60 protein-coding genes and 1 tRNA gene (2 of these 61 cut by a window edge) are annotated in these 55,538 nt (G+C 61.3%); 49 read left to right on the forward strand and 12 right to left on the reverse strand.

Annotation, left to right across the window (positions count from 1 at the left end):
• The 3 genes from Q5Z11_RS19235 to Q5Z11_RS19245 all read right to left on the reverse strand — a co-directional run.
• Positions 1–2,321, reverse strand: partial view of a TonB-dependent receptor gene (locus tag Q5Z11_RS19235; RefSeq protein ID WP_303747874.1) — the 5' portion only. 829 nt of this gene lie to the left of the window's left edge; 2,321 of the gene's 3,150 nt are visible here — the first part of the coding sequence; the start codon lies at positions 2,319–2,321; its stop codon lies beyond the left edge, outside the window.
• Between the two features lie 77 nt (positions 2,322–2,398).
• Positions 2,399–3,382, reverse strand: a complete 984-nt coding sequence (locus Q5Z11_RS19240; protein ID WP_303747875.1) for a FecR domain-containing protein — start codon at positions 3,380–3,382, stop codon at positions 2,399–2,401.
• Positions 3,383–3,387: 5 nt separating this feature from the next.
• A complete protein-coding gene (locus Q5Z11_RS19245; RefSeq protein ID WP_303747876.1) occupies positions 3,388–3,897 on the reverse strand; it encodes a sigma-70 family RNA polymerase sigma factor in 510 nt (169 codons plus the stop codon).
• A 333-nt stretch (positions 3,898–4,230) separates the two neighbouring features.
• Here Q5Z11_RS19245 and Q5Z11_RS19250 point away from each other — a divergent pair, with 333 nt between their 5' ends.
• On the forward strand, positions 4,231–6,561 hold the full coding sequence (locus Q5Z11_RS19250) for a TonB-dependent receptor (protein WP_303747877.1): 2,331 nt from the start codon (positions 4,231–4,233) through the stop codon (positions 6,559–6,561).
• A gap of 175 nt (positions 6,562–6,736) precedes the next feature.
• Here Q5Z11_RS19250 and Q5Z11_RS19255 read toward each other — a convergent pair.
• A tRNA-Arg gene (locus Q5Z11_RS19255) sits at positions 6,737–6,813 on the reverse strand.
• Positions 6,814–6,940: 127 nt separating this feature from the next.
• Here Q5Z11_RS19255 and ubiA point away from each other — a divergent pair.
• Positions 6,941–7,834: a 4-hydroxybenzoate octaprenyltransferase gene (gene ubiA / locus Q5Z11_RS19260; RefSeq protein WP_303747878.1), complete on the forward strand. Its 894-nt coding sequence runs from the start codon at positions 6,941–6,943 to the stop codon at positions 7,832–7,834.
• A 158-nt stretch (positions 7,835–7,992) separates the two neighbouring features.
• On the opposite strand, the gene Q5Z11_RS19265 is transcribed toward ubiA, so the two are convergent.
• Together Q5Z11_RS19265 and Q5Z11_RS19270 are read right to left on the reverse strand one after the other, a co-directional pair.
• On the reverse strand, positions 7,993–8,574 hold the full coding sequence (locus Q5Z11_RS19265) for an HdeD family acid-resistance protein (RefSeq protein ID WP_303747879.1): 582 nt from the start codon (positions 8,572–8,574) through the stop codon (positions 7,993–7,995).
• A gap of 133 nt (positions 8,575–8,707) precedes the next feature.
• Entirely contained in the window at positions 8,708–9,409 is a 702-nt protein-coding gene (locus Q5Z11_RS19270; protein WP_303747880.1) for a ComF family protein, read from the reverse strand.
• 73 nt (positions 9,410–9,482) lie between these two features.
• On the opposite strand from Q5Z11_RS19270, the gene bioB reads away from it, so the two are divergent.
• The 4 genes from bioB (at position 9,483) to bioC (ending at position 13,582) form a co-directional block, all read left to right on the forward strand.
• Positions 9,483–10,511, forward strand: a complete 1,029-nt coding sequence (gene bioB / locus Q5Z11_RS19275; protein WP_303747881.1) for a biotin synthase BioB — start codon at positions 9,483–9,485, stop codon at positions 10,509–10,511.
• A 90-nt stretch (positions 10,512–10,601) separates the two neighbouring features.
• Positions 10,602–11,810 carry an 8-amino-7-oxononanoate synthase gene (gene bioF / locus Q5Z11_RS19280; RefSeq protein WP_303747882.1) on the forward strand — a complete coding sequence of 403 codons (1,209 nt, stop codon included), beginning with the start codon at positions 10,602–10,604 and terminating at the stop codon, positions 11,808–11,810.
• A gap of 17 nt (positions 11,811–11,827) precedes the next feature.
• Positions 11,828–12,595, forward strand: a complete 768-nt coding sequence (gene bioH / locus Q5Z11_RS19285) for a pimeloyl-ACP methyl ester esterase BioH (RefSeq protein WP_303747883.1) — start codon at positions 11,828–11,830, stop codon at positions 12,593–12,595.
• 99 nt (positions 12,596–12,694) lie between these two features.
• Entirely contained in the window at positions 12,695–13,582 is an 888-nt protein-coding gene (bioC, locus tag Q5Z11_RS19290; protein ID WP_303747884.1) for a malonyl-ACP O-methyltransferase BioC, read from the forward strand.
• Positions 13,583–13,881: 299 nt separating this feature from the next.
• On the opposite strand, the gene Q5Z11_RS19295 is transcribed toward bioC, so the two are convergent.
• From Q5Z11_RS19295 to Q5Z11_RS19305, 3 genes are read right to left on the reverse strand one after another with little or no spacing between them, the layout of a single operon-like run.
• Entirely contained in the window at positions 13,882–14,313 is a 432-nt protein-coding gene (locus tag Q5Z11_RS19295; RefSeq protein ID WP_303747885.1) for a ketosteroid isomerase-related protein, read from the reverse strand.
• Positions 14,314–14,342: 29 nt separating this feature from the next.
• Positions 14,343–14,963, reverse strand: coding sequence for a YdcF family protein (locus Q5Z11_RS19300; RefSeq protein ID WP_303747886.1), 621 nt, complete (start codon positions 14,961–14,963; stop codon positions 14,343–14,345).
• Positions 14,948–15,910: a pyridoxal-phosphate dependent enzyme gene (locus Q5Z11_RS19305; RefSeq protein WP_303747887.1), complete on the reverse strand. Its 963-nt coding sequence runs from the start codon at positions 15,908–15,910 to the stop codon at positions 14,948–14,950. Before Q5Z11_RS19305 ends, Q5Z11_RS19300 begins: the two co-directional genes overlap by 16 nt.
• 143 nt (positions 15,911–16,053) lie before the next feature.
• On the opposite strand from Q5Z11_RS19305, the gene Q5Z11_RS19310 reads away from it, so the two are divergent.
• From Q5Z11_RS19310 to Q5Z11_RS19355, 10 genes are all read left to right on the forward strand, one after another.
• Complete coding sequence (locus Q5Z11_RS19310) at positions 16,054–16,686, forward strand: hypothetical protein (RefSeq protein WP_303747888.1); 633 nt, start codon at positions 16,054–16,056, stop codon at positions 16,684–16,686.
• 490 nt (positions 16,687–17,176) lie between these two features.
• Complete coding sequence (gene mnmG / locus Q5Z11_RS19315) at positions 17,177–19,066, forward strand: tRNA uridine-5-carboxymethylaminomethyl(34) synthesis enzyme MnmG (protein WP_303747889.1); 1,890 nt, start codon at positions 17,177–17,179, stop codon at positions 19,064–19,066.
• 342 nt (positions 19,067–19,408) lie between these two features.
• Entirely contained in the window at positions 19,409–19,948 is a 540-nt protein-coding gene (locus Q5Z11_RS19320; protein ID WP_303750089.1) for a gamma carbonic anhydrase family protein, read from the forward strand.
• A gap of 77 nt (positions 19,949–20,025) precedes the next feature.
• Positions 20,026–20,946, forward strand: a complete 921-nt coding sequence (locus Q5Z11_RS19325; RefSeq protein WP_405051623.1) for a DUF2167 domain-containing protein — start codon at positions 20,026–20,028, stop codon at positions 20,944–20,946.
• Positions 20,947–21,128: 182 nt separating this feature from the next.
• Positions 21,129–21,824 (forward strand): RDD family protein, encoded by a 696-nt coding sequence (locus Q5Z11_RS19330; RefSeq protein ID WP_303747890.1) that lies wholly within the window; start codon positions 21,129–21,131, stop codon positions 21,822–21,824.
• Positions 21,821–22,813 carry a stage II sporulation protein M gene (locus Q5Z11_RS19335; protein ID WP_303747891.1) on the forward strand — a complete coding sequence of 331 codons (993 nt, stop codon included), beginning with the start codon at positions 21,821–21,823 and terminating at the stop codon, positions 22,811–22,813. Before Q5Z11_RS19330 ends, Q5Z11_RS19335 begins: the two co-directional genes overlap by 4 nt.
• On the forward strand, positions 22,803–24,392 hold the full coding sequence (locus tag Q5Z11_RS19340; RefSeq protein WP_303747892.1) for a DUF4129 domain-containing protein: 1,590 nt from the start codon (positions 22,803–22,805) through the stop codon (positions 24,390–24,392). Before Q5Z11_RS19335 ends, Q5Z11_RS19340 begins: the two co-directional genes overlap by 11 nt.
• Positions 24,389–25,537 carry a DUF4350 domain-containing protein gene (locus tag Q5Z11_RS19345; protein WP_303747893.1) on the forward strand — a complete coding sequence of 383 codons (1,149 nt, stop codon included), beginning with the start codon at positions 24,389–24,391 and terminating at the stop codon, positions 25,535–25,537. Before Q5Z11_RS19340 ends, Q5Z11_RS19345 begins: the two co-directional genes overlap by 4 nt.
• Positions 25,534–26,565, forward strand: coding sequence for an AAA family ATPase (locus tag Q5Z11_RS19350; protein WP_282267923.1), 1,032 nt, complete (start codon positions 25,534–25,536; stop codon positions 26,563–26,565). The genes Q5Z11_RS19345 and Q5Z11_RS19350 overlap by 4 nt, the downstream gene beginning before the upstream one ends.
• A 223-nt stretch (positions 26,566–26,788) precedes the next feature.
• Complete coding sequence (locus Q5Z11_RS19355; protein ID WP_303747894.1) at positions 26,789–28,087, forward strand: DUF58 domain-containing protein; 1,299 nt, start codon at positions 26,789–26,791, stop codon at positions 28,085–28,087.
• Positions 28,088–28,267: 180 nt separating this feature from the next.
• Here the strand turns inward: Q5Z11_RS19355 and Q5Z11_RS19360 are convergent, their stop codons facing one another.
• On the reverse strand, positions 28,268–29,455 hold the full coding sequence (locus tag Q5Z11_RS19360; RefSeq protein WP_303747895.1) for a glutathionylspermidine synthase family protein: 1,188 nt from the start codon (positions 29,453–29,455) through the stop codon (positions 28,268–28,270).
• 4 nt (positions 29,456–29,459) lie between these two features.
• A complete protein-coding gene (locus tag Q5Z11_RS19365) occupies positions 29,460–30,026 on the reverse strand; it encodes a DUF1190 domain-containing protein (RefSeq protein WP_303747896.1) in 567 nt (188 codons plus the stop codon).
• A gap of 531 nt (positions 30,027–30,557) precedes the next feature.
• On the opposite strand from Q5Z11_RS19365, the gene ilvD reads away from it, so the two are divergent.
• Entirely contained in the window at positions 30,558–32,396 is a 1,839-nt protein-coding gene (gene ilvD, locus Q5Z11_RS19370; protein ID WP_303750091.1) for a dihydroxy-acid dehydratase, read from the forward strand.
• Between the two features lie 9 nt (positions 32,397–32,405).
• Here ilvD and Q5Z11_RS19375 read toward each other — a convergent pair whose 3' ends face one another.
• Entirely contained in the window at positions 32,406–33,431 is a 1,026-nt protein-coding gene (locus tag Q5Z11_RS19375; protein ID WP_303747897.1) for an integron integrase, read from the reverse strand.
• 168 nt (positions 33,432–33,599) lie between these two features.
• Here Q5Z11_RS19375 and Q5Z11_RS19380 point away from each other — a divergent pair, with 168 nt between their 5' ends.
• From Q5Z11_RS19380 to Q5Z11_RS19520, 32 genes are all read left to right on the forward strand, one after another.
• On the forward strand, positions 33,600–34,070 hold the full coding sequence (locus tag Q5Z11_RS19380) for a hypothetical protein (RefSeq protein ID WP_303747898.1): 471 nt from the start codon (positions 33,600–33,602) through the stop codon (positions 34,068–34,070).
• Between the two features lie 1,138 nt (positions 34,071–35,208).
• Entirely contained in the window at positions 35,209–35,712 is a 504-nt protein-coding gene (locus tag Q5Z11_RS19385; RefSeq protein WP_303747899.1) for a hypothetical protein, read from the forward strand.
• 66 nt (positions 35,713–35,778) lie between these two features.
• Entirely contained in the window at positions 35,779–36,090 is a 312-nt protein-coding gene (locus tag Q5Z11_RS19390; protein ID WP_303747900.1) for a DUF5076 domain-containing protein, read from the forward strand.
• Between the two features lie 66 nt (positions 36,091–36,156).
• A complete protein-coding gene (locus Q5Z11_RS19395; RefSeq protein ID WP_303747901.1) occupies positions 36,157–36,576 on the forward strand; it encodes a hypothetical protein in 420 nt (139 codons plus the stop codon).
• Positions 36,577–36,944: 368 nt separating this feature from the next.
• Positions 36,945–37,292 (forward strand): hypothetical protein, encoded by a 348-nt coding sequence (locus Q5Z11_RS19400; protein WP_303747902.1) that lies wholly within the window; start codon positions 36,945–36,947, stop codon positions 37,290–37,292.
• 57 nt (positions 37,293–37,349) lie between these two features.
• On the forward strand, positions 37,350–37,628 hold the full coding sequence (locus Q5Z11_RS19405; RefSeq protein ID WP_303747903.1) for a hypothetical protein: 279 nt from the start codon (positions 37,350–37,352) through the stop codon (positions 37,626–37,628).
• Between the two features lie 242 nt (positions 37,629–37,870).
• Positions 37,871–39,010 carry an IS30 family transposase gene (locus Q5Z11_RS19410; protein ID WP_164170565.1) on the forward strand — a complete coding sequence of 380 codons (1,140 nt, stop codon included), beginning with the start codon at positions 37,871–37,873 and terminating at the stop codon, positions 39,008–39,010.
• A 598-nt stretch (positions 39,011–39,608) separates the two neighbouring features.
• The gene (locus tag Q5Z11_RS20775) at positions 39,609–39,908 is read left to right on the forward strand and encodes a DUF705 domain-containing protein (RefSeq protein ID WP_405051624.1); all 300 of its coding nucleotides are present in this window, start codon (positions 39,609–39,611) and stop codon (positions 39,906–39,908) included.
• Positions 39,909–39,966: 58 nt separating this feature from the next.
• Complete coding sequence (locus Q5Z11_RS20780) at positions 39,967–40,287, forward strand: TonB family protein (RefSeq protein ID WP_405051625.1); 321 nt, start codon at positions 39,967–39,969, stop codon at positions 40,285–40,287.
• 459 nt (positions 40,288–40,746) lie between these two features.
• Positions 40,747–41,058, forward strand: a complete 312-nt coding sequence (locus tag Q5Z11_RS19415) for a hypothetical protein (RefSeq protein ID WP_303747904.1) — start codon at positions 40,747–40,749, stop codon at positions 41,056–41,058.
• 80 nt (positions 41,059–41,138) lie between these two features.
• The gene (locus tag Q5Z11_RS19420; protein ID WP_303747905.1) at positions 41,139–41,486 is read left to right on the forward strand and encodes a hypothetical protein; all 348 of its coding nucleotides are present in this window, start codon (positions 41,139–41,141) and stop codon (positions 41,484–41,486) included.
• A gap of 63 nt (positions 41,487–41,549) precedes the next feature.
• Positions 41,550–41,966 carry a hypothetical protein gene (locus Q5Z11_RS19425; RefSeq protein WP_303747906.1) on the forward strand — a complete coding sequence of 139 codons (417 nt, stop codon included), beginning with the start codon at positions 41,550–41,552 and terminating at the stop codon, positions 41,964–41,966.
• Positions 41,967–42,529: 563 nt separating this feature from the next.
• A complete protein-coding gene (locus Q5Z11_RS19430) occupies positions 42,530–42,814 on the forward strand; it encodes a hypothetical protein (RefSeq protein WP_303747907.1) in 285 nt (94 codons plus the stop codon).
• An 876-nt stretch (positions 42,815–43,690) separates the two neighbouring features.
• The gene (locus Q5Z11_RS20785) at positions 43,691–43,990 is read left to right on the forward strand and encodes a DUF705 domain-containing protein (RefSeq protein ID WP_405051626.1); all 300 of its coding nucleotides are present in this window, start codon (positions 43,691–43,693) and stop codon (positions 43,988–43,990) included.
• A gap of 1,017 nt (positions 43,991–45,007) precedes the next feature.
• On the forward strand, positions 45,008–45,394 hold the full coding sequence (locus tag Q5Z11_RS19435; RefSeq protein ID WP_303747908.1) for a hypothetical protein: 387 nt from the start codon (positions 45,008–45,010) through the stop codon (positions 45,392–45,394).
• A gap of 409 nt (positions 45,395–45,803) precedes the next feature.
• Entirely contained in the window at positions 45,804–46,163 is a 360-nt protein-coding gene (locus Q5Z11_RS19440) for a hypothetical protein (protein WP_303747909.1), read from the forward strand.
• A 121-nt stretch (positions 46,164–46,284) separates the two neighbouring features.
• The gene (locus tag Q5Z11_RS19445; protein ID WP_303747910.1) at positions 46,285–46,551 is read left to right on the forward strand and encodes a hypothetical protein; all 267 of its coding nucleotides are present in this window, start codon (positions 46,285–46,287) and stop codon (positions 46,549–46,551) included.
• A 379-nt stretch (positions 46,552–46,930) separates the two neighbouring features.
• Positions 46,931–47,413, forward strand: a complete 483-nt coding sequence (locus Q5Z11_RS19450) for a DUF695 domain-containing protein (RefSeq protein ID WP_303747911.1) — start codon at positions 46,931–46,933, stop codon at positions 47,411–47,413.
• Between the two features lie 58 nt (positions 47,414–47,471).
• Positions 47,472–47,912 (forward strand): hypothetical protein, encoded by a 441-nt coding sequence (locus tag Q5Z11_RS19455; protein ID WP_303747912.1) that lies wholly within the window; start codon positions 47,472–47,474, stop codon positions 47,910–47,912.
• A gap of 68 nt (positions 47,913–47,980) precedes the next feature.
• Entirely contained in the window at positions 47,981–48,427 is a 447-nt protein-coding gene (locus tag Q5Z11_RS19460) for an SseB family protein (protein ID WP_303747913.1), read from the forward strand.
• Between the two features lie 76 nt (positions 48,428–48,503).
• A complete protein-coding gene (locus Q5Z11_RS19465) occupies positions 48,504–49,202 on the forward strand; it encodes a hypothetical protein (protein WP_303747914.1) in 699 nt (232 codons plus the stop codon).
• A 56-nt stretch (positions 49,203–49,258) separates the two neighbouring features.
• Entirely contained in the window at positions 49,259–49,702 is a 444-nt protein-coding gene (locus tag Q5Z11_RS19470; RefSeq protein WP_303747915.1) for a hypothetical protein, read from the forward strand.
• Between the two features lie 73 nt (positions 49,703–49,775).
• Positions 49,776–50,141: a TfoX/Sxy family protein gene (locus Q5Z11_RS19475; protein WP_303747916.1), complete on the forward strand. Its 366-nt coding sequence runs from the start codon at positions 49,776–49,778 to the stop codon at positions 50,139–50,141.
• A gap of 466 nt (positions 50,142–50,607) precedes the next feature.
• On the forward strand, positions 50,608–50,820 hold the full coding sequence (locus tag Q5Z11_RS19480) for a hypothetical protein (RefSeq protein ID WP_303747917.1): 213 nt from the start codon (positions 50,608–50,610) through the stop codon (positions 50,818–50,820).
• Positions 50,821–50,930: 110 nt separating this feature from the next.
• On the forward strand, positions 50,931–51,353 hold the full coding sequence (locus Q5Z11_RS19485; protein ID WP_303747918.1) for a hypothetical protein: 423 nt from the start codon (positions 50,931–50,933) through the stop codon (positions 51,351–51,353).
• Between the two features lie 311 nt (positions 51,354–51,664).
• Positions 51,665–51,940, forward strand: coding sequence for a DUF6959 family protein (locus Q5Z11_RS19490; RefSeq protein ID WP_303747919.1), 276 nt, complete (start codon positions 51,665–51,667; stop codon positions 51,938–51,940).
• Between the two features lie 59 nt (positions 51,941–51,999).
• Entirely contained in the window at positions 52,000–52,563 is a 564-nt protein-coding gene (locus Q5Z11_RS19495) for an NADAR family protein (RefSeq protein ID WP_303747920.1), read from the forward strand.
• 53 nt (positions 52,564–52,616) lie between these two features.
• On the forward strand, positions 52,617–52,931 hold the full coding sequence (locus tag Q5Z11_RS19500) for a hypothetical protein (RefSeq protein ID WP_303747921.1): 315 nt from the start codon (positions 52,617–52,619) through the stop codon (positions 52,929–52,931).
• 334 nt (positions 52,932–53,265) lie between these two features.
• Complete coding sequence (locus Q5Z11_RS19505) at positions 53,266–54,084, forward strand: alpha/beta hydrolase (protein WP_303747922.1); 819 nt, start codon at positions 53,266–53,268, stop codon at positions 54,082–54,084.
• A gap of 147 nt (positions 54,085–54,231) precedes the next feature.
• Positions 54,232–54,558: a hypothetical protein gene (locus tag Q5Z11_RS19510; protein WP_345783899.1), complete on the forward strand. Its 327-nt coding sequence runs from the start codon at positions 54,232–54,234 to the stop codon at positions 54,556–54,558.
• Positions 54,559–54,636: 78 nt separating this feature from the next.
• Positions 54,637–54,999, forward strand: coding sequence for a DUF1801 domain-containing protein (locus Q5Z11_RS19515; RefSeq protein ID WP_303747923.1), 363 nt, complete (start codon positions 54,637–54,639; stop codon positions 54,997–54,999).
• Positions 55,000–55,265: 266 nt separating this feature from the next.
• A protein-coding gene (locus Q5Z11_RS19520) for a hypothetical protein (protein ID WP_303747924.1) crosses the window boundary here: on the forward strand, positions 55,266–55,538 show its 5' portion. The gene runs 75 nt beyond the window's last position; only the first 273 of its 348 coding nucleotides appear in the window; its start codon is at positions 55,266–55,268; its stop codon lies beyond the right edge, outside the window.

Here is a 55,538-nt window from a genome sequence, read left to right on the forward strand (position 1 = left end):
CCGGCACCGCGCTGCCTGCGCGCGGTGTTGTCGACCGTGGCGAAGGGAATCAGCTCACCATTGACGCTTTGGCCGGGATAGGGGCCATCAGACCAGCACTTGCGACCGCCGCTGAGCTCGACGTTGCTGAAATCGATGGCGCCATTGATGCAGGGATTCCCGGCGCGGGTGTAACGGCCCTGGCCATCGTGCTTCCACAGCATCTCGTTGTTGGCGGTGTACGTGGTGCGGCTGCGGACTTCGTCGAGGGCTGGGGTCAGCAACTCCGCCACGAACTGCTCGCGTGTATAGCCGAAGAACTCCTCGTAGATGGGCCACTGGCTTTCCATGATGTCGGTCATCTGGGCGACCGACGTGTCGATCTCGGCCTGGGTGTAGTGCTCAAGCGTGTTCCACCTTATCACCCGACCCGAGGCCTCCTGGCTGCTGGTCGGCAACACGCCGGCCCGCTGCTGGCGCGCGAGGAACTCATCGAACGACTGCCAGTTCTGGTAACGCACGCCCGCGCTGAGCAGCAGCTTGTCGATCGGCCGCCATTCGAACAGGGCGCTGAGATCATACTCACGGCGCCAACCAGCGCGCGGCTTGCCGCGCCAATAGCCGGTGATCTCCGGATCGTTGTATGCATCCTTGGAGCTGAGGGTTTCCTTCTGCAGGTTGCCACCGACCGTCAGGTCCAGGCTGTCGCTCAGCTGCATCTTGTTGTCGAACGAGAAGCCGGTGCGCGCGTTCTTGCTGTTGGCGATCGCGGTGTTGCGGAAGTGGTCCGGGGTGACATAGACCTTGTCGATGTCGTTGTACCAGTTCATGCGGTCGTTCGGCAGGCCACCACTGCTGTAGGTCGCGCTGTCGGTATCAGTGCGCCACAGGTTGGCGCGCAGGTCCACCCAGTCCAGCCCCGGGCGCCACTTGTATTCCAGGTTCACCGCACGCGCATCCACCTGGCTCAGCGGCCACTGCGGAATGCCATCGGTGACGGTGTTATCCCACTGGATGCGCGAGGGCATGATCTCGCCGTAGCGTGATTGCGTGTCACGCACATTGAGCTGCAGCACCTGGCTGTCGCTCAAGCGCCAGGTGCCCTTGACCAGCCACGATTCCATGCGGCTGGAGGAATTGAGGATCTCCGAACCCGGCACATAGACCTTGGCCAGGTAGGGCACGTAGTCCCAGCTGGTGGTCGGTTCGTTGTCATAGAACGAACTGCCATGCTTGCCGGCGAAGTGATTACCCTTTTCGCGGAAGGCGTAGGCCGCCATCAGGTCGAAGTTTTCCTTGCGCAGGCCCAAGGCCAGGCGCCATGCCTGGTCATTGCCGAAGCTGCCGCTGCCACTGGTGCGCGGGTGCTGGTAGAGGGTCGGGTCGTAGAAATTGACCTGGCTGGCGGGGAAACCCGGCACGCTGCCGAGCGGCTTGCCAGTCAACAGGGTCGGCAACTTCGGATCGATGGCGTTGTCGCTGGCCTCCATCTTCAGTTCACCGCCGAAGCTCTCGCCTTCCAGCAGGATGTCGTCCACGTCCAGCGTCTTGATCTGTACCGCGCCGCCCACCGAGGTGTTGGCACCACGCAGCATCGCCGGTCCCTTGATGACCTGCATGCCGCCGATCAGGCTGGGATCGATGTAGTTGCGGTTGTTCGCGCCCATGTAGCCGCGCCAGACCGTCAGTGCCTGCTCGGTGCCGTCGATGGTCAGTGGCACACGGCCCGGCCCCTGGATACCGCGGATGTTGGGATCCAGCGCACCGCTGTTGCGGGCATCGCCACTGTAGACGTTGACCATGCCCTTGAAGATGTCGGCCGGAGCAGCGCCCTTGTAGCGTTCGATCTGCTCGCGTCCGGCGTAGACGGTGGACAAGTCCAGATCGTAGACATCGTCGTAGCCGCGCTCATCGCGCTCGATGCCGGTGGGATCGGCAGAACGGTCGCCGCCTACCCGCAAGGTGCCGATAACTACCGCATCACCGTCGGCGCTGGCCATGCGCTGGATGCTCCACGCACCAGGGCTGACCTCGCGTGCCACCAGATCCGTGCCCTGCAACAGTCGGGCAAGCGCCGCGCGCACCGTATAGCGCCCCTGCAATGCGGGCGCGGAGCGGCCCGCGGCCAAGGCCGGGTCATAGCTCAGCGAAACACCAGCGGCGGTCGCGGTGTCGTTCAATGCCCGCGCCAGCGGCGCGGCGGGCAGATTGAAGCTGACATTGCCTTCGCCAACCGCGGTTGCGTTGTTCTGGGCGAAGGCCAGCTGCGGCAGCGGCAGTGCGAGGGCGACCAGGCAGGCGAGCGCCAGCGAGGTTCGGACAACAGGGGGACGCGAAGACATGGCGGGGTCCGTGACAGAAGGAATTGAAAGGGTTCACTTCCTTGCCCGGCCAGCCGGCAAAAAGGGACATCCCCAGCTCAGGCGGGGTCGACCATCACCCACAGGCGGCTGCGGTAGCGCACCCGCAACGGGAAACCCGCCTGCAACAGGGCGAGCACGGTATCGGTATCGTCCAGCTGGAACACGCCGGATACCGGCATGCGCGCGACCTCGGGATCACAGCGCACGACGCCGGGGCGATAACGCGCCAGCTCGGACAGCAGTTCGCCCAGCGGCATGGCTTCGGCGTTGAGCACTCCTTGCACCCAGGCCAGGCTGTTGCGCTGGAGCGCAGTGACCGGGCCGATGCCCACTGCGTTGAAGACCGCCTGTTGGCCTGCGCTCACCACCTGCGCGGCATCGCTGCGATCGCCGAGCCGGATCCGTACCGCGCCCTGCTCCACCGCCACTCGTACATGGTCATCCCACATGCGCACGGCAAACCGCGCGCCCACGGCCAGCAGGTGCGCGTTGCGCAGCTGTACCAGCAAGGGCCGCGCCGGAGACCGATCATCCGCCGCTTCCTGCAGCAGTAGTTCGCCCCGCAGCAGCTGCACCTGCCGCAGCTGCTCATTGAAGCCGAGCGCGATCCGCGTATCGGTGTTGAGCAGCAATTCGCTGCCATCCTCAAGCCGCAGTGCGCGGCGCTCACCGATGGCGGTGCTGGTATCGGCAACAAGCTGTTGCCAAGGCTCGCGCTGCCACGCCAGGCGCGCCAGTGGCGCACCGACCATCATTCCCATGATGGCCGCCAACGCGGCGCGGCGGCCCTGCAGGCTGCGTCGTGCCTGTCGCAATGGCGCACTGCCCACCGCGCCCGGCACATCGTCCAATAGCCCCGCCAAGCGTTCTGCGCGATGCCAGGCGCGTGCATGCGTGTCGTTGCTGGCCAGCCAGCGCTGCCACGCGGCACGCTCCCTGGCATCGAGCTCGCCTTCGCGGAAACGCAACAGCCACTCGGCCGCTTCGCGCAGCACCGGCGCAGGAATGGGGGTATCGGCTCTGGGCGCAGCGTCCTGCATGCGGATCAGTCCATGGCCTCAAGGCAGGCGGCCATCGCCAGCACGATGTCGCGCTTGATGGTGCGTTCGGTGACACCCATGCGGGTGGCGATCACCGCATAGGTCTGCCCGTCCAGCTGGGACAGCAGGAAGGCCTCACGTGCCCGCGCCGGCAGCGCATCCAGCATGCGGTCGATGCGCATCAGCGCTTCCAGCGCGATCTGCCGCTGTTCTTCATCCGGGACCAACGCCTCCGGCAGGCTGGCCAATACTTCCAGCCATGCCCGCTCCAGCGCGCGGCGCTGCCACAGATTGATGACCAGGCCGTTGGCAATACGGGTCAGGTAGGCGCGCGGCTGTTCCAGCGCTGGCAGCTGTGGCTTCTGCAGCAGGCGCACGAAGGTGTCCTGCGCCAAGTCCGCTGCAGCCTCGTCCGCGGACATGCGGCGCCGCAGCCACTGCAGCAACCACCCATGGTGCGCGACGTACAGGCCCTGCAGGGAATCAGGCGCCGGTGCCGGCGAAGCGTTGGCCATGGGCAAATATTGCGAATAGGAATCACTATCATCCAATAAATCAGGGGCGATAGGCAAACCGGGCCTGCGGTCGGCGCGGCAACAGTGGTTTCCGAGCAGCGAAGCCATTCGGCCGCCCAGGAGCTTTGCCGGCGTGTTGGTGGAGCGGGCGGAGAAGGGCCTGCCGACTCGAATCTGGCCCGCTGCCCCTGACCGCGTCGACAACGCAAAGCAAGCAATCCCACCTGCAAACGCCGCAACCACGCGATGCCACACCTCCGGTCAGGCAGCGAAGGGGCTTCCTCTTTCGTCGTATCGATATATTATAACATTCCATTTTTACGGGGATGATCCATGCGTCAACACGTACTTGCGGCCGCCGTGCTGCTCGTTGTCCAGAGCGCCTACGCCGCAGACGACACCACCCTGCCCACCGTCAAGGTCCGGGCAGACAAGGCTTCAAAGATCGACAGCATCGTTGTCGTCGAGAACACCCAGGCGCAGAACCGCACCCTGGGTGGCATGCTGGAACGCGTGCCAGGCGTGCAGAACAGCGCCTTCGGCCCGAACGCCGGCGCGCCGGTCATCCGCAGCCTGGGCGGCAACCGCGTGCAGGTGCTGGAGGATGGCCAGTCCATCCTCGGCATGAACGCACTCAGCGGCGACATCGCCATTCCCTTCGATCCGCTGTTCGTGCGCGGCGTCAGCGTCAACAAGTCATCGGACAGCGTCCGTCACGGCGGCAACGCGATCGGCGGCAGCGTCGATGTCGACTCCGGCATCATCTCCACCAAGATGGAAGAGAAGGACCAGGAGATGGAGCTGGTGCTCCGGCAGGGCTTCAACGCTGCCGACGCGCAGGGCTTCCGCATGAACTTCAACAACCAGCGCAACTTCTCGACCAACCTGCAGATGTCGCACCAGCGCATCTCGCACTACGACATCCCCGGCAACAGCAAGGCCAGTGTCTGCGACAGCCAGTTGTTCCCGGCTGCCGGCGGGGTCAACAGCGGCCTGGCCGACAGCTGCCAGAAGGAGGCCCGCATCCAGCAGGTCTACAACAAGGCATCGCAGCCCTACATCGACCAGTTCATGACCGAAAACCCGGACTGGGCGGACGGCAGCTTCTCCTTCTATACCAACAAGCCGTCATCGGTCTGGCAGGGCAAGACCTACGTGAACCCGGCAAACCCGGACTATGTGGCGGGCACACCTTCGTATGTGCAGAACAAGGTCAACCGCGACGTAACCCCCAACTACCGCGGCACCCTGGGCAACAGCTACTTCCGCAACACAAACATTGCCGCAGGTTCGACCTACTTCTTCAACCGCGGCTATGTCGGCATCAGCATCGACGCCAAGGACAGCGAGTACGGGGTGCCGGGCTTCTCGATGGACAACCTGTCCTTCGGTGCCGACCACAGCCAGAGCCGCCCGGTGGGCGTGGTGCTCAAGCAGACCAAGTACGCGCTGCAGGCCAACCTGCAGGATCCATTCCCGCTGTTTGAAAGCGCTGACCTGCGCATGTCGCAGATCAGCAATACCTCGGCCGAACGGCTGGGCACAAGCACGGCCAACGAGTATCAGTTCGATACCTACCAGGCCGAAGCACTGCTGTCACAGCGCCGCGTCGGCCCGCTCAGCGGCCTGCTCGGGCTCAGCCAACGCACGCGCGATATCGCGGGCAGCGGCGCGTTGCGCTATCTGCCCGATGTGCAGAGCGTGACCAATGCGGTGTTCCTGAAGCAAAGCCTCGACTTCGCCGCGGCCTCCTTCAATGCAGGGTTTCGCCACGAGCGTGTGGATCATGACATCCGCAGCAGCGCCTTCAAGACCTCGCGCAACTCGCCCAACGTGAAGCTCGAGGATCGGGCGTTCACGCTCAACAGCTACAGCTTTGGCGCACTTGTAGCGCTCGGAAGCCACCTCAGTGCCAAAGCCCGCTATGCGTCGTCGCAACGGGCACCGGACGTCAATGAGCTGTATGCCAGCAACGCCCACTACTCGGTCATGACCCAGGAAGAAGGCAACCAGAAGCTGGAACCGGAGCGCGCGAAGAATGCCGAATTCGCCCTGCTGTTCAACAACCGCGGCTTCGACATCTCCGCGACCGGCTATGTCATGAAGTACGAGAACTATCTCTACCAGGGCTATTCCGGCCTGCAGACCGCCAATCGCCTGCCGCTGAAGTACTGGAAGCAGACCGACACCACGGTGAAGGGCTTCGAGATCGAGGTGTCGCAGGCATTGGAACTCGGCCGCTGGGGCAGTTTGAACCTCTCCGCGTTCTCCGACCTGGTGAAGAACCGTGCGGACCATCCGGATTCGCTGCGTGCACACAACGACGGTGAGTACCTGCCCAACATGCCGACCAACCGCTACGGTGCAAACATCGGCTGGCAGAAAGGCGCCTGGAAAGCCGGCATCTCCAGCACCTATTACGACAAACAGAAGTACCTGGGGAAGAATGTCAGCGAGGAAGTACCGCTGGATGGCTTCAACATGCTGGACATGCAGGTCAGCCGCCGCTTCCAGCCGCGTGGTGGCTACGCAAGCGCGATCGAGGTGTTCCTCAATGGCTCCAACCTGCTCGACGCCGAAGCCCGTCCACACAACTCACCGTTGAAGTACATCGCGCCCCTGCCGGGCCGTGCATTCCAGCTTGGGGTGCGCATCAACCTCTGAGGTCCCTGCAGCAGACACGCAGAGCCCTGTCGCCGGCTTGGCTCTGCGCCTGTATCGGCGCATCTCCTCATACAGGCCTCCGCGACTGTGCCGGAGCGCATCGAATGGCCGAAAAGCACAAACCCCGGATTTCTCCGGGGTTTGTGCTGTCCTGGGACTGGCCCGGACTTCAATCTGGCGCGCCCGGAGGGATTCGAACCCCCGACCAATGGCTTCGGAAGCCACTACTCTATCCGGCTGAGCTACGGGCGCATTGTGCTCCGGCCGGCTGAGCCGGGCGGACGCGCATTCTAACGGCAAAAGCGGCCGCAGGTCTGCCCCCACCTTTGGATTGCTGTAGTTCGGCGGGAAAAACCTGCCCAGCTGGTAACCTTTGCGCATGAGCCGTCTCCCAACTACACCGTCCACCGCAGCTGGCACTTCGCGGTTCGGGCACTACTGGAAATTGATGCGCGCCGACCGCCCGATCGGCACCTTGCTGCTGCTGTGGCCCACCTGGTGGGCGCTGTGGCTGGCCGCCGATGGCCTGCCGCCGCTGTGGATACTGTTCGTGTTCAGCGCCGGCGTCTGGCTGACCCGCTCGGCCGGCTGCGTGATCAATGACTACGCCGACCGCTGGTTGGATCCGCACGTCAAACGCACCAAGGACCGACCGCTGGCCACCGGCGCGATCTCCGGCCGCGCGGCGCTGATGCTGTTCGCGGGCTTGATGCTGGTCGCGTTCGCGCTGGTGTTGACCCTGAATGCCTTGACCATAGCGCTGAGCTTCATCGGCGTGTTCCTGGCCGCCAGCTATCCCTACCTGAAGCGCTATACGCATCTGCCGCAGGTCTACCTGGGCATGGCCTTCGGCTGGGGCATCCCGATGGCCTTCGCCGCCATCCAGGGCGAGGTGCCGCCACTGGGCTGGGTGCTGTACGCCGCCAACATCCTCTGGTCCACCGCCTACGACACTTGGTACGCCATGGTCGACCGCGACGATGACCTGAAAGTAGGCTCACATTCCACCGCCATCCTGTTCGGCGATCTGGACCTGGTCATCCAGGGCATCCTGTACGCGCTGTTCTTTGCTGCGATGGCTTTGGTCGGGCAGCGCGCGGGCTTGGGCTGGGCCTATTGGGCCGGCATCGGCGTTGCGATGGCGCTGGTGGTGTATGAGTTCTGGCTATGCCGCGACCGCGAGCGCGAGCCTTGCTTCAAGGCCTTCCTGCACAACAACTGGGTCGGCGCGGTGTTGTTCGCCGGCATCGTCGCCAGCCAGTATCTGGATTGAAGAAACGGCCCGCAGTGCGGGCCGTTTCGTTTCTGGTAGAGCCGAGCCATGCTCGGCTGGGGCATTAGCGGTGAAGCCTCTGCCGAGCATGGCTCGGCACTACGCTTCTGCCCCCTCCCTTTCGCGCAGCGAAGGGGAGGGTTGGGGAGGGGTAAGCGTCACATCGCGCCGATGGACTTGCCCAGCGAGCGCAGGCGGAACGCTGCAATTATCTGCAGCACGCCGTAGATCAAGGCCAGCACGCCGATCCACAGCGAGGTCACTGCCAGGCCCGCAATCGGGTTCAACGCGAACATCACGCCCAATGCCACCGCCAGTAGGCCGCTGACAATCAGCATCCACTCGCCAGTGATCTGCTTGCGCACGCGGATGGCAAACACGATGCGATAGATGCCGCCAACCACCAGCCAGGCGGCCAGGAACAGCAGCAGCACGCTTGCCGTCGCCAGCGGGTTGATCACCGCCAGCACACCAAAACCAATCGAAGCCAGCGCATAGAACAGCGCCCAACCGCGCGATACCGGTGCCGAGCCATTGAAGGCGGATACCAATACCACCACGCCTTCAACAATGGCCATCACACCGAGCCACCACGCCAGAACCGCTGCGGTACGCACGGGCGCCATTACTGCCAGAACGCCAAAAATCACCGCAAACAGGCCAAACAGCAGCAGCACCCACCAGTTGCGCGTCAATGTGCCAAACAACGATCCAGCAGGAAAACCCGGGGAAGCACCCATGTCTGTCTCCTCTTGTTGAAAAGATGTAAAGCCCTCTCGCGGCCAGTCTAGGCGCATCGCTGCTGCAATTGCATGTGACGATGGCACCGGGGATTTCAAGCTGCATACCGCGCAGGCTTGGCATTGGCTGCAATCACGGCACCCGCGCACAGACCCAGGCATCCACCCGCTGCACACCCGCGCGGTGCAGTGTGTGTGCGGCGGCATGCAAGGTGGCGCCAGTCGTCATCACGTCATCGAGCAGCACCACATGCGCCGGCAGCGCCCCCACGGCGATGAAGGCGCCACGCAGATTGCGTTTGCGCTCCACCGCATCCAGCTCCGATTGTGGCTGGGTGGATAGCCGCCGATGCAGGCCCCGGCACAGCGGTAGCTGCAGCGCGCGCGCCACCGGCTTGGCCAGCTCCCTGGCCTGGTCATAGCCGCGTTGGCGCAGCCGCGACAGGTGCAGCGGCACCGGCACGATCGCCTGCGGGCGCTCGGCGTCGCGCACCGCATCCAGCAACAAGGCCGACAACAGCCGCCCGGCGCTGAGGTCATGGTGGAATTTGAACCGCAACAACAAGCCGTCAACCGGCGCGCTATAGGTAAATGCCGCCAGCGCCGACTGCAGGGGCGAGCTCGAGCGCTGGCAGGCGCCGCACAGCCCACCCGCATCACCGCCCGGCAAGGGCAGAGCACAGCGCCAACAAGCGGCCTGTTGCCATGGCAACCCAGCGCTGCAGGCCAGGCACAGATCCCGTCCGGGCAAGCCATCCTCGCCACAGACCAGGCAGCGCGGCGGGAACAGCAGGGCCGACAGCTGGCCCCCGAACCTGTAAACCAGTTCTTTCATTGGACAGTTGACAGCAATGTATATGCTGACCAGACTGCGCCGCTTCCATCGCCCCATCTGTCAGGTAACACCGATGTCCACCGTCATCCGCCACGATTGGAAGCGCGAAGAGCTGCTGTCCATGCTCGAACTGCCCTTCCCCGAGCTGCTGCACCGCGCAGCCAGCGTGCATCGCCAGCACTTCGACCCGGCGCAGGTACAGGTCTCCACCCTGCTCTCGGTCAAGACCGGCGGTTGCCCGGAAGACTGCGCCTACTGCCCGCAGGCCCAGCGCTATGACACCGGCGTGGACGCGCAGAAGCTGATGGACACCGACAGCGTGGTGGCCCGTGCCCGCGCCGCCAAGCAGGCCGGCGCCTCGCGCTTCTGCATGGGTGCGGCCTGGCGCTCGCCCAAGGACCGTGACATCCCCAAGGTCGCGGCGATGATCCGCGAGGTGAAGTCGCTGGGCCTGGAGACCTGCGCCACCCTGGGCATGCTCGAAGGCCACCAGGCGCAGGCACTGAAGGACGCCGGGCTGGACTACTACAACCACAATCTGGACACCGCGCCGGATTACTACGACTCCATCATCCATACCCGCCAGTACCAGGACCGCCTGGATACGCTGGAACACGTGCGCAACGCCGGCATGAAGACCTGCTGCGGCGGCATCGTCGGTATGGGCGAGACCCGCGAGCACCGCGCCGGCTTGCTGCAGGCGCTGGCCAACCTGCCGGCGCATCCGGACTCGGTGCCGATCAACCGCCTGGTACAGGTTGCCGGCACGCCCCTGCACGGCAGCGCCGAGCTGGACCCGTTCGAGTTCGTGCGCATGATCGCGGTGGCCCGCATCGTGATGCCGCGTTCGATGGTGCGGCTGTCGGCCGGCCGCGAGAGCATGAGCGACGAGCTGCAGGCGCTGTGCTTCCTGGCTGGCGCCAACTCCATCTTCTACGGCGAAAAGCTGCTGACCACCGGTAACCCGGACACCGAGCGCGACCAGGCCCTGTTCGCCCGCCTCGGCATCAGCCCGATGCAGGTACATGTGGACGCCGACGACCACGACCACCCCGGCACGGTGCACCTGGATATCGCCCCGCTCTGCGCCCGCAGCGCCTGACCTGGCTGGCGCCCCGCCCGCGGGGCGCCGCTTGGGCATTCTTACAGGCAACCGGGTACGCTAGCCGCCCGCTTGACCATGAACCTTGCCATGGCCCGTCCCGACATCCACGACCGCATCAACGCCCAGCGCAAGCTGCGGCTTGCTCAGGGCCGCATCCGCACCCGGCGCAGCATCAGCCGCCGTGACGGGGTGCGATTGGAGCTGGACGGCCGCTGGTTGACCGGCTTCTGCAGCAACGACTACCTCGGCCTGTCGCAACAGTTCGAGGTGATCGCCGCGCTGCAGGACGCCGCCGGCCGCGAAGGCGCCGGCAGCACCGCCTCGCACCTGGTCTGTGGCCACCACAGCGTGCACGAGCAGCTGGAACGCGAGATGGCCGACTGGCTCGGCTATCCGCGCGCCCTGCTGTTCGACAGCGGCTTCATGGCCAACCTCGCCGTGCAGCAGGCGCTGCTCAGCGAAGAAACCGATATCTGCGTGCAGGACCGGCTCAACCACGCCAGCCTGCTAGACGCCAGCCGCCTGGCCGGCTGCCGCCTGCGCCGCTATCCACACCTGGACAGCGAAGGCGCCATGCGCCAACTCAAGAACACCGCCGACGGCGCGGCCATGCTGGTCACCGACGGTGTCTTCAGCATGGATGGCGACATCGCCCCGCTGCGCTCGCTGTCACTGGTGGCACGCATGCAGGAGGCGCTGTTCTATGTGGATGACGCCCACGGCATTGGTGTGATCGGCGAACAAGGCCGCGGCTGCGTGGCCGATGCCGGGCTGGGCGTGAAGGAAGTTCCGCTGCAGCTGGCCACCCTGGGCAAGGCGCTTGGCAGCCACGGCGCGGTGGTGCTCGGCGAGGACGCACTGATCCAGCACCTGGCCGAAACCGCACGCCCCTACATCTACACCACCGCCCTGCCACCGGCACAGGCTGCCGCCTCGCTGGCGGCGGTGAAGCTGGCGCGCCGCGACCATTGGCGCCGCGAAAAACTCACCGAACTGATCGCCAGCTTCCGCGAAGGCGCACGCCGGCACGGGCTGGAATTGATGGCCTCGGAAACCCCGATCCAACCGCTGCTGTGCGGCGACGAAGCCACGGTAATGGCCTTGTCGGCGACGCTGGAGCAATCCGGCTTCCTGGTCAGTGCGATCCGCCCGCCGACCGTGCCCGAAGGCAAGGCACGCCTGCGCGTGACCATGTCGGCGCTGCATACCGTCGCGCAGGTCAAGGCACTGGTAGACGCCATCGCCAAGGCCCGCGATGTGGTGCTGTACCAGAAGTCCCTGAACACTGTTGCCTGAGAAACGGTTGTAACGCCATGCATATCGAAGTCACCGGCAGCGGCCCGGCATTGGTCCTGATCCACGGCTGGGCATTGCATGGCGGCATCTTCGCGCCGCTGGTCGAGCGGCTTGCGCCGCACTTCGAGCTGCATGTGGTCGACCTGCCAGGGCACGGCCACAGCCGCGACGATGCAACACCCTTGCGCCTGCCCTACCTGGTCAACGCCATCGCCAGCGCCACGCCGGCAGCGGTGTGGTGCGGCTGGTCGCTGGGCGGGCTGGTTGCCTTGCATGGTGCCGCCACGCTGCCGCAGGTACGCGGGCTGGCGATGCTGGCGGCGACGCCGCGCTTCGTCCGCGACGCTGATTGGCCAAATGCGGTGGAGCCGGTAGTGTTCGAGCAGTTCGGCCGCGATCTGGAACAGGACTATCGCGGCACCCTCGAACGCTTTCTCGCCCTGGACGTGATGGGCTCGCAGCACGCCCACAGCGAACTGCGCACCCTGCGCGATGCCTTGGTCGAACGTGGCGAACCGGCCCCACGCGCCCTGCACGAAGGCCTGGCCCTGCTGGAGCGCAGCGACCTGCGCGGTGGCCTGCCTGGCCTGCACAAACCCGGCCTGTGGATAGGCGGGCAGCGCGACCGGCTGGTACCGTCCAAGGCCATGCACCAGGCCGCCGCCTTGGCGCCGGCAGGCCTGCACAGCGCCCACACCATCGAAGGTGGCGGCCACGCCCCGTTCCTCGGCCATGCCGATCACGTTGCCGGGCTGCTGCAACAGTTTGTTGCTGGCTGCGCGTGAGCGGTTACGCGGCCATTCGCGCTGGCTGGCCGATCATGTCGTCGGCTGCCTGAGCACCGCAGCGCTTCCCATCCTGAATCACGAATCCGAATCACCGCCATGTCTTCTCTGTTCGACCCCAAACACGTCCGCCGCGCCTTCTCGCGCGCCGCCAGCAGCTACCACGCCGCCGCCGTGCTGCAGCAGGAAGTGGCCAAGCGCCTGCTGGAATCGCTGGACTACTTGGAAGACCGGCAACCGCAGGTGGTGTTGGACATAGGCAGCGGTCCGGCCCATGCCACCGCGGCGATGAAGAAGCGCTGGCCGAAGGCGCAGGTGATCGCCCTGGACCTGGCCCTGCCAATGCTGGCCGAAGCCAAGAAGCAGGCCGGCTGGTGGCGCCCGTTCTCGCGCGTCTGCGCCGACGCCCGCGCCCTGCCGCTGGCCGACAACAGCGTGGACGTGATCTACAGCAACCTTTGCCTGCAGTGGGTGGAAGACCTGCCAGCGGTATTTGCCGGTTTCCGCCGCGTGCTCAAGCCCAATGGCCTGCTGGTCTGTTCGACGTTTGCGCATGACACGTTGGTGGAACTGCGCCAGGCCTTTGCGCAGGCCGATGACACCTCGCATGTCAGCCACTTCGTGCAGATCGCCCAGTTCGGTGATGCCTTGATGATGGCCGGCTTCCGCGATCCGGTACTGGACCGCGACATGTTCACCCTGACCTACGACGACCTGCCAACGCTGATGCGCGAGCTCAAGGCGATTGGCGCCACCAACGCCATGCACAGCCGTCGCCACACTTTGACTGGCCGCAGCCGTTTTGCGGCAGCACGCGATGCCTACGAGCCGATGCGTCGCGCTGACGGCAAGCTGCCGAGCAGCTGGGAAGTGGTGTATGCGCATGCCTGGGCACCGGCACCGGGCGCACCGATCCGTGAGCAGGGCCAGGATGTGGCGAGCGTGCCGCTGTCGGCGATTCCGATTCGGCGGAAGACGACGGAGTAAGGATCCGGGGAAGTCTGCTTTGGCTTTGGCTTTGGCTTTGGCTTTGGCTTTGGCTTTGGCTTTGGCTTTGGCTTTGGCTTTGGCAGTTGATTTTCTCCTCTCCCCTTGCGGGAGAGGATGCCGAAGGCAGGAGAGGGGGCGGCGTAAGCCGCCAAGCTCATGCACCTTCAGATCGCGCATCGATCGGCAATCAGACATTGCCAGCTTCGCGGCTTACGCCGCTCCTACAAAAGACAGAATGTGAGCTTCGCGGCTTACGCCGCTCCTACAAGAAGCAGAAAGCAAAAAGCGCAGTGTTGTTACGCGCCCGCTACCTGCGCGATCCAGTCCTGCAGGTTGTAGTAGTTGCTGACGCGGCTGATCTTGCCATCGCGCACGTCGAAGAACGCGCCACCCGGCAATACGTAGCGTTGCCCCTGTGCCGGCGGCAAGCCTTCATCGGTGTGGTGATACTCGCCGTGCACCACGTACTCGGCCGCTACCCGCAGGCCGTCATCACTGGCCATCACCACCACGTCGTGCAGCTGCTCGCGGTAGCTGGCCTCCATGCGCTGCAGGAACGCTGCAAACACAGTGCGGCCGGTTTCACGCGGACCTTGGTTCAAGTCATGCGCCACGTCTTCGCTCAGGCAGGCCAGCATGCCCGCCCAGTCGCCACGATTGAACGCGGCGTAGTACGCAGTCACCAGTGCAACAGACTGCTGCCGTGCTGAAGATTCATTGCCAGACATTACTTTCCCCTTGAAACCGACAACACCGCTCAAGCCCCTTTTACAAACAGGTCGCGGTGGAAGAAATAAACCTCCTGCAGCAGGAAACGCCAGCTGGTATGGAAGCTGCGGAAACGCGTGCTCGGCGTCGACGATGCCAGCGCATCGATGCCCAGCTCCCTGGACAGGCGCAGCGCGCGGGCCATGTGCAGCGGGTCGCTGACCACGATCACCTTGTGCATGTCGTGCTTCAGCATCACCTGCTTGGCCTCGACCAGGTTCTGCCGGGTGGTGCGCGAGCGGGTTTCGATCAGGATGTCCTTGCCCGGAATCTTCTGCTTCAGCGCGTAACGCCGCGCCACCTGCGACTCGGAGAAGCGCGCACCCGCGCCACCGAAGCCACCGGTGAAAATCAGCTTGGGCGCATAGCCCTGCTGGTACAGATCCAGGCCATGGCGGATGCGCTCCTCGAACACCGGCGAAGGCTTGGCATCGTAGGCCGCGGCACCAAGCACGATGATGGCGTCGGCCGGCGCGGCCTGGTCGCGGTCGCCTACCCAGATGATCCAGGCCGCCACACCCAGCAGCCACAGCAGCAACAACACACACAAGCGCCACACCCAGCCCATCAGGCCCGTGCGTCGAACTGCTGACTTCATGCCTGCACCCATGGCAAGGCATCCAGGTCCACGTTGCCGCCGGACAGCACCAAACCCACGCTGCGTCCGACAAAGCGCTGCGGCTGTGCCAGCACTGCTGCCAGGGTGATCGCCGAGGACGGCTCAACGGTCTGCTTCATTACCTGCCAGATCAGCCGCATCGCGGCCACGGTATCGGCATCGTCCACGCTGATCACGTGTGCCGCGCCGTGCAGCAGCTCGAAATTCGGTGCACCCAGCGCACCGCGCAGGCCATCGCAGAGCGTATCCGGCACGAAATCGATCAGCCGCTCGCCTGCCGCCAGTGACCGCGCGGTATCGGCCGCACCGGCAGGTTCGGCCAGCACCAGCTCGCAATTGGGCAACAGCTGCTGCATCGCCAGCAGGCTGCCAGCGGCCAGGCCACCGCCGCCGACCGGCACCACCAATACGTCCAACTGGGTCCCCGCTTGGCGGATCAGTTCCAGCACGGCGGTGCCCTGCCCGGCGATTACCCGCGGGTCGGCGTAGGGATGAACCAGGGTTGCGCCGGTTTCCCGCTGCACGCGCAGGCATTCCGCCTCGCGCGCGGCCTGGGTTGGCGCGCAGCGCCACAGCGTGGCCTGGTTGCGCTCGATATTGGCCAACTTGGCCGCCACCGCGCCCTCAGGCACCACCACGTGGCAGGGAATCCCGCGCGAGTGCGCCGCCAGCGCCAGTGCTGCGCCATGGTTGCCCGAGGAATGGGTCACCACACCGTGCCGTGCGTGCTCCACATCCAGCGACCACACCGCGTTGCAGGCCCCGCGGAACTTGAACGCGCCGCTGCGCTGCAGGTGTTCAGCCTTGAAATGCAGGCTGGCGCCAGCCAGCGCATCCAGCGCGCGCGAGCGCAGCACCGGGGTGACCGTCGCGTGGGCGGCGATGCGTGCCGCTGCCGCCAGAACCTCGGCAAATCCGGGCAGGGGGAGTTCATTCATGCTCAAAGGTTAGCCCACGCCCCGGCCCTGCGACCATCTCATCTGCGCACACGTTGTATGTTCAGCCATGTAGATGCGAATTAAGGGTCGATTCAACGCTGCGGCCCGAAGCTGGATGCCATACCCACCAGGGGGGACCTTTCATGATCAAGCGCCTGATTATTTCCACCGGCCTGTTGCTGGGCCTGTCCGGCTGTGCCTCGTACGACTACGTGGGCGGCGGCTCGGGCGGCTATTACCACGGCGCCCCCTCGGTGCAGTACAGCTATCCGTACGGCTACCCGAACAGTGGCTACGGTTATGGCGGCTACGGCGGTTATGGCTATGGCAGTGGCTATTACGGCTACGGCAACTACGGTTACCCGGTGTACCGGCCCAACTACAACCGCCCGCGCCCGCCGTATCACGGCAACGGCCCGCGTCCACCGGGCAATGGCAACGGCCATGGCCCGCGCCCGGGCGGCGGCGACCACAACCATGGCGGTAACGGCCCACGCCCGCCGGGCAACGGCAATGGCGGCAACGACGGGCGCCCGACCCGGCCGCCACCGCCGGTCAATGGCGGCGGCAACAAGTCGCCGTGGCGCAACCTGGACAACCTGAGCCGTCCGCCGCCGCGTGCCAACAACCAGCCAATGCAGCGCGCCCAGCCCATGCAGCAGGCGGTGCAGCGCCCCCAGCCTGCGGCTCGCCCGGCTATTCAGGCACGGCCGATGCCGGCCCGACAGGCGTCACAATCCCGGCAGCCGAGCGGCGTCCGTATCCAGGAACGATAAAAAGGTTGCAATTGGCGTAAATGCAGGCATTCTTGGTCCCACGGGTGACCGCTAACGTCGCATAGTGACCCAACCGGTCCCGCCCAGACAGTTCAATGTCGATGTCCGCCAGGAAATCTGGATCCCCCCTGTTCCGGCCCTGTCGGACATCGGCGCCTAAAAAGACAAAGCCCCGGCCTAGGCCGGGGCTTTGTCTTTTAACGCTTTCCCGCCAAGGCGGGCCCTGCTGGATTGCAAGGCCGGTAGTCCCCCGACTACCGGCCCCCTGCTACCCCAACGTACGCTTCGGTCGGCCCCTGTTCCAATTCCGACCTTGTTGCGCCTATGTCGCATGCCACGTTGGGTGCAATGTATTAACTGCAGGTTGCGTGCCAACTTTAGGGCTGATGCGTACCTGATTGCGGTTGGCGGTAAAATCACCATATGCACCGTCACATCGTGGGAATACCCCGCTGACGGACTTCACACTTTCTTGACCGATCTCACGCCCATGAGCGACTCCTTCTACCGTTACGACGTCATCGTCATTGGCGGCGGCCACGCTGGCACCGAAGCGGCCCTGGCCGCAGCGCGTGGCGGCGCCCGCACCCTGCTGCTGACCCACAACGTCGAAACCGTCGGCGCGATGAGCTGCAACCCGGCCATCGGCGGCATCGGCAAGGGCCACCTGGTCAAGGAAATCGATGCGCTGGGCGGGGCCATGGCACATGCTGCCGACCGCGCCGGCATCCAGTGGCGCACGCTCAATGCCTCCAAGGGCCCGGCCGTGCGCGCCACCCGCTGCCAGGCCGATCGCAACCTGTACCGGATGGCGATCCGCGGCATTGTCGAGGCGCAGCCGAACCTGACCTTGTTCCAGGCGGCGGTGGACGACCTGATCATTGAAGGCGACGCCGTACGCGGCGCCATCACCCAGACCGGCCTGAGCTTCCACGCCGCTGCCGTGGTCCTGACCGCCGGCACCTTCCTGGCCGGCAAGATCCACATCGGCGAGACCCAGTACACCGCCGGCCGCATGGGCGACCCGCCGGCAACCACGCTGGCCGCCCGCCTGCGCGAGCGCCCGTTCGTCATTGACCGCCTGAAGACCGGTACGCCGCCGCGCATCGACGGCCGTTCGCTGGACTACAGCGTGATGGACGAACAGCCCGGCGACGATCCGCTGCCGGTGATGTCCTACCTTGGCGATGTCCGCGAGCATCCGCAGCAGGTGAGCTGCTGGATCACCCATACCAGCGAGCGCACCCACGACATCATCCGTGGCGCCCTGCACCGCTCGCCGCTGTACAGCGGCCAGATCGAAGGCATCGGCCCGCGCTACTGCCCGTCGATCGAGGACAAGGTGGTGCGCTTCGCCGAGAAGAACAGCCACCAGATCTTCGTCGAGCCGGAAGGTCTGGACGTGGTCGAGATCTATCCCAACGGCATCTCCACCTCGCTGCCGTTCGACGTGCAGCTGGAACTGGTACGCAGCATCCGAGGTTTCGAGCAGGCGCATATCACCCGCCCCGGCTACGCGATCGAATACGACTTCTTCGATCCACGCGGCTTGAAGAACACGCTGGAAACCCGTCAGGTCAACGGCCTGTTCTTCGCCGGCCAGATCAACGGCACCACAGGCTATGAAGAAGCCGGCGCGCAGGGCCTGCTGGCCGGCATCAACGCCGCGTTGTTCGTGCAGGGCAAGGACGGCTGGTGCCCGCGTCGCGATGAAGCGTACATCGGTGTGCTGGTCGATGACCTGATCACCCACGGCACCAGCGAGCCCTACCGCATGTTCACCAGCCGCGCCGAATACCGGCTGCAGCTGCGCGAAGACAATGCCGATACCCGCCTGACCCCGAAAGGTCGCGAGTTGGGCCTGGTCGATGACCGCCGCTGGTCGGCGTTTGAAACCAAGCAGGCCGCCGTCGCCAGTGAAAGCGCACGTCTGCGTGGTATCTGGGCAACGCCTGGCAACGCGCTCGGCCGCGAAGTCGCCGAAGCCACCGGCGTGGCCGTCAGCCGCGAAACCAATGTGCTGGACCTGATCAAGCGCCCGGAACTGGATTACGCCAAGTTGATGCAGGTGCCCTCACTCGGGCCGGGTGTTGATGATGCGCGCGTGGCCGAGCAGGTGGAGATCAGCGTCAAGTACGCCGGCTACCTTGACCGTCAGCGTGATGAAATTGAACGCTCACAACGGCACGAGAACACCGTCATCGTCGAAGGTTTCGACTTTGCTTCGGTGCGTGGCTTGTCGGCTGAGGCATTGCAGAAGCTGGAACGGGTGCGCCCGCAGACGATTGGCCAGGCGCAGCGTATTCCGGGGATGACACCGGCAGCGATCTCCTTGTTGCTGGTGCATCTGGAGCGGGCGCGACGCGGCAAGGTGGCTTGAGGTTCTGATTTGGTTGATGGCGGTAGGAGCCTAGGAGCTTTACCCCTCCCCAACCCTCCCCTCCGCCTTCGGCGCAAGGGCGGGGCTGTTTCGCGCGTTCCTTCAGATGGCGAAGCGCTGCTTCTACCCCCTCCGTTGCGCCGAAGGCGGAGGGGAGGGTTGGGGAGGGGTGCCGTTCGCGACCATTCCAACGTCGACCGCGCAACGTCGCTCACATCAATGCATCTCCGCTGCACCTGATTTCCAGACAAATACCAAACCACCTGAAGCCAACCGCGCAAAGCCGCAACCAAGCCGCGCGTTATCATGCGCATCAACGCCTCACCGACATCGAACACCACCATGCCCGCACTACGCCCTTTCCTGGATAAAACCCCCACCCTCGGCGAGCGCGTCTATATCGACGAGGCCTGCACCATCATCGGTGATGTGCAGATTGGCGACGATGCGTCGGTGTGGCCGGGTACGGTGATCCGCGGTGATGTGAACTACGTGCGCATCGGTGCGCGCACCAATGTGCAGGACGGCACCATCATCCATGTCAGCCACGACAGCCCCTACAACAAGGGTGGCTACCCGACGCTGATCGGCGAAGGCGTCACTGTCGGCCATGGCTGCATCATCCACGCCTGCACCATCGGTGATTACTGCCTGATCGGCATGGGTGCCTGCATCCTCGATGGCGCGGTGATCGAAGCCAATGCCTTCATCGCCGCCGGTGCGGTGGTCGGGCCGGGCAAGGTGGTGCGCAGCGGCGAGTTGTGGGCCGGCAACCCTGCGCGGTTGATGCGCCAGCTCAGCGAGAAGGATATCGAGGGCCTGCGCTATTCGGCCGACCACTACGTCAGGGTCAAGGACCAGTACCGCGGCATGCAGGGCTGAGCCGTCAGGCATTGTCGGCAAGCACCTTGCGGGTGCACACTGCCGGCCCGGCGTGGGGACGCCTTTGAGGGTTTGACATGAAGTCGATGAAAATCGTGGCGCAGCGCCTGTTGGCTGCTGTGGCACTGTTGTGTGTGGTTTCCTTTGCCGCCTCTGCCCAGGACGCTGCCCAGGAAGAACAGGGCATGAGCGCGGAGCAGTTCGAGCAGTCGCTGCAGTTCCGCAGCGGGCAGATCGAGGTACCCGAGGCACGGGCCCACTTCAATTTGAATGACGAGTTCCGCTATCTGGACAAGGCCGATGCGCGCCGTGTGCTGGAAGACATGTGGGGCAATCCGCCCGATGACAGCGTGCTCGGCATGATCGTGCCGCGCAGCCCAGGCTTGAACGATCAGGGCAGCTGGGCCGTGGTGGTGACCTGGTCCGACGATGGCTACGTGTCGGACGAAGATGCGAGCAAGATCGACTACGACGATCTGCTCAAGACCATGCAGGCCGATACCCGCGACAGCAACCCGGAGCGCATCAAGGCCGGCTACGGCTCGCTCGATCTGGTGGGCTGGGCGGTACCGCCGCGTTACGAAGCCGGCAGCAAGAAGCTCTATTGGGCGCGCGAGCTGGCCTTCAACGACCAGCCCGATCACACGCTCAACTACGACATCCGCGTGCTCGGCCGGCACGGTTACCTGAGCTTGAATGCCGTTTCCGGGATGACCGAACTGGCAACCGTGCGCGACGGCATGGACAAACTGCTGCCAATGGCTGAGTTCGACCAGGGCGCGCGCTACGCCGACCACAACCCCAGCACCGACAAGGTCGCCGCCTACGGTGTGGCTACGCTGATCGGCGGTGGGCTGGCGGCCAAGGCTGGGCTGTTCGCCAAGCTCGGCCTGCTGTTGGCCAAGTTCTGGAAGCTGCTGCTGATCGGCGTGCTGTTCCTCGGCGGCGCGATCAGGAAGCTGTTCGTGCGCGGCGACGACAACCGCACCGTGCGCTGACGCCAACCTCACCCAGTCCATCATTTCCGGGGTGGGCTGGGTTTTCGTGCTGCCGCCAGCTAAAGTCAGCACTCTGATAGGGACGTAGCAGAGACACGAATGCCACAGGCATCCGTCCGGGCTGGACTCCGGGCTTCCATTGGCCGCATGCACCACCAGCACCTCGTGTTGGAATCATTGCAATGAGCACAGCGCGGCCGATGCTGGACACCTACCGCGAGGTCATCACGCCGGAAGGCGTACCGCTGCACCTGCCCGCCGCGGGCCCGGTGCCGCGTGCATTGGCCTGGCTGATCGACCTGTGCGTGCGCTTTGGCGTGCTGACGGTGATGAGCCCGTTGCTGATCGCGTTGGGCGAGTTTGGCCGCGGTCTGTACCTGGGGCTGATGTTCCTGATGTTCTGGGCCTATCCGATCGTGCTGGAGGTGTGGTTCGGCCGCACCCTGGGCAAGAAGGTCATGGGCCTGCGTGTGGTCGCCCGCGATGGCGCACCACTGGGCTGGATGCCTGCGATCGTGCGCAACCTGCTGCGCACCGTCGACGCACTTCCCTTCGGCTATGCACTGGGCCTGGTCACCTGCCTGTTCGACGCGCATGGGCGCCGCCTTGGTGATCTGGTCGCAGGCTCGCTGGTCATCCACACATCTTCCCGTCCCGCTGTCGCACCGGCGCGCATCGATACCGTATTGGCACCTTCCCTGCCCTTGCAGCCAGGCGAGCAGGCGGCACTGGTCGCCTTCGCCGAACGCGCGCCAGGATTGTCAGCCGGGCGCCAGCGCGAGCTGGCCGATCTGGTCAGCGGGCTGAGCCAGGAGCGCGGCCAGGCCGGCGTGCTGCGCTTGTACGCAATGGCCAACTGGCTGCTGGGGCGGCGATGAGACAGGAACAGTTCGTCACCCGCTACCAGCACGAATGGCAGCAGTTCGAGGACTGGCTGCAGCGTCATGGCGAGCGCTCGCGCAAGCAGCGCCAAACCAACGATCCCACCCTGCTGGGCGATGAAACCATCCCGCAGCGTTACCGCCGCCTTTGCCAGCAGCTGGCCTTGGCGCGCCGCCGCGGCTACAGCCCGCAGCTGGTGGAGCAACTGCAGCAGCTGATGCAGCGCGGCCACAATCTGCTCTACCGCACACCGGCTCCGCGCTGGCAGCGTGCGATTGAATTCCTGTTCGCCGATTTCCCGACCACCGTGCGCAGCCAGGCCGGTGCGATGTGGGTGGCCTGCGCGCTGTTCGTGCTGCCGCTGGCCGGCATTTTCGTATTGCTGCAATACAAGCCGGACCTGATCCACATGCTGATGGACCCCCACCAGGTCGCGCAGCTGGAACGCATGTACGACCCGGCCGCCGACAACCTGGGCCGCGACAGCGGCACCGACTGGGCGATGTTCGGCCACTACATCATGAACAACATCAGCATCGGCCTGCGCACGTTCGCAAGCGGCTTGCTGGCCGGCATCGGCACCATCCTGGTGCTGCTGTTCAACGGCGTCACCATCGGTGCGGTTGCAGGGCACCTGCAGCACATTGGCTACGGCGATCCGTTCTGGCGTTTCGTGGTCGGCCATGCACCGTTTGAGTTGACGGCCATCGTGATTGCCGGTGGAGCAGGCCTGCAGCTGGGCCTGCGCCTGCTGGCGCCGGGCCGCAAGCGGCGCATCGATGCCTTGATCGAAGGCGGCGTGATTGGCGCGCGGCTGTGCCTGGGCGTGGCCTTCATGCTGCTGGTGGCCGCGTTCATCGAGGCCTTCTGGTCATCGATCGCGTGGGTGCCGATGTGGGGCAAGCTCAGCGTATCGGCCGTGCTGTGGACCGTGGTGCTGCTGTGGCTGTGGCGCGGCGGACGTGGGGGTGGTCATGCGGATTGACCAACTCGATGTCGTGCTGCGCGCCCGCTCACAGTGGGAAGCAATGGAACTGGGCACCGCCTTGGTGCGCCGCCACGCCGGGGCGATCTGGAAACCCTGGATCCTGCTGACCCTGCCCGTGTTTGCCCTGCTCAACCTGCTGGGCTGGTGGCTGGACAACTTCTGGCTGTCCAGCTTGATCCTGTGGTGGTTCAAGCCGCTGTTCGAACGTATTCCGCTGTACGTGATTTCGCGCGGCGCATTCGGTGCCGAACCCAGCACGCGCCAGACCCTGCGCGCGCAGTGGAACTGGGGCTGGCGCGGCGTCGGTGCCTACCTCGGCTGGCGCCGGCTCAGTCCGGCGCGCTCGCTGCTGATGCCGGTCGATCTGCTCGAAGGCGGCGATGCTGCACAACGGCGCGCGCGCCGACATGCATTGGGCGGTGCCAGCTACGGCCACGCCTCGCTGCTTACCTGGGTCTGCTGGCACTTCGAGACGATGCTGCAGCTTGCCGGTGTCGCCCTGGTCTTCATGTTCGTGCCGGTGGAATTGCTGTCCGAATCACTGCGCGCCACCTGGGAACTGATTGGCGAGGACACCCCGGCATGGGCGTGGATAGGCTTCAATCTGCTCGCATGGCTGGCCATGACCTTGATCAGCCCGTTCTACAGCGGCGCCGGCTTTGGCCTGTACCTCAACCGCCGCACCCAGCTGGAAGCATGGGATGTGGAAATCGCCTTCCGTCGCCTGCGCGAACGCCTGGCCGGGATGGCGCCCATGCTGGTGTTGTTGCTGGCCGTGTTCGTGCTGCCATCGCTGCAGGCGCGGGCACAGGATGCGGCAGACACGGATGCCGGCAACAGCCACGGCAATCACAAAGCCGCTGTGCAGGCAGACGCTGCTGCTGCCAGTGCAACCTCACCGCAGCGAATGTTCGGTGCTGCACCGGCTGACACCGCCGGTTTCCGCCAGGCCGCAGCACGCGCCTATGAAGATCCGCAGCTGGGCGCCAAGCGCAACGTGACCCGCTGGGTGAGGAAGGCTTCGGACAAGACGCCCGACGCCAAGGAAGACAAAGACCGCCCCGATGCAGGCCCGATCTTCAACGCCATCGCCAAGGCGGTGGCGCTGATCGGTGAAAGCATCCTGTGGATCCTGCTCGGCGTATTGCTGCTGGTACTCGCACTCACCGCACGCTGGTGGCTGCCGTGGTTCCGTGGCGATGGCCGCAGCACCCGCGAGGTGCAGGCACCGGCAACCCAGGAGGCACTGCTGCTGCCGGAAGTACTTCCGCCCGACATCCTCGGCAGCGCCCGCCGGCTGTGGCGCGAGGGCAAGCCACGCCATGCGCTGGCATTGCTGTACCGCGCCTCGGTTGAAGTGCTGGTCGAACGCGGCAACGTGATCCTGCCACCGGGTGCCACCGAGGCGCAGTGCCTGCGTGCATCGCGCAAGATGCCGCAGGAAGCCGACCGCAGCCTGTTCGCGCGCATGGTTCGCACCTGGCAATACGCCGCCTATGCCGGCCGCCTGCCCAGCGATGAGGAATTCGAAACGCTGACCAAGGAACTGCATCAGCAGTACGGGTGGCCGGCATGAACGCGGCGCTGCGTAATTCCCTGATCGTGGTGCTGCTGTTGCTGACGGCGCTGATCGCATTCTGGTTCGTGCGCAACTTCGAACGGGCCAGCGAAGAGATCACCCTGCCCGCTTACGGCGAACCGACCTACAACGCGTTGTACGCGCTGCGCGAGACCCTGATCCGCGATGGCAGCAAGGCTGAAACCCGCCGCCAGCTTGATCTGCCGGCCATGCAGCTGCAGCCGGGCGATACCGTCTTGATGCTGGACGACCCGCGCCTGCTCACCCCGACACAGGTGGAAAGCCTGCTGGACTGGCTGCAGTTCGGCGGCCACCTGGTGTTGCAGGCACCCGATGCCGACGAAGACCTCGATGGTGACGAACAAGGCCTGCTGGAACGCTTGGGCGTGGTCCCCAGTGAAGTCCCGGCGCGTTGCCAGATCTGGCAGGTGCCAGGCCAGGAATCGCACAACGAGTTCTGCAGCGGCAACCGCTTCACCCTCGCCGAGAAAGCCCGCGCCGAGCGCCGCTGGGCCGACGCTGGTGACGACGGCACCTTGGCGTATGCGCGCCTGCGTTACGGCCTTGGCCGGGTCGATGTACTGGGCAGCATGGACTTCCTGCTCAATGGCGGCGGCGAGCGCGACACCGGCCTGCGTGACATCCCGCACCGCGATCTCACCCGTCTGGTGCTTGCCCCCAACTACGGCAAGGGCAGCACCCACCTGATCTATGCGATGGAGCTGCCATCGCTGTGGAAGACGCTGTTCCAGCGCGGTTGGCCGGTGTGGGTGCCGTTGCTGCTCGCGCTGCTGGCATGGCTGTGGATGCGCTGCCAGCGCTTCGGTGCCCTGCTGCCCTCGCCGCGCGAAGACCGCCGCTCTCTGTTGGAGCATGTGCGCGCCAGCGGCGAGCACCTGCACCGCTACCGCAAGTCGCCGCTGCTATACGACGCCGTGCGCCAGGCCTTCCTCACCCGTCTGCGCCGTCGCGTGCCGGTGGCTGCCGCGCTGACTGGCGACGCCCAGGCGCAGGCCATTGCCGATCACCTGCAGTGGCCCATCAGCCGTGTGCAGACCGCCTTGCAGATTCCCCCTTCGCAGGACGACATTGCCCTGCGTGACCGTATCCGCTTGCTCATCCAGATGAGAAACCAGCTATGACCGACGAGTTCACTCCGCCTGCCCTCCCCGGCGATGCACCCGCACCGACGCCCGCGCCTGCGCCCGCGCCGGTCAACACGGATTTGATTGAACGCGTCGAGCGCATCCGCGAAGCAGTCGGCCATGCCTTCATCGGCCAGAGCGACGTGCTGGACCAGATCCTGATCGCCCTGCTGGCCGGCGGCCACGTACTGATCGAAGGCGTGCCCGGACTGGGCAAAACACTGTTGGTGCGCGCCCTGGCACAGGCATTGGAACTGGACTACGCACGCGTGCAGTTCACCCCCGACCTGATGCCCAGCGACGTCAGCGGCCACGCCGTCTACGACCCCAAGACCGAAAGCTTCAAGATCCGTCGCGGCCCGGTGTTCACCAATCTGCTGCTGGCCGACGAAATCAACCGCGCCCCGGCCAAGACCCAGTCGGCACTGCTGGAAGTGATGCAGGAAGGCCAGGTCACCATCGAAGGCAAGGGTTTCTCGCTGACGCCACCGTTCCTGACCATGGCCACGCAGAACCCGGTCGAGCAGGAAGGCACCTATCCTCTGCCGGAAGCACAGCTGGACCGTTTCCTGCTGAAGGTGCTGATCGACTACCCGCAACTGGAAGACGAGAAGCAGATGGTGCAGGCCATCACCACCGGCCGGACCGCCAGCGACTTCAACCTCAGTCAGGTACCGCGCGTACTCAGCGGCGCCGACGTTGTGGAACTGCAGAAGGCGGTGGCTGCGATCACCGTTGACCCGCAGGTGATTGATTACGCCGTGCGCATTGTCGCGGCAACCCGCAAGTGGCCGGGCATCGCCCTCGGCGCCGGCCCGCGCGGTAGCATCGCGCTGGTTCGCGCAGCACGCGCACAGGCGGTGCTGTCCGGCCGCGACTTCGTCACCCCGGACGACGTACGCGAGATCGCCAAGCCGGCACTGCGTCACCGCATCGCACTGGCCCCGGAACTGCAGATCGAAGGCCAATCCGCCGACGACGCCCTGACCGCCCTGCTCGCCAAGGTGGAGGCCCCGCGCAAGTGAGCAAAGCGGCAAAAAGCGCCAGCACCTCAAACGAAGCCCGTGCTTCAGCCCCCTCCCTTGCGCGCGTAGCGTGCAGGGGAGAGTTGGGGAGGGGTGCCGTAGTAGCTCCTGCTCCCTCCCTTGCGCGCGCAGCGCGGAAGGGAGGGTTGGGGAGGGGTGCTTCGGCTCTTGCTTTCGCTCCTAAGCGCCAAACCCCAACACACCAACCAACCAGGCCCACGCAGTGAGACCCGCTCCCCTACTGATCACCCTGCTGGTGCTCTGGAGCCTGCTCGGCCTGCCAGTTGCCCTGCACTACCTGCCACTGCAGGCATGGACCATCAGCGCAGCGGCAATCGCAGCACTCGCCCTGCTCGACCTCCTGCTGCTCTGGCGCAAGCCCAGCCCACAGGTACGTCGCGAACTCCCCGACTCCCTCGCCCTGGGCGTCGAGCGTGAAACCTGGCTGCAGCTGGATTCCTACGGCAGGCAACGCATCGATGTATTCGACCTGCTGCCAGATGGCTGGAACAGCAACGGCCTGCCACGCAGCCTGAAACTGGGCAAAGCCAGCGAAACCCGCTTCAGCTACCGCTTCACCCCGGCCAATCGCGGCACCTTCGTGTTTGATGGCGTACACCTGCGCCTGCATTCGCCGCTGCGCCTGTGGCGGCAGCAACGCACCGTTGGCACACCGCAGACGGTGCGCGTCTATCCCAACTTCGCCCCGCTTACCCGCTTTGCCCTGTTGAGCGCGGAAATGGCCTCTCGCCTGGTGGGTGCACACCTGAAGCGCCGGCGTGGCGAAGGCACCGATTTCCACCAGATGCGCGAATACCGCGTCGGTGACAGCCTGCGCCAGATCGACTGGAAAGCCACCTCGCGCGCACGCAAGCTGATCTCGCGCGAGTACCAGGACGAAAAGAACCAGCAGCTGGTGATGATGATCGACACCGGCCGGCGGATGATGGCCGACGAAGGCGGGCTGTCGCATTTCGACCACGTGCTCAATGCCTCGCTGGTGGTGTCGTATCTGGCGTTGCGCCAGGGCGACGGCGTCGGCCTGTTCGCCAGCGGTGGTGACAGCCGTTGGGTAGCACCGAAGCGCGGCATGGGCGCAATCGACAGCCTGTTGCGCGCCAGCTATGACCTGCAACCCAAACCTGTAGCTACCGACTATCTTGCAGCAGCCACGGAGCTGTCATTGCGGCAGTCACGGCGCAGCCTGGTGATGTTGGTCACCAACGTCCGCGACGAAGACATTGAAGATCTATTGGCTGCCGTACGCCTGCTGCAGAAGCGGCATCTGGTCTGCGTGGCCAGCCTGCGTGAGCGCGAACTGGATCAGGCTTTGGCACGCGACGTGGAAACTGTTCCTGAGGCGATACAGGCCGGCGCGATTGCTGCGTACCTGCAGCAGCGCAGCGATGCGCATGAAGCACTGCGCAGCCATAGAGTGATGGTGCTGGACGTCACCGCTGAAGAATTGCCGGCAGCGCTGGTCGAACGCTACCTGGCAGTAAAGCGCGACGGCCTGCTGTAACCGGCTTCGCGGCTCACGCCGCTCCTACAAAAGCCGCGTCATGTAGTGCCGAGCCATGCTCGGCAGGAGCATTACCGCCAATCCCGATGTAGTGCCGAGCCATGCTCGGCAGGGGCATTACCGGTAAAGCTTCAGCCGAGCATGGCTCGGCTCTACAGTGATATTTCAGACAGCGACCGCTTATAGATAAATCCTGGTCGTGCCCTGCGGCGCATCATCAATGATGGCGTGCGGCAGGAAACGGGCGCTGTCGCGGGTGATGCGGCTGTTGTCTTCGCGGATGCCAACGCCACAGGCGCGGTCGCCGACTATCCAGCTACCCACCAACGGGTAGTTGCCGTCAAACACCGGCAGCGCATGGAATGCCTGGCGGATGCTCGGCCCGTTGTACGGCCCCTCGCTCTCCTGCCAGCTGCCGTCGCTCATGTGCATCGCAACGTTGGCACCTTCGCGCGAATGCAGCGGCTTTCGCACCCAGCCGGCCGGCAAGGCACTGCCATCGTCGAAATAGGACTCCAGCAGGTTCGGGTGGCCGCGATGGCGATCCCACAACAACGGCAAGATGCCCTTGTTGCTCAGCACGGCCTTCCACGCGGGCTCCAGCAGCTGCACACCCGAACGCGGCAAGGCTGCGCCGAACTCTTCGCGCATCAGGTCTTCCAGCGGGTACAGCTTGAACAGGCTGCCGATCACCACGTCATCCAGATCGGTGAAACGACCGTCAGCCGACAAGCCGATGTCTTCGATTGCAATCGCCGCCGCGTGCAAGCCGGCCTGGGCCGCGCAATCACGCAGATAGGCCACCGTGCCCTGGTCTTCCTCCGACTCACCCACCGCGCTGAAATACAGCGGCGGCGGCAGCCGCGAGGTCAACTCGGCAAAACGCTCAACCAGGGTCTCGTGGATGGAGTTGAACTGATCGGCCTGCTGCGGCAATGCGCCACGGTTGCGCTGATCTTCCAACCACTGCCACTGGAAGAACGATGCTTCGTACAGCGAGGTCGGCGTGTCGTAGTTCAGTTCGTACAGTTTGGCTGGGCCATTGCCGTCGTAGGCAAAATCCAAGCGGCCATACAGATGCGGATCACGGCGGCGCCAGCTTTCGGCGATCCAGTCGCGGAATGCCTCGGGGATGGCCAGCTGCGCCATCAGCGCATCGCTGCCCACCACCTCACCGACCAGATCCATCGCCATCGCATGCAGCTCGGCGCTGGGATCTTCGATGTCGTTCTCGATCTGGCGCAGGGTGAACGCGTAGTACGCGCTTTCATCCCAATACGGTGCACCGTCGATGGTGTGGAAGCGGAAGCCCGCCTCCGCAGCACGGGCCTTCCAGTTGCCGCGTTCGGCAATTGCAACGCGCTTCACTGCATCAACCGCCGACGCTGCTGCGGCCGCCGCTACGCGCGCCAAAACCACCACGGCTGGCGGTTACGGCGCGGTTCGGGGTGGCGGTGACCGGAGCCAGGCCGGCCTTGCCAGCGCCGATGCCGCTACCGGTGTTCAAACCACCGGTGCCGCCCGGTGCGGCCGGCTTGGCCCAACCATTGGCGTTGTCCTTGAAGGCAGGCTGCGATGCCGGCGGCGCGGCCACAGCGCCACGGCTGCCGTTGAGCATCTGCGACATGAAGAAGCCCATCATCATCGGACCGATGAACGAGGTGCCGGCGCTGGTGTGCTGCTGCACGCACTGCTCGGCCGGGTATTCCTTGGCGCACTCTTCCTTGCTGGCGTACTTGGGCGCGGCATCGGCCGACTGCTTCTGCGCAGTGGCAAACGCCTCGCGGCAGCTGGACGGATTGCCAGTGGCTTCGCTGCAGGCTTCCACCGAGGTGTACAGCCCTTCCTGCACCTGCACCGTTTCTTCCTTCTGGCAGGCGGTCAGCAGCAGCGGCACGGCGCTCATCAGCACCAGTGCGGTGGCCTTGGATCGCTTCATGGTCGGTTCCCCGTCAATTTGATTCCCAATAATGCCCGATGAAGGCGGCAAGGCGGAAACCGGAAAACTCCTGAAACTGAATCGGATTTCAGCTGATGCTTGGAAAGGCTTGGGCTGGCTGGGGTTTGGGCTTTTTTCTGTTTGCTTCGCTATTCAGCGCGTGGGCGATGGTGGTGGTGTGTTGGAAGAGCCAAAGCCAAAGGCACCCCTCCCCAACCCTCCCCTGCGCTACGCGCAAGGGAGGGGGCAAAGGCGGCGCGCTCGCGGCCTGAACGAGCGCAGCAAACAGCCCCCTCCCTTGCGCGTAGCGCAGGGGAGGGTTGGGGAGGGGTGCTTTTTAGCTTTGGCTTTGCCTTTGGCTTCGCCTGACCCCGCCCTTCCCACCAGCCCCACCAGCGGCCAATCAACCTGCCACCCAACCGCCCCACTCCACCCCACAACCACCGCAATCCGATGGTTGCAGCTGCAACCTGGAACTTGATGCAGAATCAATCGCACTGCACTTCTGCCAGCCCGTTCCAGCTCGCCCCCATGCCCGAATACCGCTCTAAAACTTCTACCGCTGGCCGCAACATGGCCGGCGCCCGCGCCCTGTGGCGTGCCACCGGTATGACCGATGGCGACTTCCACAAGCCCATCGTCGCGGTGGTCAATTCCTTCACCCAGTTCGTGCCCGGACACGTGCACCTGAAGGACCTTGGCCAGCTCGTGGCGCGCGAGATCGAAGCAGCCGGCGGCGTGGCCAAGGAATTCAATACCATCGCCGTGGATGACGGCATCGCAATGGGCCACGACGGCATGCTGTACTCGCTGCCCAGCCGCGAGATCATCGCCGACTCGGTCGAGTACATGGCCAATGCCCACTGCGCCGATGCGCTGGTGTGCATTTCCAACTGCGACAAGATCACCCCGGGCATGCTGATGGCCGCATTGCGCCTGAACATCCCTGCGGTATTCGTTTCCGGCGGCCCGATGGAAGCCGGCAAGACCAAGCTGGCCGACCATAAGCTCGACCTGATCGATGCGATGGTTGCCGCAGGCGATGACAAGGTCAGCGATGAGCAGGTGGCCGCGATCGAACGCAGTGCCTGCCCAACCTGTGGTTCGTGCTCGGGCATGTTCACCGCCAACTCGATGAACTGCCTGACCGAAGCACTGGGCCTGTCGTTGCCGGGCAACGGCACCGTAGTGGCCACGCACAGTGATCGCGAAGCCCTGTTCAAACGCGCTGGCCGCCTGATCGTCGAGCTGTGCCATCGCTGGTACGGCGGCGAGGAAGCCAACGTGCTGCCACGCGGTATCGCGACATTCGAAGCGTTCGAAAATGCGATGACGCTGGACATCGCCATGGGCGGCTCGACCAACACCATCCTGCACCTGCTGGCCGCCGCCCAGGAAGCCGAAGTCGCGTTCGACCAGCGCGATATCGACCGTCTCTCGCGACGCGTACCGCAGCTGTGCAAAGTCGCTCCGAACACGCAGAAGTACCACATCGAAGACGTGCACCGTGCCGGCGGCATCATGGCCATTCTCGGCGAGCTGGCACGCGGTGGCCTGCTGCATACCGATGCCTCCACCGTGCATAGCCGCACGCTTGGCGATGCGATCACGCAATGGGATGTCACCCAGACCCAGGACCAGGCCGTCCATCAGTTCTACAAGGCTGGCCCTGCGGGCATCCCGACGCAGGTGGCTTTCAGCCAGTCCACGCGTTGGCCGTCGCTGGATGTGGACCGCGCCGAAGGCTGCATTCGTGACGTTGCCCATGCGTTCTCCAGCGAAGGCGGCCTGGCTGTGCTGTACGGCAACCTCGCCGCCGATGGCTGCGTGGTGAAAACTGCGGGCGTGGACGAATCCATCCATGTCTTCGAGGGCAATGCCCGTGTCTACGAGAGCCAGGACGCCGCAGTGAAGGGCATCCTCGGCAATGAGGTGCAGGCCGGCGACGTGGTGGTGATCCGCTACGAGGGACCGAAGGGTGGCCCGGGCATGCAGGAAATGCTCTATCCCACCAGCTACCTCAAGTCCAAGGGCATGGGCAAAGCCTGCGCCCTGCTCACCGATGGGCGCTTCTCCGGTGGCACCTCCGGTCTCAGCATAGGCCATTGCTCACCAGAAGCTGCCGCAGGCGGTGCCATCGGCCTGGTACGCGACGGTGACCGCATCCTGATCGACATCCCACAGCGTGGCATCAACCTGCTGGTGGACGATGCCGAACTGGCACGTCGACGCCGCGAGCAGGACGCCAAGGGCTGGAAGCCAGCCGAAGCACGCCCTCGCAAGGTCACCACCGCACTGAAGGCTTACGCCCTGCTCGCCACCAGCGCCGACAAGGGCGCCGTGCGCGACAAGGCACTGCTGGACGGTTGACTGCCGCCATCACACCGGGAGTGGAGACACTCCCGGTAGCCGGTCCAAGGGACTGAGCAGGCCGCCTGCGCCCCGCGCCAGCACATGCGTGTAGATCTGCGTGGTAGCAACATCCTTGTGCCCAAGCAGCTCCTGCACAGTGCGGATGTCATGGCCGGCTTCCAGCAGATGCGTCGCAAACGAGTGACGCAAGGAATGGCAGGTTGCAGGCTTTGCGATGCCGGCAACGACCCGTGCCGATCTAACCGCACGCTGCAATAGTTCTTCGCTGACGTGATGCCGACCGATTGCACTGGTTCGCGGATCTGCAGATAGACGCATGGATGGAAACAGGTATTGCCAGCCAGGCTCGGTATTCGCATTCGGGTACTTGCGTGCCAGCGCATCCGGCAGCTGTACTCGCCCCATTCCTTCGTCGATATCCGCGCGGTGTATCAGCAACGCCCGTTCGCGTTGCCCCAGCAAGCGCTCATAAAGTGATTTCGGCAGCGGCACGCGACGATCCTTGTTTCCTTTTCCGCTTCGCACACAGATTTCATTTCGCCCAAAGTCCACATCCTTGATGCGAAGCCGAACGCACTCCATCAACCGCATACCGGTGCCATATAGCAACTGCGCCATCATTGCTGTTTGTCCCTCGGGAATGGCTCGGAGCAGCCGCGCAACTTCCTCCTGCGACAAAACAACCGGAAGACGACGTGGCAGTTTGGCGCGCACCACCTGGTCCAGGCGCGGCAGCTCAATGTCCAGCACGACGCGATAGAGAAAAAGCAATGCTGACAACGCCTGGTTCTGTGTAGAAGCCGACACGTGTTCCACTGTCGCCAACCGGGTCAAGAAAGCCCCCACCTCAGCAGCGCCAAGCTCCCTTGGATGGCGCTTGCCATTGGCGAGAACAAACCGGCGTATCCAACCCACATACGCTTGCTCGGTGCGCAAGCTGTAGTGCCGCACTCGAATATGCTGCCGAACCTGATCCAGCAGCCGCGGGGGTTTGGCTGCTGTTACACCTTCGGAGACGGGGGTGTATTCCATATTGCGGCTTCCAAGTGGTGATCCGCCTGGATACTGGGTTGGCTTCGCGAGGTCAGAAATCGCGTAAACGATTGTTTCTTTGTGAGAATTTTCGGGTTTAAAAGTGAGTTTGAAGTGGGCATACTCGGAGTTATGCCGCTTTTAGGCGGTCTACTAAGAGTTAGCCCTGTGCCGATCATAGAAGCCACCTACATAGAGCTCGCCATATCCATGTCGGACTTGGTTGTTTACCCCGACGACGACGGTCCGCCGCATCCGCATCCCTCGCTTGGGGCGGCGATAGATGCTCTCGGGATATCACTGGATGTAGTTGCCACTTACTTGCGGTACTTCGATGAAACGACTGTCGGCGAGGGAGATGTATTTGCTTATCGCTCGCAAGAAAATCCAAGCAATATTCTTGCATTGAACACCTTCCGTGACCTCACTGACCAGCTAGACATTGTTCAAATTTTCGTCTCTTGCAACCAGAGTTGCTTGCATTCGGTTCGGCAGCATTTTCGTTCAATTTTTGACACAGCCAACTGTAAAGTACGCTATGAAGAAAGTAGCTACTCTCATTTCGGCACCCGGCTTTTGGACAGAGCTTCGTATCCAAAGATGATCGATGGGTACTCTCAGCATCTGCATTGGGGCTAACAATTCATTCAAGCCGACACCGCTTCGCGGCGCGGCTTAATTCAGGCGTTAGGCGGCAGTGGATTGGGTTGGCTGGCCCCTCTTCTTTCGGCCGCAACATCGGCAAGTCACCGGTCGGCCTCGGGTAGCAGCACCAACTGTTCTTGGCATCGGCAAGCTCGTCATTTCGCCTTACGCTTCACTGCCCCACCGCAATCATTTCATCGCACCTCGGCGACTAAGCGCGGCAAGGTTTCCCAGGCAAGCTCCACCCCGCAAGCTGTGGCATGATCGGTTCGCGTTGGGTGGCACAAGCAAGGCAGCATTGGCCCGGGGAGCGGTAAGAGCCACAGCCGCCTAACAGTTCATTCAAGCCGACGCCGCTGCGCGGCGCGGCTTAATTCCAGAGTTAGGCCGCAAATGACGTCCATCGAGCTCCTGACAATCAGTGACTACTTCCAGCTTCCAAAGATTGGACTGGTGCTAGCCCCGGACTTTTCCCTCCCTAGGGCCGGTTGGACTAACTTCGCTTCCGAGGTTGTTGTTGAGCGTCCTGACGGGTCTCAACTCCCCACAACTGCCAAGTTCTCCCAGACACATTTCCTCATAAAGGACACTAGTGTCCCTATCGACAAGCGCTGGCGCATTACGGTCTCATTGCCTGGTCTTACAAAGCTAGACATACCCATTGGTAGCAAGGTGCTGGTTGCCCCGGAAGCGGCGGCCCGGATCCTTCCCGGTGCGGCCTAACAATTCATTCAAGCCGATGCCGCTTCGCGGCCCGGCTTAATTCCGGAGTTAGGCCGCTATGAAAGCTCTCGCGAGAGATGGTGACGGAGCACTAATTGCAATTGGCATGACAGTCTGCGTCTTGGGGCTATGGCTTTGGTGGTTCGCCAGCCCTTCGCCTCATCGTTACATAGAGCTTGTCTTTGCTCTACCAACGGTGCGCATCGGTCTTATGATTATTGGCGCCACTATCGCCAGCAGTCATCGTCCAACTAGAGGCTTCTGGTTCTGGCTTGGACTCTGTACGTCAGTTCTTGCCGCACTTCCGTTTCTTGGGCTTATCGCTCTCCTTGTACTCGGGGCCGTGGCCTAAAAGTTCATTCAAGCCGACGCCGTTTCGCGGCGCGGCTTAACTCTAGAGTTAGGCGTCATGGACACATTCCGGCGGTTGTTCGAAAAGCCAGCTTCAGCCTCTCTGCACTCTGCACTACAAGAATGCGGCGACGTGATTTCCGTGTTAATGAAGGGCACCGCCTCGACTAAGCCCTACTTTGAAGGAGCCGACTTTCCGCTAGACGAACTGTCTCAAACAAGTGAGTTTGAGGTCGCACTTTCCAAGCTCGGCCAGGTCTGTGCCTCACGGCGCGCCGCATCAGCACTGGATCGCTTGGAGTTCGAGGGGTCACTTACATCTTTGCTTGTTCAGGGCGGGTGCCATGGCCAGGGGAGCCTGCCAAAGCAAGAAGGCAGGCATCTCGTTGAAAATGGAGTGGCCGCGCTCTTCCCGGAGCCATTTGATGAACTTCTGGTCCTCCGCATGGATGATCCAGAATGGTCAGTACTTACCAGCCAAGCTACGATTTCCAAGTCGTACTTTTGTTGGCAGGGCGCCAGAGGTTTATGGTGGTTTCTTTGCGTCACCGACTTCGATTGACGCCTAACAGTTCATTCAAGCCGACGCCGCTTCGCGGCGCGGCTTAATTCAAGAGTTAGGTCTGCTATGAAGCCACTAGTAATCCCACCTGCAGCGCAACGTGATGACAGAGCGATCCAGATGCTCAGTGCTTGGATTGCTGAGCAAGGCCAGCATTGCACGATCAAGGTGGGGCTCTGGCAGGAAAACGGTCGCGATGAAGCCCCTGCTTGGGGTGTTTTCCTCGCAGACACCGTTCGACACATAGCCGATGCGCTTCAAGAGCAATATGGGCTGCCTGCATCTGACACCATTGCCGCAATCATGGAATCGCTCCATGATGAGCTGAGCGATCCAACTTCTGATACCAAAGGCGCCTTTAGTCATGGCCATGGGTAACCGGCCTAACAGTTCATTCAAGCCGACGCCGCTACGCGGCGCGGCTTAATTCCGGAGTTAGATGCCATGCCAAACATCCTGAAGTCCAAAGAAGAGGCCGCGGTGGCTCTATGCGCCGCTACCATTCCTCGCCTCGCGTCATCTGGGTGCATGGACGTCGCGGATAAGCTCACCACCATTCAGGACCTTATCCAAAGTGGTGCAATTACGCAGGCGTTTGAGGCATACCGCAACCTTCCTCGACACGACATTGTCTTCTTGTGGGATGACATGGACTGGATGTTCAGCGAGGACGAGAGAGTTCCTGTAGCCGAAAAAGCGCTGACTACTGCCTACTACAACCAAACATTGCGTGCATTGGGAGATCTGCGAGTCTCTGTTCTGTACGGATTTGAGAGGCCTCTGATTGACTCATCTCCTGCCACAGTGCAGCAGCTCGCTACGGAGCTGGTATCCACACTTCGCCCTCGCGCAGATGGCATCTAACAGTTCATTCAAGCCGAACTCGCTTCGCGATTCGGCTTAATTCCAGAGTTAGGCCCCTTGAGAAGAACCACCGGCACTTCAACAAACCGCAGACGGCTTCTCGCCAGCGAAGCCGCAGTCTGTGTCTACTGCTTCAAAGAGTTCGCACCAAGCTCCATTGTTGAGTGGTGCGATGAGGAAGATAAGACCGCAGTCTGTCCACACTGCGGAGTGGATGCGGTTGTTGGTTTCGATGGGCCAGTTGACCGCATCTGGCTAGAGGCTGCTCATCGCCGAGCTTTTGGCTAGCATGGGCCCTAACAGTTCATTCAAGCCGAGCTCGCTTCGCGAGTCGGCTTAATTCCAGAGTTAGGCACCAAGGAGTGGCCATGGGAGTCGAGCTATACATCACCCGCGCTGAGTTTTTGGCGGACAATAAGGCTTCACCCATCACTGAGAATGAGTGGTTGTCATACATCGAGTCTGATCCGGAACTTTCACTCGACACCTCGCAAGGCGACTACTTCGCACGCTGGCACGGAAAGTCGGCCTATGAGGAGCCGTGGCTGGATTGGTTCCAAGGCAACATCAGCACAAAGTGGCCTGATACCGCGCTGTACCAAAAGATGCTCCAAATTGCTCATGCTCTAGGCGGCAACGTGCAAGACGATGACGGCACCGTGTACCAATCTTCGACCGACTGGCAGTTTGATCCTCACTCTGCGGGTGGTGCCTAACAATTCATTCAAGCCGACCCTGCTTCGCGGGTCGGCTTAATTCCGGAGTTAGGCCTCATGTCAGATGACCAGCAAATCGATCTAGAGAAGCGCCTTCTAGCTGTTGCCTTGTTCAACCTGCGGGTTCTTCTTGCAAGTCACATCGACCCCGAGGAGCAAAGCCCAGCGAGTGATGCCGCATGGCTTGCTTACTCTCTTCACAATCAAGCGCTCTCGGTGCTTGATGGGCAAGCATTCGATGTAACGCAGGCACTACAAGCAGTAGAGCGACTCGAACCAAGGCTTGGGACCGCCTATGTGCAGCAATTTCGGCAAGCCGTTCTCAATGAGGCCTAACAGTTCATTCAAGCCGAACTCGCTTCGCGAGTCGGCTTAATTCCAGAGTTAGGCCGCGCATGAAAAGCTCTGTAATCGAGATGTTCGATCCTTCAGTACATCGAAACCACATGCCTGACGTCCCAGCGCCGGAGCCTGCTCGAGAGGTACTTGTTATTGCAATCGCCAAATTCAGGCTAGGGCGCTCTCAACCGGTCGATGCAACATCATAGGTGTTGCTGCTGACCGGGAGGGCAAGTGCGATGATGGGTCGACCTGGATTGTCATTGGCGCAGAAGCAGGCACTGTGGATGCGCTGGCGAGAAGGTGCTTCGTGCAGCGAGATTGCCCGTGATCTGGGCAAACATCCGGCTTCGGTATGGGGTGTGCTCGCCTCGCGAGGCGGTATCGCTCCAGCGCCTCGCACGCGCTCGCCTCGTACGCTGACGCTACATGAGCGTGAAGAGATCTCGCGCGGCCTGGCAGGCAGCCTTTCCCTGAGCGAGATTGCCAGGCGCTTGGGGCGACCAACGTCTACCGTCAGTCGCGAGGTGAGGCGCCACGGCGGCATCAAGGGGTATCGCGCGACGTGGGCCGATGAGCGCGCCTGGGATAACGCCCGTCGCCCGAAGCCTTGCCGTCTGGCCCGATATGGCACACTGCGGCGGCGGGTAGCAGGCAAGCTTTCGCTGCAATGGTCGCCCCAGCAGATAGCCCGCTGGCTGAAGCGGCATTTTCCTCATGACGAGACACATCAGGTGTCGCACGAGACCATTTACCGGAGCCTGTTCATCCAGGCGCGTGGCGTGCTGAAGAAGGAGCTGGTGGCTCATCTGCGCACCCATCGCCTGATGCGCCGCTCGCAGAAGGCCACACGCCAGCCACGAGGCGGTATCAGGGACGCCGTTTCCATCCGCGACAGACCTGCCGACGTATCGGATCGGGCCGTGCCCGGCCACTGGGAGGGCGACCTGCTCAGTGGTGCCAGGAACAGCCACATTGCCACGCTGGTGGAGCGACACTCGCGCTTCACGATGCTTGTCAAAGTCGATGGGAAGGACACGCAAAGCGTGGTCAGTGCGCTGAGTCGTCAGGTGCGTCGTCTGCCAGCGCGCCTGCGAAAATCACTGACATGGGATCGCGGCATGGAAATGGCCAGCCACCGCGACTTCACGATCGCCACGCAGGTGGCCGTGTACTTCTGTGATCCACAGAGCCCCTGGCAGCGCGGCAGCAACGAGAACACCAACGGGTTGCTACGCCAGTACTTCCCCAATGGAACGGATCTGTCGGTCTACTCGCAGGCGGAACTGAACAAAGTTGCGTTACGATTGAATCAACGTCCGCGACAGACATTGGACTTCATGACGCCGGCTGAGAAGCTCAGCCAGGCGTTGCAATGACCGGTTGAGAGCGCCAGAGTTTTTATCAAATGCTCAGCTTGAGGCTGCGATCGCGTACTTCCAGAAGCCCTCTAACTCTACGCGCCAGTGTTCTGCTGGCGGTGACCACTGGGAATTTCAGCCTTGGCAGAGCCGGCTACCCGCCGGTATCAACAATGCACACAACCGGCCAAAGGTGCTCGCAGCTTTGGTCGCAGCCAGACGCTTAGCCAATGCCAGCTTGCCGTAAGCACGCGCCGCGGCCTAACAGTTCATTCAAGCCGAACCCGCTTCGCGGGTCGGCTTAATTCCGGAGTTAGGCACCACAACAAACATGACGACCAGTCCAGAACAGTCGTACCAAGAGACAGTGGCCTGCGAGGCTCGCCAGGACGAGGGAGTCATTTTCATCAAAGTGGTGGCAATGTCTTACGAGGCTGCGGTGGAGTTTGACGTTGCACAGGCACGCGCCTTTGCGCAACAGATCTTGTCCGCTGTGGAGACTGTTGAGGCGGGCTGGGTGGGCAAGTCCAGTGGCTAGACAGCCGCTGGTGGTGCCTAACAATTCATTCAAGCCGACGCCGCTTCGCGGCGCGGCTTAATTCCGGAGTTAGGCCTCATGAGACAGCGCATAGTGTTCGTAGATGTTGATGACACGTTGGTCCGCTCTTTTGGCACCAAGCGCATTCCTATGCCGTCTGCTATAGCTCATGTTCGCGAGTTGCACCAACAGGGATTTGCGCTATACCTGTGGAGCTCTGGCGGCGCGGACTATGCTCGTTCCTCTGCAGCAGAGCTAGGCATTGAGCATTGCTTCGTAGCCTTCTTGCCTAAGCCTGATGCATACATAGATGATCAGCCGGTACACGAGTGGCGCTACTGTCAGCATGTGCTTCCAGGCAATTCGATTGAGGCCTAACAGCTCATTCAAGCCGAACCCGCTACGCGGGTCGGCTTACTTCCGGAGTTAGGCGGCTATGAACTTCCACTGGTTGTTCTTTTCACTAGCGGTGGGTGCTACCACACCCCACAACTCGTGCGTGTCGTCAGACCCAGAGCTCATTTATTGCCCGGCGCCAGAAGCACCTCGTATTACAGAGCTGCGTGGTGGCGCAGTTACGCTGGAGCTGCAGATCGATCCGGACGGTTCAGTTCGATCCTCCACGGTACTTTCATCATCTGGCCACTCAGCCTGGCCTAGCGCCGCGCAATCCGCGGTGGCAAAGTGGCGTTACTCGGCGGATTCGGCTTCCCGTACACGAAAGGTTCCATTCGACTTCCAGTTTGGCAGTCCGTAGCCGCCCAACAGTTCATTCAAGCCGAACTCGCTTCGCGAGTCGGCTTAATTCCAGAGTTAGGCTGCTAGAGGAGCAACATCGTGAGTGACCCAAACAGCCTTCTCGCCATGTCAGGGCTTATCGCACTCTTAGTGCTTGTGGTCGCTGCTTGGATGCTGCGTCGCCGGCTACGTAGTCGCAGCAGTTCTGTCCTTGCCTGGTCGCTTACGCTGCTCGCGCTCTGGCCTTTTCTATCGACACTCAGCACTTTCCTTGTACTCAACTACGGCAACTCCTCGCAACCTCATCCTGTCGTTAATTGGTTCGTTCTCAGCGTTGAGGTGATTCTGCCGTCCTTGCTGTTACTGGTTGTAGCCGGGAGCTTCCTATTGTCAGTCAGGTGCGTCGCTGCGCAGCCTAACAATTCATTCAAGCCGAACCCGCTTCGCGGGTCGGCTTAATTCCGGAGTTAGGGCTCACATGCGAAGACTCTGGCTCACCCTTCTCAAGGGTACTCTTACCGCCGGGCTAACTACCACCATTGCTGCTTGTGGCGATGACGGTCATCTGCGCGGGCACGTGACAAATAGCCCTGACGGAAAGACTTATCTGTCCATCGCGGATGATCACAATGGCTGCCCGATCAAAGTTGACGGACAAGCCTGGACAGTTCCGGTTGGCACTCCCAAACCAATCGAGCCTGGCGAGCACAAGATAGAGTGCTACGGTGGCGAGATTCGCTTTGTGATTCCGGAAGGCGTGGTGTTCAATTTTGACTATTGGGGTCCGTGAGTGAGCCCTAACAGTTCATTCAAGCCGAACCCGCTTCGCGGGTCGGCTTAATTCCAGAGTTAGGCACCACAGGAGTCGCCATGGGAGTCGAGCTATACATCACCCGCGCTGAGTTTTGGGCGGACAATGAGGCTTCACCCATCACTGAGAATGAGTGGTTGTCATACATCGAGTCTGATCCGGAACTTTCACTCGACACCTCGCAAGGCGACTACTTCGCACGCTGGCACGGAAAGTCGGCCTATGAGGAGCCGTGGCTGGATTGGTTCCAAGGCAACATCAGCACAAAGTGGCCTGATACCGCGCTGTACCAAAAGATGCTCCAAATTGCTCATGCTCTAGGCGGCAACGTGCAAGACGATGACGGCACCGTGTACCAATCTTCGACCGACTGGCAGTTTGATCCTCACTCTGCGGGTGGTGCCTAACAATTCATTCAAGCCGACCCTGCTTCGCGGGTCGGCTTAATTCCGGAGTTAGGCGCTACAGACATGTCCCAGTTCTTGTTGGTACAAAGCGCGGAGCCGTCCACCGACCTTGCCGGCATCAGCTTCCATGCGCTATCAAACGAGCTACTAGTGCTGGCAGCCTCCTACAATTTCGGAACGCCTTTCGTTTGGAGCCTGACCGACGAATCAGACGGCATCGATTCAATGTCAGATGCGGCAAAGGACGCAATAGCTGCTGGTGCGGATCTTCGGGACACTCTCCTAGGCCAACTTCTACTGGAGCAGATTGCGCTCGGAAGCGATCTCTGCCTGTTCTGGGGCGACGATTTTCAGAACTTGCCAATCTTGCGGAATAGCGACGAACTTATGGCTATCATCAGCGAACAGCTCCACTCGAATAGCGCATGGAACTGGGAGATATATGCTCTTTGGAAAGGCACCAAGGCCAGTAGCGCCTAACAGTTCATTCAAGCCAAACCCGCTTCGCGGGTCGGCTTAATTCCAGAGTTAGGTGGCAATGGAAAGTTCTACGCGACTACGGATCTACGCGGACTTCAACGGCCTGGTTGCCGGTGTTGTTGACCCCATGCGTGCTGCTGTCGTCTTGGACACTTTCGGTAGCATCCGAGACCTGTCAAACGCAGGGACTGTCCTTTCGGTTGGCTTGCCACTCGTGGCCTACGATGAGTCCGATGATACTGAGGACCTGGAGGGACATGGCACTGCGCAGTACGACCACAAGCGCCAGTGGTGGGTCGTTGAGTTTGACGGGCAAGGAGTTAGATATGTTCCCGGAGCAGGCCAAAAGTCTGGCGGGGCGTTTCATTGCGTCCGCTGTCATCTGGTCATAGACGGGGTCGCTTACGACAACATTGGCAAACCCGGGTTCCGTTGCACAAGTTGTGGCACGAGTGTTCTGGCGGCAATTGCACCACCAAATGTCGCCACCTAACAATTCATTCAAGCCGATGCCGCTTCGCGGCGCGGCTTAATTCCAGAGTTAGACGCCATACCATACGTCCATGAAAACACCAGACGCTTATGCCGCATTGGTCAGGGAACTGGAGGCAATGGGGAAGCTTCCCGCTCCCGATTTGCTCGCGCTAGTAGGTGCACCTGCCAAGGTGCGCACCTTGGATGTCTCTGGAGAGATGATTGAGTTAGAGCTTTCCGTCTCTTGGCTCAAGGACACTCATAATGCAGTCTGTATCATCGGCAATGCACGCGGCCCAAGTACCTGGCACACGGAACATTTGCAAGAGAGCATCACGGTTTCAACTCCTTCTGGCGTAGCCGATGACGCCTAACAGTTCATTCAAGCCGAACCCGCTTCGCGGGTAGGCTTAGTTCCGGAGTTAGGCGGCGGTGTGTTGGTTGACTGGCCCTTCTTGTTCCGGCAGCAACATCGGCAAGTCACCGGTCGGCTCCGAGCAGCAGCGCCTACAGCTCCTGGCATCGGCAAGCTCGCCACTTCGCCTTACGCTTTACCGCCCTGCCGCAATCATTTCCTCACACTTCAGCGGCAACGCTTGGCAAGGTTTCCCGGGCAAGCTCCATCCCGCAAGCTGTGGCATCATCGGCTCGTATTGGGTTGTGCAAGCAAGGCAGCATTGGTCCTAGGCTCAGTTAATGGCCACAACCGCCTAGCAGTTCATTCAAGCCGACGCCGGTCCGCGGCGCAGCGCGGCTTGATTCCAGACTTAGGCGGCATGATCATGTATCTAGGCAGCTTCGCTGATCTTCGAAATTTTCATGCAGGACTTCTGCTATCTGTCGCTGCGCTTGCCGGGTGCGCGCACAATTCCCTCGGGCTGGAGATAGAGTCAAAAGATCTCGCCGCGCGGCTTGGATATCCTCTTTGTGACGTATATGCCCCTCTCAGCAAGCAGGAAATTTTCGCTAGCGCTAGATGCATGGGAATCGAGAACATGGAGCACACCACAGAGTGGGCCAATGTTGCAGCGGTGATCACGCCAGGTGACCAGTTCCGCTTGGTCAATTGCCAAAATGGCCGCCGTGTTCACGGCGCACGAGGCGGATACTCCTTCTACGGCCTGTTTCGAGGCGACAAGCTTGCGTTAGAGTTCGGACAGATGATAAATGACTAGCGGGCGCATGCCGCCTAACAATTCATTCAAGCCAAACCGGATTCGCGGGTCGGCTTAATTCCAGGGTTAGGCCTCATGAGACAGCGCATAGTGTTCGTAGATGTTGATGACACGTTGGTCCGCTCTTTTGGCACCAAGCGCATTCCTATGCCGTCTGCTATAGCTCATGTTCGCGAGTTGCACCAACAGGGATTTGCGCTATACCTGTGGAGCTCTGGCGGCGCGGACTATGCTCGTTCCTCTGCAGCAGAGCTAGGCATTGAGCATTGCTTCGTAGCCTTCTTGCCTAAGCCGGATGCATACATAGATGATCAGCCGGTACACGAGCGGCGTTACTGTCAGCATGTGCTTCCAGGCAATTCGATTGAGGCCTAATAGTTCATTCAAGCCGAACCCACTCCGCGGGTCGGCTTAGTTCAGGAGTTAGGCGACAATGGTAACTCTCAAGTTTGCGATGGTCTTTCTTCTAAGCAGCTTGTCTAGCGCTAGCTTCGCCGACTCCCAATCTGTTGCGTCTAGGCAGCCATGGTCCCCGCACTGTTCGGCCACTGGCATTCCTACCCGCAACGCGGACGAGGCTGCCCATCTAGAAGCTGCTGCAGCTCGCTGCGAGGCAAAAGACGCGTGTGTTCTCGCTTGTAGTCGCTCTGGCTGCGCTGATGGTATTGCCGGTGGCTGCGCCCACGTATGCTTTCGTGGCCTTCCCGAAGACCTTGTCAAGCGAGCAGACTCTTGGGCGCAGCGTTCGTCGTGTCGATTACCGCCTAACAATTCACTCAAGCCGAACCCGCTTCGCGGGTCGGCTTAATTTCGGAGTTAGCTTGCACAGCATGTTCTTCGGCAAACCCCACTAGAGCAAAGAACGCGGCTTTCGCTGTAGTTAGCTTCTTCATAAGCGGAGCCACGCTCTACTCGTGGGCAACGTTCAAAGGCATCCCGCAACGCTCAGAGTTGCATGCGGTGTCTGGCCCGGTCTCCTGGGTCCGAGATGGCAAGTACGGCATAAAGTTCGGGCTTAATGGTGTTCCCCAATCCTTTGATTACGCGTCAAAGGGCAACGCGATGGGTCTCGTGCATGACACTCTGTCGCGTCCAGATCGTCCCGTTGTAACTGTCCTTTACGACCCAAAAAGCCGGGGCGGCCCAATCTACTCAGGTGACACGTACTATTGTGTCTTTGAGCTATCAATCGCAGGCAAGCCGTTTCGGAGCCACCATCAGATTGCCGCAGCTTGGCAGTCGGACGAGAATGTGGGCATATGGCTCGCCGGCTTCTTTGCTTTAAGCGGGGCCTATCTGTCATGGGCGGCTCTCCGTAACCGGGGTACAACCTAACAATTCATTCAGGCCGAACCGGCTACGTGGGTCGGCTTAATTCCAGATTTAGCTGCCATGACCAACATCTCCGAAATCCAAGGCCGAGAGTTCGATTGGTTTGCCCGGGACTCGACCGGGGCGATAGCACTGTTTGCTACAGCGGGTAGCGGAGCTGTTCCGGATTGTGTCTTGGAGGCGTATGAGTTCCACGACAGTGCCAATGATCTTATTCCCGTCTTCGGGTCGGGGTCACCGCAAGTCTGGGACAGCTATGCAGCTGTCGGGCTTTTCGCATACGACTGGCATGATTCAACCGGTCAGTACCGTCGCGTGGCAAATCCTGCTGGGCCAACGTTCTTGTCTCTCAATGCCGCGCTTGGCGCAATCAAACTTCCCGCATTATGTGGACAGTTCGTTCACGCCCTTGAGTTGGGTCTTGAAGATCTGCAAGATGGCGCCTAACAGTTCATTCAAGCCGAACCCGCTTCGCGGATCGGCTTAATTCCAGAGTTAGGCCGCTATGAAAGCTCTCGCGAGAGATGGTGACGGAGCACTGATTGCAATTGGCATGACAGTCTGCGTCTTGGGGCTATGGCTTTGGTGGTTCGCCAGCCCTTCGCCTCATCGTTACATAGAGCTTGTCTTTGCTCTACCAACGGTGTGCATCGGTCTTATGATTATTGGCGCCACTATCGCCAGCAGTCATCGTCCAACTAGAGGCTTCTGGTTCTGGCTTGGACTCTGTACGTCAGTTCTTGCCGCACTTCCGTTTCTTGGGCTTATCGCTCTCCTTGTACTCGGGGCCGTGGCCTAACAGTTCATTCAAGCCGACGCCGTTTCGCGGCGCGGCTTAACTCTAGAGTTAGGGCGCATGGTCACTATCCGGCAACACGGGAGCAACGGCGAGCTGTTCGACATCTCCTCGTTTCTCACCGACATAGATCGATTTGTTCGTCCGGACACCTGGACGATCGTCATTGATGAGTGCATAGGAGATCGCGCTGTGGAGATCGAGCAGCTCTCTTCATCGGGCCATACATTGTCCGACAGTGCCTTCCGCTCGCTATACCACGACATCTTTCAAACAATCGATGGACACTTTGTTGTCCTCTCAGGAGGAGAGCCGGTACTTGAGCTCTTGGCCGTCGATTCGTTCTTTTGGGAAATATCTGGCACGCCAGCATTTGAGTCGCATATGCTTGCCAACTACGGTGCGTGGCAGCGCGCCTAACAGTTCACTCAAGCCGAAGCCGCTTCGCGGCTCGGCTTAATTTAGGAGTTAAGCCTTGATAGAAGCTTTACTGCCAGCTGTCTTTCTCCTATCAGGCTTGGCCGCACTCCCGGCCTTCGCCATGTCCGCCTACTACTCGCGCACCTTCAACCGCTATTTGCGAATCGCTCATCCAGATATCTGGACCAAGATTGCTCCTGATCCAGCGACAGAGCCATCGGCTTCTGCTCCAGACGTTTTGTTCATAACACAACGCAAGTACAGAGCCATTGGCGATCCAAAACTCAACACTCTGGGTGATCTGTGCTTCCGCTCCGGCTACTGGGCTGCCTCTGCATTTTTCGTGTTTATTCTTTCTGGCGTCGCCTGTGCCACACTCAAGGCCTAACAGTTCATTCAAGCCGAACTCGCTTCGCGAGTCGGCTTAATTCCAGAGTTAGGCTGCATGATGAAAATTTGGTGGGTGTAAGATGGGAAAAATTTCGATTCTCGCAGGGATACTTTCAATCCTTGGGGTTGTTGCATTCTTCTTATTGGGCTGGGGTTCTTCTGCAATCTACTGGCTCAGCCTCGCTCTCGGACTATGTGCGTTAGGCTTCGGATTTATGACTAGGAATAGCATGCCGGGAAAAACAGGAATAGCACTTGGGCTCCTTGGAGTTATTCCTACCTTGCTGCTCATTGGTTGGCTGCACTTCATGGTTGGAGCTTAACAATTCATTCAAGCCGACGCCGCTTCGCGGCGCGGCTTAATTCAGGCGTTAGCCATGTCAAAGCTCCTGCTCGCGATCATCGGCCTTTTCATGACCACGTCAGCATCCACCCAAGAGTGGGCAACGGCCGTCTCTAGGCACCAGGCGGAGGACCGCTCCATCGTCTTTCGGTACGTCAAATCCTTTTCGGTAGACTTCCGCCGCTCCAAGCAACCAGATCGTGTGATCTTGGTCTGGGACTATCAGTCGGAGAGCGGCATGCCATCCGCTGATGAGCGCAAGAGTATGGACGAGCTGGAGGACGCTATTTCACCAACCATCGAGAGCAATGGTTTTGCAACGCTAGCTCTGGTGTCAACTGGCGAAAATTCCCGCGAATGGATCTATTACACCAAGTCTCAGGATGAGTTCATGACCAAGCTCAACTCGGCTCTGAAGGACAGTCCAGCCTTTCCCATCAAGATACATGCGGCGCCTGACCCCGCGTGGAGCACCTACGAGGAGTTCATCTCCGGTGTGGTTCCTGGCAATGGCTAACAATTCATTCAGGCCGAAGCCGCTCCGCGGCTCGGCTTAATTCAGGTAGTTAGCACCTATGTCTCGAATCTTCGCGCTCATCCTTCTTTTGGTTCTTTGCTCCGCGTGCACTTCAGGAATTCGTAGTGCAACGTTTACCGAGCAGTCGACCGGAGCAACGATCCAGATCGATCTTGAACCGACACATCCGTATTTAGCTGAGTACAGCCGCACACTTATCTTCAAGAAGAGTGGATTTCCAGACAGTCGGCACCAGCTTTCAAAGGATACGGGCGGCTACGCTGCTGCCAATCTATACAAATGCGCCGACAATCTAATGATGTTGGATAGCTACTCGGAATTCGTTCTCGTCGACACTTCAACTGGAAAAATCAGCCCTGGCAATTGCCCCGCTTCCTCCACTTACGTCGGGATGTTTGACGGCGGTGGTAGCAAGCCATGGGCATTCTTTCCGGCCTCACAGCGTTCGGAAAAAGCGCTCGTTATGCGTGGCGGCTAATGGGCGCTAACAATTCAGTCAAGCCGACGCCGCTACGCGGCGCGGCTTAATTCCCGAGTTAGAGCCCTATGATCTGGTCTCTGTTTGCCAAGAAAAAAGCCAATGAGACGCCAAGCATCGTCGATGCGGTCGAGCTCTTGAGTATGGATCCCAGTGCTCGTAGTCGCAATGCGTTCTACGATTCGCTAAAGACTGCGCAGCTCTTTATCGCGTCCCGTGACGTTTCCCAGAGCTGGGAGGAAGGACCACTGACATTGCAACAGGCAGCAGCTATACCTGTACTGACTACATCCTCCCCTGACGGTGGCGAGGCACTATTGGCCTTCACCAGCCACGCAGAGGCGCTACGTCGCACCCCAACAGTTTGCACGTTTTCAATGGAAGCAAAGGACGTTCTATACCTCGTCCTAGAAAACAATCTATCAGGCTTGATAGTTAATCCTGCCGGCCCTTGGGCCGGCGTTCCCACAGCGGACATCCATGCAATCCTCGGACATCCCCTTGCCGGGCTCTAACAGCTCATTCAAGCCGACGCCGCTTCGCGGGTCGGCTTAACTCAGGCGTTAGACCGCTATCAGGAGCTACCGCAAGATGGATAGGACTCAGGCAGACGCGATTGCACAAGCCATTCTGGCACCGGATCTAGATCGTCAAGAAGAGACTCGGCAGAAGCGAGCAATTGAGGCCGCGTACCTTTCGCGCAAGCGCAAGGTAGCTTGGTTTGCTCTCGTTGGCTCGGCCATCGGCGCCGCCGCGGCAGACCTCAGCGGCACGAGTCTTTCGGTCGGAGTGATTTGGGGAGGGCTTGCTAGCTCCGCATTAGGCTGGCTTCTCGCACATCGGGCTGCGGCCAGACAGTTCATTCAAGCCGACGCCGCTTCGCGGCGCGGCTTGAGTCCGGAGCTAGCTCAAAAGCATGACGTAGAAGCGATCTTAGACGGCATCGACGCAAAGCGTCGCGCCTTATCCGAGGCTGTCGATCCAGTTTTGAAGGCCTTTGAGCCAAAAGTATCGGCTGCGGCGGGTCGAGTCCCGGTATGGAGTTCTCATTGGCTGTATTCCGGGGATGAGAACTCACACGTGTACTTTGTTGTGCCTAGAGACAGCGATGCTTCGCTGCTTCGCGACGGTGCAGACTGGCCGACGATCTGTACGGAACTTCGACTTGCATTGGGTGAAGCGGGGATCAAGGTGGACTCCGGTGATCTATGGCTTAGAATCTACACTCAGGAAGACTGCGATCGTTACGCCAACGGAACTGGTACTACTACTTCAAATAGCGTTGCTTAGGATTCATTCAAGCCGAACTCGCTTCGCGGGTCGGCTTAATTCGGAAGTTGGGCCTCATGAATCCGATCCAATCTTTGCACGTAGATGGCCAGCCAACACAGCTGAGTGCCTTCGCCGTGCCAGAGATGGACCTTAGCTCTAAGCGCATAGAAATGGCTCGCCGCTCTTTCACCGTGGCTGCTAAGGCTACAGATTTGGTTGAGTTTCTGGAGCCCGCTTACGCTGCGTGGGTTGCGGAATCGAAAAGAGATGATGAGACATGCGGCGGGCCCCGAGACGAGCTGGCTGAGGCCGGCTACCCCAGTTTCAGCCTACTGCTCGAGACCCCTTCGCTTCTCAAGCTCGTGGTCGGCGGTTATCTATTGCGGGATTTTCTAGAGCAGCTGACCAGGGATAATTCTGGTCCAAAAGAGCATTGGCTAGACACAGTGATTGATTGCAGCTCAGATGGAGATATCATCCGTTTGTCCGGCCTTTGCTACAGCAAGATGCTCGCGTGAAGCCTAACAATTCATTTAAGCCGAACCCGCTTCGCGGGTCGGTTTAATTCCAGATTTAGATCACGGGAGCAACATGGCCACTGACCAAGACTTCATCGAGTACGTCACGGAGCAAGTTGGCCTAGGCAATCGCCTCACATCCAAAAAAATGTTCGGTGAGTACGCGCTCTACCTAGACGGAAAAGTGGTCGCTTTTGCTTGTGACAACAGTCTCTTCATCAAACCCTCGGCTGCGGCCGCCACGCTGGCACCAAGCCTGCCGCAACGGCCACCGTATCCAGGCGCAAAGGACTATCCTGTAGCCGACGAGGTGCTGGACGACACCGATGCGCTAAGGCGCCTCATTACAGAGACCGCCACGCTCATGCCGGCGCCAAAATCTGCCAAACCACGAAAAACAACAGCCGGCAGCAGGCGCAGTCGCAAGGCCCCCGTCTAACAATTCATTCAAGCCGAACCCGCTTCGCGGCGCGGCTTAATTCTAGAGTTAGGCCGCGCATGAAAAGCTCTGTAATCGAGATGTACGATCCTTCGGCACACCGAAACCACATGCCCGACATCCCAGCGCCGGAGCCTGCTCGAGAGGTACTTGTTATTACAATCGCCAAATTCCGGCTAGAATTCTTATCCAATGCTCAGCTTGAGGCTGCGATCGCCTACTTCCGGAAGCCCTCCAACTCTACGCGCCAGTGTTCTGCTGGCGGTGACCACTGGGAGTTTCAGCCTTGGCAGAGCCGGCTACCCGCCGGTATCAACAACGCACACAACCGGCCAAAGGTGCTCGCAGCTTTGGTCGCAGCTAGACGCTTAGCTAATGACAGCTTGCCGTAAGCACGCGCCGCGGCCTAACAGTTCATTCAAGCCGAACGCGCTTCGCGGGCCGGCTCAATTCCAGAGTTAGGCCCATGACGATTGATGCACTTCTGCCCGAGATTGATGCCGCAAGGCGGCGCGGCGCCATGATTGTTCTCAAGTGGGATGGAGATAGGGACCGGAACGTCTCTACAGTCGTCATCACTCATCAAGAGAGCGATTTCGTGTGGCGCAAGGACTGCGACAATGTGGTTGCTGCATTGCATGAGGCAATTGCTGCGTTCGACGCCCACTGCCCGCCTTAACCATTCAACGTATCTTCAAGTGGCTTGGGCTGGTTATAGCGAGGCCTAACAGTTCATTCAAGCCGAAGCCGCTTCGCGGATCTGCTTGATTCCAGAGTTGGAGTTCACCAATGAGCTATACGCTTGATCTGATTGTTGGGCCGCTTCCGCAAGACGACAAACAAGCATGGCAACATATCGAAACGCTGCGTGAGTCTTACTACGATGACTCGCGCGAGAAAGCACCTGCGCTTGTGGAGCTGCATGCGGTGCTCACTGCCCGGTATCCCTGTCTGTGCAGCTACCCGGATGATGATCCGGAAATGGACAATAGCCCTTGGGCGGACGGGCCCATGATTGGCAACTTTGCCCATGAAATGGGCATGCTCGCCATCTCATTCTCCCGCGTCGACGAGGTCGCCCCTTTCATCATCGCCGAGGCCAACGCACTTGGAATCTCTGTCGCTGACGGGCAGTCTGCGGAGATTCATCGCCCTGGTGGTGGCGCACCGAAGCAAGCTGAGAAAAGAAGCTGGTGGAGGTTCTGGCAGTGACCCCTACCGATCTGCTCGAGCCGAGGCCTGAGGTCCTGTCGTTCCAGTAAGCGCCCCAAGCTGATGATCAGCCCAGCGCCACTATGGCTTTAGCTGCCGATATCAGCTTTCCTCGTGCTCGCTGCCGGTCTAGTCGATTGGATCTCATCGCGCACCAGGAGTTTCGTGCGGCGTGCACCAGGTTGCAGTTCTAGCGACAGCACCATCGGGGCGCCGCTCGCATCCGCTGCTGCACTCCTGGGTTTTCAACCTACCAATCATCCATAACAATGCAGCGGTGCAGATCGCTCCCTCACCTTGGACATTGAATCATGCGCATTGAGAAGATTGAGGTCTATTCGGATGTGCCCAACATGGCCGTACTTCGGCACCCCGGCCGAGAATTCCCAGGCCTTCTTCTGCAAGGCGATACGCTCAATGCGCTTTGCGTCCAGATCGCCGATGTCCTCGCAGGCGGCCCCGACGCGCTTGATGATCTGGAGGATCTGCAAAGCAGGCTGCTGGGCATGCTTTCCCACTACATATCGGTACTCGAGGAACATGACCTGAAGCTCCCCTTCCCGATGCCCGCAGTATCTGACAACTAGTTCACGTCAAACCCGCATCGCGGGTCAGTACGACTTCAACGCTGGACCAAACAAACAGCATGACTATTCCAACATCCCTTCAGGATCTCCGCGCTCGCGTTGGCGACGGAGAGAGCTTTTCCTATCTGCACTTCTGGGGCCATCGACCGCGTCCCGATGGCGCCCCCTCGAACAGCTGCTTCAGTCAGTGGTACGACTCGCCATTTCAGCTGGGAGGCATCAACTACCCGACGGCCGAGCACTACATGATGGCCGAGAAATCCAGATTGTCTGGGGACTCATCAACCCGTGAGCGCATCCTTGCAGCCGCGAGTCCTGGTGCTGCCAAGGCCTTGGGCCGGGAGGTCGTTGGGTTCAGCGATTCACTATGGAACGAGCACAGATTTGAGATCGTGGTCGAAGGCAACTACGCCAAGTTCAGCCAGGAGCCAAAGCTGGCCGCCTTCCTATGCAGAACGGGCAACAAGGTATTGGTTGAGGCCAGCCCGGTGGACGCGATCTGGGGTATTGGCCTTGCGGCTGACGATCCTCGGGCCAGTAACCCAAACACGTGGCAAGGCCTCAACTTGCTTGGGTTCGCGCTTATGATCGTGCGTGAACGCCTCACCTCGCAGGCGGGATGACATTACGATCAAGCCGAGGCTGCGCCGTGGCATGAATCAGGGTTGGGTCTCACATGAGTCATTCGCATACTTTTCGCACTTGGCCATTCAACTTGCCGACCAATACTGCCGTGTTCACCACGCGGCAGACCATGGAAGGCAGCGAACCTGTGCGCGAGGTCTATCATGATCGCGATGGCGACTGGCAACTCCTCTGCGGCACCACTCTTGAAACCACAGACATGAAGCTCGTCTGCCTTGGGTGCATGTTCGAGGCCGATCCAAGCATTGGTGAGCTCGCGGAAATGCCGCCTGGCTGGTGCGCTACCAGACCCGCCGCAGGTGCGGAATGGATACAGCAACCGTTCGATCCCACGGATGAAGACTGAAGGCTTCTTGTGGACCATGCATTCAATCGCGCTCGAGCCTATAGATTGACTCAACCAGCGCATCCAAGCCGAACGCTGTGTGGCATTTCGATCCAAGAGCTGCCCCCTACCCAACCGCACGCCAACTGGTTCGACAAGGACACACATCCCGTCTTTAGCTGCCCTTCTGCTGAGCACGCTTGTGTTGAGCGCATCTTCCGCGGCTTTCGCCACAAGCAGTGAGCAGCAGCTGCCAAGTTCGCCGGCGACTCCGCTGCCAGCAAACCCTGCGGTCGCTGGAGCACCAGCTGTTGGCTACTCTCTGGAAGTTCCGCTATGGGCTGAAGATTCCCAGGTGTTCCTGGATGGCGTGAAGGCGCTCGCTGGAGAAACGTGGTCGTCGAGCCGCCCGACGTATCTGGTCTATTCGCCCAAGGTAACCACTTCGCGTGCCGCGATTCTGGTGTTCCCGGGTGGTGGCTTCAAGGCGCTGGCGATAGGACCACAGAGCACGCTGGGCCCCCAAGGCGCTGATGTCTGCAGATGGCTGACTGACGCCGGCATCACCTGCATCCTTGTGAAGTACCGCGTTCCGAATACCGGCTGCAACTGGAACAGCGTCACCAGGAGGCACGAACAGCCAGCCATCCCGATGGCGTTGCAGGATGCCCAGCGGGCCATCTCCCTCGTCCGCTACAACGCTGCGACATACGGCATCGATCCGAACAGGATCGGCGTCATGGGGTTCTCGGCCGGGGGAAATCTGGCGGTACTATCGTCTACAGGATTCAAACATCAATCCTACGCGCCAATCGACGAGGCCGATCAAGTGAGCAGCCGCCCTGATTTTGCGATACCCGTTTATCCCGGCCACCTGACGATGGAGCACAAGAACAAGACGCCCAGATCCATCGCCGCCCAGGAGTTGAACACCGACATCGAGATCTCGGGCGACGTGCTACCTACCCTGCTCATACATGCCAAGGACGACCCCGTCGATCCGTCCTACTACTCGGAAGTGTACGAGCGGGCGCTGAGGAAGGCTGGCGTGAGTGTGGAGCTGCGGCTCTATGAAACCGGCGGGCACGCGTTCGGCGTCAAGAAGCAGGGCAAGGACACCGATCGGTGGACTGATGATGCGCTGCAGTGGCTTGATGGAATCGGCGTCCGCTGAGCGGTCCGCTTGGCCAAGCCGTGGTCATATCGCGGAACTCGACCTCCCGCTCCACGCAAACCCGCCTTGCGGGGCGCGTTCCGGTGTCTAATGCAACGCACGAGCACCGACGTCCATTTCGATCGCAGTTGACCAGGGAGAGGCATCATGATGTTCATGATTGGGCAGGGAGAACGCGTCGTTCCCGTTGGGTCTCTGGAACAGAGATTCTGCCCGGGCTGCAAGGAGACTGCAGACTTCCAGACCCAGCTCAGGTACAAGTTCGGCGAGTTCGACCTGCTCTTTGGATTCGTCTACGCGAAGCGCTACCAACTTGCCTGCACCCGCTGCAATCACGGGTGGATCCTCGATACAAAGACGGTTGAGCAAACCCATGGCAAGGCTCCGATTCCTCTCCGCCTTCGCTTTGGATTCGTGGTTCTTCTTGCTGCGATTGCGGTTTTTGCAGCCGCAGCCCACGCCATCACCAATTGAGCTACGACGTGAGTACAAAGCACCTCCAGCTACCGCCTCACCGTAGCAGAACGCACGTAGCACTATAGGTCCCACGCAATGGCAAGCAAATCCATCGAGGCACTTCTTGAAGACATCAGCCTACTTGGCGAAGGGCAGCTCGCCTTGGTTGACGCTGTCCGCCAGCTGGTCAAGAGCACAATCCCGGCCGTGACCGAAGAGGTCAAATATGGCGGCATCTTGTTCTCATCCGACGTACAGTTCTGCGGCGTGTTCGCCTATAAGCAGCACATATCTGTGGAGTTCGGCAGCGGGGCGAAGATCGCGGACACACTTGGCCAGCTTGAGGGTAATGGCAAAGGCCGCCGCCATATCAAGTTGCGCTCTGCGGGTGACATCAGCGCAAAGGCGCTGGCTCACTATCTTCCACTGGCCCTGGAAGCAGCAGCGCGTGGTACGTGAGAACCCACTCTTGCCGCGCTTCTGCATCGACAGGCATACCTCATATCATCGTCACTGGATGAGTTGGCATCGAGGTCCGCGGCCAGCTAACAGTGAGCTACCGGCTGGGTTTGTTCGCTCATACCATTGTCGCAAGCTGTGATCCTGGCGCCTTGAACCGGTAATTCATTAAGATGTCCAAGCGTTCCAGCCCAAGGCAACTCATCGAATGACGGGCAGAATCCAGCATTACACATTCCACAGAGGGAACTATGGAAATAGAACCAATGAACGCTTTGAAGGCCGATCTTCTTGAGGGAATGCGCGACTACATGGAGAGCGTAGCCGAAGACGGGGGTGATGCCGGCTACTCCGAGGATGACATCGGCAAGTGCGATTCCATCCTCACGGTCTTCATTGACAGGACTCAGTCCGCAGGTTCGGGCGACACAGAATCAGTGATTGGCATCGTCAAGGAAACCGTACTTTCTCTCAACGTGCTGAACGAGAGTTGCGGCCATTCCCTGATCGAGACAGACCAGCGTGAGCAGCTCTGCGAG

Source organism: Stenotrophomonas sp. 610A2 (genome assembly GCF_030549615.1).
GTDB classification, from domain to species: Bacteria; Pseudomonadota; Gammaproteobacteria; order Xanthomonadales; family Xanthomonadaceae; genus Stenotrophomonas; species Stenotrophomonas pigmentata.

Coding starts and splice junctions, on each gene's coding strand:
- Q5Z11_RS19400 (WP_303747902.1), top strand. CDS start 36,945: ATGGGAGTCGAGCTATACATCACCCGCGCTGAGTTTTTGGCGGACAAT.
- Q5Z11_RS19375 (WP_303747897.1), bottom strand. CDS start 33,431: ATGGAATACACCCCCGTCTCCGAAGGTGTAACAGCAGCCAAACCCCCG.
- Q5Z11_RS19295 (WP_303747885.1), bottom strand. CDS start 14,313: ATGTCTGGCAATGAATCTTCAGCACGGCAGCAGTCTGTTGCACTGGTG.
- mnmG (WP_303747889.1), top strand. CDS start 17,177: ATGAGCGACTCCTTCTACCGTTACGACGTCATCGTCATTGGCGGCGGC.
- Q5Z11_RS19270 (WP_303747880.1), bottom strand. CDS start 9,409: ATGAAAGAACTGGTTTACAGGTTCGGGGGCCAGCTGTCGGCCCTGCTG.
- Q5Z11_RS19480 (WP_303747917.1), top strand. CDS start 50,608: ATGACGATTGATGCACTTCTGCCCGAGATTGATGCCGCAAGGCGGCGC.
- Q5Z11_RS19455 (WP_303747912.1), top strand. CDS start 47,472: ATGTCTCGAATCTTCGCGCTCATCCTTCTTTTGGTTCTTTGCTCCGCG.
- Q5Z11_RS19490 (WP_303747919.1), top strand. CDS start 51,665: ATGCGCATTGAGAAGATTGAGGTCTATTCGGATGTGCCCAACATGGCC.
- Q5Z11_RS19320 (WP_303750089.1), top strand. CDS start 19,409: ATGCCCGCACTACGCCCTTTCCTGGATAAAACCCCCACCCTCGGCGAG.
- Q5Z11_RS19420 (WP_303747905.1), top strand. CDS start 41,139: ATGGGAGTCGAGCTATACATCACCCGCGCTGAGTTTTGGGCGGACAAT.
- Q5Z11_RS19435 (WP_303747908.1), top strand. CDS start 45,008: ATGACCAACATCTCCGAAATCCAAGGCCGAGAGTTCGATTGGTTTGCC.
- Q5Z11_RS20785 (WP_405051626.1), top strand. CDS start 43,691: ATGAGACAGCGCATAGTGTTCGTAGATGTTGATGACACGTTGGTCCGC.
- Q5Z11_RS19445 (WP_303747910.1), top strand. CDS start 46,285: ATGTCCGCCTACTACTCGCGCACCTTCAACCGCTATTTGCGAATCGCT.
- Q5Z11_RS19340 (WP_303747892.1), top strand. CDS start 22,803: ATGCGGATTGACCAACTCGATGTCGTGCTGCGCGCCCGCTCACAGTGG.
- bioC (WP_303747884.1), top strand. CDS start 12,695: ATGTCTTCTCTGTTCGACCCCAAACACGTCCGCCGCGCCTTCTCGCGC.
- Q5Z11_RS19240 (WP_303747875.1), bottom strand. CDS start 3,382: ATGCAGGACGCTGCGCCCAGAGCCGATACCCCCATTCCTGCGCCGGTG.
- Q5Z11_RS19245 (WP_303747876.1), bottom strand. CDS start 3,897: ATGGCCAACGCTTCGCCGGCACCGGCGCCTGATTCCCTGCAGGGCCTG.
- Q5Z11_RS19495 (WP_303747920.1), top strand. CDS start 52,000: ATGACTATTCCAACATCCCTTCAGGATCTCCGCGCTCGCGTTGGCGAC.
- Q5Z11_RS19515 (WP_303747923.1), top strand. CDS start 54,637: ATGGCAAGCAAATCCATCGAGGCACTTCTTGAAGACATCAGCCTACTT.
- Q5Z11_RS19415 (WP_303747904.1), top strand. CDS start 40,747: ATGCGAAGACTCTGGCTCACCCTTCTCAAGGGTACTCTTACCGCCGGG.
- Q5Z11_RS19475 (WP_303747916.1), top strand. CDS start 49,776: ATGGCCACTGACCAAGACTTCATCGAGTACGTCACGGAGCAAGTTGGC.
- Q5Z11_RS19510 (WP_345783899.1), top strand. CDS start 54,232: ATGATGTTCATGATTGGGCAGGGAGAACGCGTCGTTCCCGTTGGGTCT.
- Q5Z11_RS19265 (WP_303747879.1), bottom strand. CDS start 8,574: ATGGGTGCTTCCCCGGGTTTTCCTGCTGGATCGTTGTTTGGCACATTG.
- ubiA (WP_303747878.1), top strand. CDS start 6,941: ATGAGCCGTCTCCCAACTACACCGTCCACCGCAGCTGGCACTTCGCGG.
- Q5Z11_RS19430 (WP_303747907.1), top strand. CDS start 42,530: ATGAAAACACCAGACGCTTATGCCGCATTGGTCAGGGAACTGGAGGCA.
- Q5Z11_RS19390 (WP_303747900.1), top strand. CDS start 35,779: ATGAAGCCACTAGTAATCCCACCTGCAGCGCAACGTGATGACAGAGCG.
- Q5Z11_RS19500 (WP_303747921.1), top strand. CDS start 52,617: ATGAGTCATTCGCATACTTTTCGCACTTGGCCATTCAACTTGCCGACC.
- Q5Z11_RS20780 (WP_405051625.1), top strand. CDS start 39,967: ATGAACTTCCACTGGTTGTTCTTTTCACTAGCGGTGGGTGCTACCACA.
- Q5Z11_RS19485 (WP_303747918.1), top strand. CDS start 50,931: ATGAGCTATACGCTTGATCTGATTGTTGGGCCGCTTCCGCAAGACGAC.
- Q5Z11_RS19450 (WP_303747911.1), top strand. CDS start 46,931: ATGTCAAAGCTCCTGCTCGCGATCATCGGCCTTTTCATGACCACGTCA.
- Q5Z11_RS19440 (WP_303747909.1), top strand. CDS start 45,804: ATGGTCACTATCCGGCAACACGGGAGCAACGGCGAGCTGTTCGACATC.
- Q5Z11_RS19310 (WP_303747888.1), top strand. CDS start 16,054: ATGATCAAGCGCCTGATTATTTCCACCGGCCTGTTGCTGGGCCTGTCC.
- Q5Z11_RS19330 (WP_303747890.1), top strand. CDS start 21,129: ATGAGCACAGCGCGGCCGATGCTGGACACCTACCGCGAGGTCATCACG.
- Q5Z11_RS19300 (WP_303747886.1), bottom strand. CDS start 14,963: ATGGGTGCAGGCATGAAGTCAGCAGTTCGACGCACGGGCCTGATGGGC.
- Q5Z11_RS20775 (WP_405051624.1), top strand. CDS start 39,609: ATGAGACAGCGCATAGTGTTCGTAGATGTTGATGACACGTTGGTCCGC.
- Q5Z11_RS19350 (WP_282267923.1), top strand. CDS start 25,534: ATGACCGACGAGTTCACTCCGCCTGCCCTCCCCGGCGATGCACCCGCA.
- Q5Z11_RS19470 (WP_303747915.1), top strand. CDS start 49,259: ATGAATCCGATCCAATCTTTGCACGTAGATGGCCAGCCAACACAGCTG.
- Q5Z11_RS19325 (WP_405051623.1), top strand. CDS start 20,026: ATGAAGTCGATGAAAATCGTGGCGCAGCGCCTGTTGGCTGCTGTGGCA.
- bioF (WP_303747882.1), top strand. CDS start 10,602: ATGGCCCGTCCCGACATCCACGACCGCATCAACGCCCAGCGCAAGCTG.
- Q5Z11_RS19460 (WP_303747913.1), top strand. CDS start 47,981: ATGATCTGGTCTCTGTTTGCCAAGAAAAAAGCCAATGAGACGCCAAGC.
- Q5Z11_RS19365 (WP_303747896.1), bottom strand. CDS start 30,026: ATGAAGCGATCCAAGGCCACCGCACTGGTGCTGATGAGCGCCGTGCCG.
- Q5Z11_RS19345 (WP_303747893.1), top strand. CDS start 24,389: ATGAACGCGGCGCTGCGTAATTCCCTGATCGTGGTGCTGCTGTTGCTG.
- Q5Z11_RS19250 (WP_303747877.1), top strand. CDS start 4,231: ATGCGTCAACACGTACTTGCGGCCGCCGTGCTGCTCGTTGTCCAGAGC.
- Q5Z11_RS19425 (WP_303747906.1), top strand. CDS start 41,550: ATGTCCCAGTTCTTGTTGGTACAAAGCGCGGAGCCGTCCACCGACCTT.
- bioB (WP_303747881.1), top strand. CDS start 9,483: ATGTCCACCGTCATCCGCCACGATTGGAAGCGCGAAGAGCTGCTGTCC.
- Q5Z11_RS19385 (WP_303747899.1), top strand. CDS start 35,209: ATGGACACATTCCGGCGGTTGTTCGAAAAGCCAGCTTCAGCCTCTCTG.
- Q5Z11_RS19305 (WP_303747887.1), bottom strand. CDS start 15,910: ATGAATGAACTCCCCCTGCCCGGATTTGCCGAGGTTCTGGCGGCAGCG.
- Q5Z11_RS19465 (WP_303747914.1), top strand. CDS start 48,504: ATGGATAGGACTCAGGCAGACGCGATTGCACAAGCCATTCTGGCACCG.
- Q5Z11_RS19405 (WP_303747903.1), top strand. CDS start 37,350: ATGTCAGATGACCAGCAAATCGATCTAGAGAAGCGCCTTCTAGCTGTT.
- Q5Z11_RS19335 (WP_303747891.1), top strand. CDS start 21,821: ATGAGACAGGAACAGTTCGTCACCCGCTACCAGCACGAATGGCAGCAG.
- Q5Z11_RS19395 (WP_303747901.1), top strand. CDS start 36,157: ATGCCAAACATCCTGAAGTCCAAAGAAGAGGCCGCGGTGGCTCTATGC.
- bioH (WP_303747883.1), top strand. CDS start 11,828: ATGCATATCGAAGTCACCGGCAGCGGCCCGGCATTGGTCCTGATCCAC.
- ilvD (WP_303750091.1), top strand. CDS start 30,558: ATGCCCGAATACCGCTCTAAAACTTCTACCGCTGGCCGCAACATGGCC.
- Q5Z11_RS19410 (WP_164170565.1), top strand. CDS start 37,871: ATGATGGGTCGACCTGGATTGTCATTGGCGCAGAAGCAGGCACTGTGG.